The 55,738-nt window shown below is 60.9% G+C and carries 58 protein-coding genes, 2 tRNA genes and 1 pseudogene (2 of these 61 running past the window's edge); 26 read left to right on the plus strand and 35 right to left on the minus strand.

Going from position 1 to position 55,738, the window contains the following annotated elements; all coding sequences use genetic code 11:
• Window positions 1–610 carry the 3' portion of a GntR family transcriptional regulator gene (locus MCRY_RS08780; RefSeq protein ID WP_085629117.1) on the plus strand. Its footprint begins 41 nt before the window's first position, so the window shows 610 of its 651 coding nt (coding positions 42–651); its start codon lies beyond the left edge, outside the window; it ends in the stop codon at window positions 608–610.
• On the opposite strand, the gene MCRY_RS08785 is transcribed toward MCRY_RS08780, so the two are convergent.
• The 3 genes and pseudogenes from MCRY_RS08785 to carA all read right to left on the minus strand — a co-directional run bounded on the left by MCRY_RS08785 (window position 611) and on the right by carA (window position 3,648).
• Window positions 611–2,119: a glycosyltransferase gene (locus tag MCRY_RS08785; protein ID WP_238939527.1), complete on the minus strand. Its 1,509-nt coding sequence runs from the start codon at window positions 2,117–2,119 to the stop codon at window positions 611–613.
• Window positions 2,120–2,413, minus strand: a pseudogene (locus MCRY_RS23595) (GspE/PulE/PilB domain-containing protein); the annotation flags it as partial.
• Between the two features lie 65 nt (window positions 2,414–2,478).
• Window positions 2,479–3,648, minus strand: a complete 1,170-nt coding sequence (gene carA, locus MCRY_RS08790) for a glutamine-hydrolyzing carbamoyl-phosphate synthase small subunit (RefSeq protein ID WP_085629119.1) — start codon at window positions 3,646–3,648, stop codon at window positions 2,479–2,481.
• A gap of 179 nt (window positions 3,649–3,827) precedes the next feature.
• Here carA and MCRY_RS08795 point away from each other — a divergent pair, with 179 nt between their 5' ends.
• Window positions 3,828–4,292, plus strand: coding sequence for a GatB/YqeY domain-containing protein (locus tag MCRY_RS08795; protein WP_085629120.1), 465 nt, complete (start codon window positions 3,828–3,830; stop codon window positions 4,290–4,292).
• A 71-nt stretch (window positions 4,293–4,363) separates the two neighbouring features.
• Here MCRY_RS08795 and MCRY_RS08800 read toward each other — a convergent pair whose 3' ends face one another.
• The 8 genes from MCRY_RS08800 to MCRY_RS08835 form a co-directional block, all read right to left on the minus strand.
• Window positions 4,364–5,260, minus strand: coding sequence for a hypothetical protein (locus tag MCRY_RS08800; protein WP_085629121.1), 897 nt, complete (start codon window positions 5,258–5,260; stop codon window positions 4,364–4,366).
• A gap of 11 nt (window positions 5,261–5,271) precedes the next feature.
• Window positions 5,272–5,763, minus strand: a complete 492-nt coding sequence (locus tag MCRY_RS08805) for a DUF2244 domain-containing protein (RefSeq protein ID WP_085629122.1) — start codon at window positions 5,761–5,763, stop codon at window positions 5,272–5,274.
• Window positions 5,764–5,772: 9 nt separating this feature from the next.
• Window positions 5,773–6,072, minus strand: coding sequence for a CcdB family protein (locus MCRY_RS08810; protein ID WP_085629123.1), 300 nt, complete (start codon window positions 6,070–6,072; stop codon window positions 5,773–5,775).
• 3 nt (window positions 6,073–6,075) lie between these two features.
• Window positions 6,076–6,297, minus strand: coding sequence for a type II toxin-antitoxin system CcdA family antitoxin (locus MCRY_RS08815; RefSeq protein ID WP_085629124.1), 222 nt, complete (start codon window positions 6,295–6,297; stop codon window positions 6,076–6,078).
• A 118-nt stretch (window positions 6,298–6,415) separates the two neighbouring features.
• Window positions 6,416–8,089, minus strand: coding sequence for a cytochrome c oxidase subunit I (ctaD, locus tag MCRY_RS08820; RefSeq protein WP_085629195.1), 1,674 nt, complete (start codon window positions 8,087–8,089; stop codon window positions 6,416–6,418).
• Window positions 8,090–8,356: 267 nt separating this feature from the next.
• Window positions 8,357–10,291: a PhoX family protein gene (locus MCRY_RS08825; protein WP_085629125.1), complete on the minus strand. Its 1,935-nt coding sequence runs from the start codon at window positions 10,289–10,291 to the stop codon at window positions 8,357–8,359.
• A gap of 69 nt (window positions 10,292–10,360) precedes the next feature.
• Entirely contained in the window at window positions 10,361–11,059 is a 699-nt protein-coding gene (gene lipB, locus MCRY_RS08830; RefSeq protein ID WP_085629126.1) for a lipoyl(octanoyl) transferase LipB, read from the minus strand.
• 4 nt (window positions 11,060–11,063) lie between these two features.
• Window positions 11,064–11,837, minus strand: coding sequence for a LytTR family DNA-binding domain-containing protein (locus MCRY_RS08835; RefSeq protein ID WP_085629127.1), 774 nt, complete (start codon window positions 11,835–11,837; stop codon window positions 11,064–11,066).
• Window positions 11,838–11,930: 93 nt separating this feature from the next.
• Here MCRY_RS08835 and MCRY_RS08840 point away from each other — a divergent pair, with 93 nt between their 5' ends.
• Both MCRY_RS08840 and MCRY_RS08845 read left to right on the plus strand, forming a co-directional pair.
• A complete protein-coding gene (locus tag MCRY_RS08840; protein WP_085629128.1) occupies window positions 11,931–12,422 on the plus strand; it encodes a DUF2306 domain-containing protein in 492 nt (163 codons plus the stop codon).
• 71 nt (window positions 12,423–12,493) lie between these two features.
• Window positions 12,494–12,580, plus strand: a tRNA-Leu gene (locus MCRY_RS08845).
• A 48-nt stretch (window positions 12,581–12,628) separates the two neighbouring features.
• Here the strand turns inward: MCRY_RS08845 and MCRY_RS08850 are convergent.
• The 10 genes from MCRY_RS08850 to MCRY_RS08895 all read right to left on the minus strand — a co-directional run bounded on the left by MCRY_RS08850 (window position 12,629) and on the right by MCRY_RS08895 (window position 21,324).
• Window positions 12,629–13,657, minus strand: coding sequence for an AbrB family transcriptional regulator (locus MCRY_RS08850; protein WP_085629129.1), 1,029 nt, complete (start codon window positions 13,655–13,657; stop codon window positions 12,629–12,631).
• A complete protein-coding gene (locus MCRY_RS08855; RefSeq protein WP_085629130.1) occupies window positions 13,654–14,304 on the minus strand; it encodes a GntR family transcriptional regulator in 651 nt (216 codons plus the stop codon). Before MCRY_RS08855 ends, MCRY_RS08850 begins: the two co-directional genes overlap by 4 nt.
• A 114-nt stretch (window positions 14,305–14,418) precedes the next feature.
• Window positions 14,419–14,700, minus strand: a complete 282-nt coding sequence (locus tag MCRY_RS08860) for a hypothetical protein (RefSeq protein ID WP_085629131.1) — start codon at window positions 14,698–14,700, stop codon at window positions 14,419–14,421.
• A 122-nt stretch (window positions 14,701–14,822) separates the two neighbouring features.
• Window positions 14,823–15,758 carry an AEC family transporter gene (locus MCRY_RS08865; RefSeq protein WP_085629132.1) on the minus strand — a complete coding sequence of 312 codons (936 nt, stop codon included), beginning with the start codon at window positions 15,756–15,758 and terminating at the stop codon, window positions 14,823–14,825.
• 46 nt (window positions 15,759–15,804) lie between these two features.
• On the minus strand, window positions 15,805–16,608 hold the full coding sequence (locus tag MCRY_RS08870) for an MBL fold metallo-hydrolase (RefSeq protein WP_085629133.1): 804 nt from the start codon (window positions 16,606–16,608) through the stop codon (window positions 15,805–15,807).
• Window positions 16,608–17,411 (minus strand): TatD family hydrolase, encoded by an 804-nt coding sequence (locus MCRY_RS08875; RefSeq protein WP_085629134.1) that lies wholly within the window; start codon window positions 17,409–17,411, stop codon window positions 16,608–16,610. Before MCRY_RS08875 ends, MCRY_RS08870 begins: the two co-directional genes overlap by 1 nt.
• Before the next feature lie 43 nt (window positions 17,412–17,454).
• Window positions 17,455–18,582 carry a DNA polymerase III subunit delta' gene (locus tag MCRY_RS08880; protein ID WP_085629135.1) on the minus strand — a complete coding sequence of 376 codons (1,128 nt, stop codon included), beginning with the start codon at window positions 18,580–18,582 and terminating at the stop codon, window positions 17,455–17,457.
• Entirely contained in the window at window positions 18,579–19,205 is a 627-nt protein-coding gene (tmk, locus tag MCRY_RS08885; protein WP_085629136.1) for a dTMP kinase, read from the minus strand. Before tmk ends, MCRY_RS08880 begins: the two co-directional genes overlap by 4 nt.
• The gene (locus MCRY_RS08890; RefSeq protein WP_085629137.1) at window positions 19,202–20,374 is read right to left on the minus strand and encodes a D-alanyl-D-alanine carboxypeptidase family protein; all 1,173 of its coding nucleotides are present in this window, start codon (window positions 20,372–20,374) and stop codon (window positions 19,202–19,204) included. The genes tmk and MCRY_RS08890 overlap by 4 nt, the downstream gene beginning before the upstream one ends.
• A gap of 32 nt (window positions 20,375–20,406) precedes the next feature.
• Window positions 20,407–21,324, minus strand: coding sequence for an SPOR domain-containing protein (locus MCRY_RS08895; RefSeq protein ID WP_085629138.1), 918 nt, complete (start codon window positions 21,322–21,324; stop codon window positions 20,407–20,409).
• A 159-nt stretch (window positions 21,325–21,483) separates the two neighbouring features.
• Between MCRY_RS08895 and MCRY_RS08900 the strand changes: the two genes are divergently transcribed.
• Window positions 21,484–21,573, plus strand: a tRNA-Ser gene (locus MCRY_RS08900).
• Between the two features lie 40 nt (window positions 21,574–21,613).
• On the opposite strand, the gene MCRY_RS08905 is transcribed toward MCRY_RS08900, so the two are convergent.
• Genes MCRY_RS08905 through MCRY_RS08945 form a run of 9 tightly spaced genes read right to left on the minus strand, consistent with a single transcriptional unit; the run spans window position 21,614 to window position 28,494 of the window.
• Window positions 21,614–22,006, minus strand: coding sequence for a CBS domain-containing protein (locus MCRY_RS08905; protein WP_085629139.1), 393 nt, complete (start codon window positions 22,004–22,006; stop codon window positions 21,614–21,616).
• On the minus strand, window positions 22,003–22,182 hold the full coding sequence (locus MCRY_RS08910) for a hypothetical protein (protein ID WP_085629140.1): 180 nt from the start codon (window positions 22,180–22,182) through the stop codon (window positions 22,003–22,005). Before MCRY_RS08910 ends, MCRY_RS08905 begins: the two co-directional genes overlap by 4 nt.
• A gap of 13 nt (window positions 22,183–22,195) precedes the next feature.
• On the minus strand, window positions 22,196–23,164 hold the full coding sequence (locus MCRY_RS08915) for an FAD:protein FMN transferase (protein ID WP_085629141.1): 969 nt from the start codon (window positions 23,162–23,164) through the stop codon (window positions 22,196–22,198).
• A 3-nt stretch (window positions 23,165–23,167) separates the two neighbouring features.
• On the minus strand, window positions 23,168–24,391 hold the full coding sequence (gene nqrF / locus MCRY_RS08920) for an NADH:ubiquinone reductase (Na(+)-transporting) subunit F (RefSeq protein WP_085629142.1): 1,224 nt from the start codon (window positions 24,389–24,391) through the stop codon (window positions 23,168–23,170).
• Window positions 24,388–25,002, minus strand: coding sequence for an NADH:ubiquinone reductase (Na(+)-transporting) subunit E (nqrE, locus tag MCRY_RS08925; RefSeq protein ID WP_085629143.1), 615 nt, complete (start codon window positions 25,000–25,002; stop codon window positions 24,388–24,390). Before nqrE ends, nqrF begins: the two co-directional genes overlap by 4 nt.
• On the minus strand, window positions 24,999–25,664 hold the full coding sequence (locus tag MCRY_RS08930) for an NADH:ubiquinone reductase (Na(+)-transporting) subunit D (RefSeq protein ID WP_085629144.1): 666 nt from the start codon (window positions 25,662–25,664) through the stop codon (window positions 24,999–25,001). The genes nqrE and MCRY_RS08930 overlap by 4 nt, the downstream gene beginning before the upstream one ends.
• A 1-nt stretch (window position 25,665) precedes the next feature.
• Window positions 25,666–26,460 (minus strand): FMN-binding protein, encoded by a 795-nt coding sequence (locus tag MCRY_RS08935; RefSeq protein WP_085629145.1) that lies wholly within the window; start codon window positions 26,458–26,460, stop codon window positions 25,666–25,668.
• A complete protein-coding gene (locus MCRY_RS08940) occupies window positions 26,447–27,229 on the minus strand; it encodes an RnfABCDGE type electron transport complex subunit D (protein ID WP_085629146.1) in 783 nt (260 codons plus the stop codon). Before MCRY_RS08940 ends, MCRY_RS08935 begins: the two co-directional genes overlap by 14 nt.
• Window positions 27,226–28,494, minus strand: coding sequence for a Na(+)-translocating NADH-quinone reductase subunit A (locus tag MCRY_RS08945; RefSeq protein ID WP_085629147.1), 1,269 nt, complete (start codon window positions 28,492–28,494; stop codon window positions 27,226–27,228). Before MCRY_RS08945 ends, MCRY_RS08940 begins: the two co-directional genes overlap by 4 nt.
• 197 nt (window positions 28,495–28,691) lie before the next feature.
• Here MCRY_RS08945 and MCRY_RS08950 point away from each other — a divergent pair, with 197 nt between their 5' ends.
• On the plus strand, window positions 28,692–29,792 hold the full coding sequence (locus tag MCRY_RS08950; protein WP_244897898.1) for a cytochrome c3 family protein: 1,101 nt from the start codon (window positions 28,692–28,694) through the stop codon (window positions 29,790–29,792).
• 19 nt (window positions 29,793–29,811) lie between these two features.
• Here the strand turns inward: MCRY_RS08950 and MCRY_RS08955 are convergent, their stop codons facing one another.
• Window positions 29,812–30,981, minus strand: a complete 1,170-nt coding sequence (locus MCRY_RS08955; RefSeq protein WP_085629149.1) for a cation:proton antiporter — start codon at window positions 30,979–30,981, stop codon at window positions 29,812–29,814.
• Between the two features lie 236 nt (window positions 30,982–31,217).
• On the opposite strand from MCRY_RS08955, the gene MCRY_RS23510 reads away from it, so the two are divergent.
• The 17 genes from MCRY_RS23510 to MCRY_RS09040 all read left to right on the plus strand — a co-directional run bounded on the left by MCRY_RS23510 (window position 31,218) and on the right by MCRY_RS09040 (window position 49,179).
• On the plus strand, window positions 31,218–33,068 hold the full coding sequence (locus MCRY_RS23510) for a DUF4214 domain-containing protein (RefSeq protein ID WP_085629150.1): 1,851 nt from the start codon (window positions 31,218–31,220) through the stop codon (window positions 33,066–33,068).
• Between the two features lie 95 nt (window positions 33,069–33,163).
• Entirely contained in the window at window positions 33,164–34,087 is a 924-nt protein-coding gene (locus tag MCRY_RS08965; RefSeq protein ID WP_085629151.1) for an NAD(P)/FAD-dependent oxidoreductase, read from the plus strand.
• Window positions 34,084–34,923, plus strand: a complete 840-nt coding sequence (locus tag MCRY_RS08970) for a hypothetical protein (protein WP_085629152.1) — start codon at window positions 34,084–34,086, stop codon at window positions 34,921–34,923. The genes MCRY_RS08965 and MCRY_RS08970 overlap by 4 nt, the downstream gene beginning before the upstream one ends.
• On the plus strand, window positions 34,895–35,617 hold the full coding sequence (gene ubiG, locus MCRY_RS08975) for a bifunctional 2-polyprenyl-6-hydroxyphenol methylase/3-demethylubiquinol 3-O-methyltransferase UbiG (protein ID WP_085629153.1): 723 nt from the start codon (window positions 34,895–34,897) through the stop codon (window positions 35,615–35,617). The genes MCRY_RS08970 and ubiG overlap by 29 nt, the downstream gene beginning before the upstream one ends.
• Window position 35,618: 1 nt before the next feature.
• Window positions 35,619–36,011, plus strand: coding sequence for a DUF4149 domain-containing protein (locus MCRY_RS08980; protein ID WP_085629154.1), 393 nt, complete (start codon window positions 35,619–35,621; stop codon window positions 36,009–36,011).
• A gap of 248 nt (window positions 36,012–36,259) precedes the next feature.
• Window positions 36,260–37,528, plus strand: coding sequence for a DEAD/DEAH box helicase (locus MCRY_RS08985; RefSeq protein ID WP_085629155.1), 1,269 nt, complete (start codon window positions 36,260–36,262; stop codon window positions 37,526–37,528).
• Between the two features lie 204 nt (window positions 37,529–37,732).
• Window positions 37,733–38,194 (plus strand): (2Fe-2S)-binding protein, encoded by a 462-nt coding sequence (locus MCRY_RS08990; RefSeq protein WP_085629196.1) that lies wholly within the window; start codon window positions 37,733–37,735, stop codon window positions 38,192–38,194.
• A gap of 2 nt (window positions 38,195–38,196) precedes the next feature.
• The gene (locus MCRY_RS08995) at window positions 38,197–40,443 is read left to right on the plus strand and encodes a xanthine dehydrogenase family protein molybdopterin-binding subunit (protein WP_085629156.1); all 2,247 of its coding nucleotides are present in this window, start codon (window positions 38,197–38,199) and stop codon (window positions 40,441–40,443) included.
• 174 nt (window positions 40,444–40,617) lie between these two features.
• Window positions 40,618–41,328: a succinate dehydrogenase/fumarate reductase iron-sulfur subunit gene (locus tag MCRY_RS09000; protein ID WP_275296628.1), complete on the plus strand. Its 711-nt coding sequence runs from the start codon at window positions 40,618–40,620 to the stop codon at window positions 41,326–41,328.
• The gene (locus tag MCRY_RS09005) at window positions 41,325–41,654 is read left to right on the plus strand and encodes a succinate dehydrogenase (protein WP_085629158.1); all 330 of its coding nucleotides are present in this window, start codon (window positions 41,325–41,327) and stop codon (window positions 41,652–41,654) included. Before MCRY_RS09000 ends, MCRY_RS09005 begins: the two co-directional genes overlap by 4 nt.
• Window positions 41,651–41,989: a succinate dehydrogenase/fumarate reductase transmembrane subunit gene (locus MCRY_RS09010; protein ID WP_085629159.1), complete on the plus strand. Its 339-nt coding sequence runs from the start codon at window positions 41,651–41,653 to the stop codon at window positions 41,987–41,989. Before MCRY_RS09005 ends, MCRY_RS09010 begins: the two co-directional genes overlap by 4 nt.
• 1 nt (window position 41,990) lies before the next feature.
• Window positions 41,991–43,754: an L-aspartate oxidase gene (locus MCRY_RS09015; RefSeq protein ID WP_085629160.1), complete on the plus strand. Its 1,764-nt coding sequence runs from the start codon at window positions 41,991–41,993 to the stop codon at window positions 43,752–43,754.
• Window positions 43,751–44,707 (plus strand): fumarate hydratase, encoded by a 957-nt coding sequence (locus tag MCRY_RS09020; RefSeq protein ID WP_085629161.1) that lies wholly within the window; start codon window positions 43,751–43,753, stop codon window positions 44,705–44,707. Before MCRY_RS09015 ends, MCRY_RS09020 begins: the two co-directional genes overlap by 4 nt.
• Complete coding sequence (locus MCRY_RS09025) at window positions 44,704–45,852, plus strand: CaiB/BaiF CoA transferase family protein (protein ID WP_085629162.1); 1,149 nt, start codon at window positions 44,704–44,706, stop codon at window positions 45,850–45,852. Before MCRY_RS09020 ends, MCRY_RS09025 begins: the two co-directional genes overlap by 4 nt.
• A complete protein-coding gene (locus MCRY_RS09030; protein ID WP_085629163.1) occupies window positions 45,849–46,514 on the plus strand; it encodes a fumarate hydratase C-terminal domain-containing protein in 666 nt (221 codons plus the stop codon). The genes MCRY_RS09025 and MCRY_RS09030 overlap by 4 nt, the downstream gene beginning before the upstream one ends.
• A complete protein-coding gene (locus MCRY_RS09035; protein ID WP_085629164.1) occupies window positions 46,511–47,617 on the plus strand; it encodes a sulfite oxidase in 1,107 nt (368 codons plus the stop codon). Before MCRY_RS09030 ends, MCRY_RS09035 begins: the two co-directional genes overlap by 4 nt.
• Window positions 47,614–49,179: a thiamine pyrophosphate-binding protein gene (locus MCRY_RS09040; protein WP_244897899.1), complete on the plus strand. Its 1,566-nt coding sequence runs from the start codon at window positions 47,614–47,616 to the stop codon at window positions 49,177–49,179. The genes MCRY_RS09035 and MCRY_RS09040 overlap by 4 nt, the downstream gene beginning before the upstream one ends.
• Before the next feature lies 1 nt (window position 49,180).
• Here the strand turns inward: MCRY_RS09040 and MCRY_RS09045 are convergent, their stop codons facing one another.
• From MCRY_RS09045 to MCRY_RS09055, 3 genes are read right to left on the minus strand one after another with little or no spacing between them, the layout of a single operon-like run.
• Complete coding sequence (locus MCRY_RS09045; RefSeq protein WP_085629165.1) at window positions 49,181–49,798, minus strand: glutathione S-transferase family protein; 618 nt, start codon at window positions 49,796–49,798, stop codon at window positions 49,181–49,183.
• Between the two features lie 26 nt (window positions 49,799–49,824).
• Window positions 49,825–50,568, minus strand: a complete 744-nt coding sequence (locus tag MCRY_RS09050; RefSeq protein WP_085629166.1) for a sulfite exporter TauE/SafE family protein — start codon at window positions 50,566–50,568, stop codon at window positions 49,825–49,827.
• Window positions 50,565–51,476 carry a LysR family transcriptional regulator gene (locus tag MCRY_RS09055; RefSeq protein WP_085629167.1) on the minus strand — a complete coding sequence of 304 codons (912 nt, stop codon included), beginning with the start codon at window positions 51,474–51,476 and terminating at the stop codon, window positions 50,565–50,567. The genes MCRY_RS09050 and MCRY_RS09055 overlap by 4 nt, the downstream gene beginning before the upstream one ends.
• A gap of 126 nt (window positions 51,477–51,602) precedes the next feature.
• On the opposite strand from MCRY_RS09055, the gene MCRY_RS09060 reads away from it, so the two are divergent.
• The 3 genes from MCRY_RS09060 to MCRY_RS09070 all read left to right on the plus strand — a co-directional run bounded on the left by MCRY_RS09060 (window position 51,603) and on the right by MCRY_RS09070 (window position 54,646).
• Complete coding sequence (locus MCRY_RS09060) at window positions 51,603–52,580, plus strand: Bug family tripartite tricarboxylate transporter substrate binding protein (RefSeq protein WP_085629168.1); 978 nt, start codon at window positions 51,603–51,605, stop codon at window positions 52,578–52,580.
• 81 nt (window positions 52,581–52,661) lie between these two features.
• A complete protein-coding gene (locus MCRY_RS09065; RefSeq protein ID WP_085629169.1) occupies window positions 52,662–53,159 on the plus strand; it encodes a tripartite tricarboxylate transporter TctB family protein in 498 nt (165 codons plus the stop codon).
• Window positions 53,156–54,646: a tripartite tricarboxylate transporter permease gene (locus tag MCRY_RS09070; protein ID WP_085629170.1), complete on the plus strand. Its 1,491-nt coding sequence runs from the start codon at window positions 53,156–53,158 to the stop codon at window positions 54,644–54,646. The genes MCRY_RS09065 and MCRY_RS09070 overlap by 4 nt, the downstream gene beginning before the upstream one ends.
• Here the strand turns inward: MCRY_RS09070 and MCRY_RS09075 are convergent.
• Window positions 54,639–55,738, minus strand: partial view of a 3'-5' exonuclease gene (locus tag MCRY_RS09075; RefSeq protein ID WP_085629171.1) — the 3' portion only. 319 nt of this gene lie beyond the right edge of the window; the window shows 1,100 of its 1,419 coding nt (coding positions 320–1,419); the start codon falls outside the window, past its right edge — the gene reads right to left on this strand; its stop codon occupies window positions 54,639–54,641. The two genes, MCRY_RS09070 and MCRY_RS09075, sit on opposite strands and share 8 nt — an antisense overlap.

Here is a 55,738-nt window from a genome sequence, read left to right on the forward strand (position 1 = left end):
GATCCTCGAGGCGATTGATGTTGGTGTTTACCGGCCGGGTGACCGGTTGGTGGAAAGTGATCTGGCCGAACGGTTCGGCATGTCGCGGACACCAATCCGCGAGGCGTTGCAACGGCTTGAAACGCAATCGCTGCTGACGCGGGACGGGCGGTCTTTGATCGTTGCCTCACTGGACCACAACCAGATGGCAGAGCTTTACGTTGTGCGGACCGAGCTTGAAGGTTTGGCAGCCCGCCTTGCCGCGCGTCATGCCACCGAGGAAGAGGTGCAGGTGTTGCAGGACATGGTGCATGACGATCGTGCCTTGCTGGACGACCCCTCTGCCTTGGCGCGGGCGAACCGGCGGTTTCACAAACAAATTCACTTGGCCTCGCACAACCGCTTTCTTGTGCAGCAGCTGGACCTCGTGCATCGATCGATGGCGCTTATGGCAACCACGTCGCTGGCGGCGCAGGGACGAGGCGAAATAGCACTGGCAGAACATCAGGCGATTGTTGATGCCGTCACCCAGCGCAACGAGGACGCGGCCTATAAAGCGCTTCGAGACCATATCTCGGTCGCCTTCGTCACGCGCCTGAAGCTTGATTCCATGGCCAAGGACCAAGGCTAGTCAGCGGATCGTCTCATGGATATCTCCTCCGGGAACGTCAGGTTCGGACCTGCCGTGCTCGGTTTTGTCCCAGTAGAATGGTTTGAACAGCAGCTCGGACCACGCTTTGTAAACGGCAAAGACGCCAAGCGGAAAATAGAAGAACATCATCGGCACCCATTGCATGAGCCCTGCATGCTGTGTGCGTCCAACGGCGACAAACCCGGTTAGAAGCGAAACCAGTTCTCCAAAAAGAAAAAGGGCCAAAAGGCCCTTTGCCCAATCCGCCGGGATCACCTCGAACAATGGGGTCGCGACCCCGAAGCAGACGAGCCAGAATGACCAGAGTGCTGGGGCCAGTGTGAATTGCAGGATGGTCGCGAGGAAAAAGACCTGAAATCCCAAGAATTTCCGCGCTCCGATGTCTTTCAAGAGGCGGAAGGGCCGACGCATGTGCACAAGGTAAGTCACGATATACCCTTTCAGCCAGCGTGAGCGTTGCCGAACCCATGGCACGATGCGATTGTTCGCCTCTTCGCGTGTCACCGTCGGTATCAGGATGGTGCGATACCCAAATCGGTAAAGACGAATGCCCAGATCCGCATCCTCGGTCACGTTATGTGCGTCCCAGCCACCCACATGTTTGAGCGCCGCGCGCTTGAGATAGACCGTTGTGCCGCCGAGTGGGATCGGCAGCCCAAGCCGTGCAGCACCCGCCAGAACGACACGGAACCAGATTGCGTATTCAATGGTGAAACATCGCGCAAGCGCGTTCGACTTGGTGTTGTAGAAGTCCAGAATGCCCTGAACACAGGCGACGTTTGACGGCGCTTGATGAAACGCCTCGACGACCCGTTCGATCTGATCAATGGCGGGTGCATCTTCGGCATCCAGGACACCGATGATGTCACCGCGTGTGTGCCCAAGCGCGTAATTCAACGCCCGTGGTTTGGTCGTCAGGTGCCCATCGGGAACGCGCACCACCCGCATCCAACCCGGCAAGGAAATCGACTCGATCATTTGGCGTGTTTTGGTGTCTTTGGCTTCAAGCACCAACACCACGTCGAGCAGCGATTTGGGGTAAGTGAGCCGCGACAAGCGCAGCACCAATTCATGTGCAATCGCAGCCTCGCGGAACAAGGGCACAATCAGACTGACCACTGGCTTTTCGGCCATCGGAATCATAACGGGTTTTTCCGCTGGTTTTTGGTAGCCCGCGACAAAGACCGCGATCTTGAACCCCAGATTTGCGATCAGATTGACCACAGCGACTGCTGTGATGCCTGCAAAAAAAGCGTTTGGAAACATATAGATAAAGGCAAGGCAGATGCCGAAAAACAGCGACGCCAAGATGCCGCGCGAAAGGGTCAGCTTGTTGATATCACGGCAGCTATAGTCATCCGGGACTAGCCGCTCGGCGCGATCGGCAAGATAATCACCGTGCCGTCCCTCAACGATCCGCAAAAGATCGGCTTCTGCCACATCGGCAAACATGACCGGGCCAATCAGCTTTTCCATGATGTCACGCAACTGCGTAAGATCCCGCCCGGGTGGGGTCCCCACTAGGATTGCATTGCCGACCCGACCCCAGGGCAACACCCGGTATTCCAGATAAAATTCGGCTGGCAGCAGCGCGTCGAGTTCGGGATCAGGCGGATAAGTATCCGGGTTGAGCCGCCGCTGATGCGCCGAAAATTGCCATGCTTTTTGTAAGACACGACTAGTGGTTAAGTCGTTTGAAGTGTCCGATGCGACGTTGTTCCGACGATGCGCGGGCGTTAGCGCAAAGGGTAGATTGCTTCGTGTTTCCGACCTGCCGAACATATGCCCCCCGGACTGATCCGGGAGTCAGATAATCTGCAAACGGTTAAGCGGTGGTTAATGCCCGCTTAGGCGCTGACGGTCTTCCGAGCGGCCATCGAGTCAGCAAAGCGTTCGAAAAGGTAGAAGCTGTCCTGCGGGCCGGGGCTGGCTTCGGGGTGCTGCTGCACCGAGAAAACCGGCCGTTCGGCCATGCGGATGCCGCAGTTCGATCCGTCAAACAAAGACACATGGGTTTCCAGAACACCTGTGGGCAAGGTCTGGCTGTCCACCGCAAAGCCGTGGTTCATTGACGTGATCTCGACCTTGCCGGTCTCCGTGTCCTTGACCGGGTGGTTCGCGCCGTGGTGGCCGTGGTTCATCTTGACCGTCTTTGCCCCCAGCGCCAGCGCCAGCATCTGGTGGCCAAGGCAAATGCCGAACATCGGCAAATCGGTGTCGTTAAGGATCTTCCGGATCATCGGAACGGCGTATTTGCCAGTCGCCGCCGGATCACCGGGACCGTTCGAGAGAAAAACGCCATCGGGATTGTGTGCAAGCACGTCTTCTGCCGTCGCCGTTGCAGGCAGGACGGTCACGTCACAGCCCGCGCTTGCCAGGCAGCGCAGGATGTTGCGCTTTGCGCCATAGTCGATGGCAACGACCTTGTGCTTGGGGGCGGTTTGACGGGAGTAACCTTCAGGCCAGGCCCACCGCATCTCGTCCCAGCGATAGGATTGCGCGCAGGTGACGTCTTTGGCCAAATCCAGACCTTCGAGACCGGGGAACGCGCGTGCCTTTTCGACCAGCGCGGCAATGTCAAACTTACCTTCGGGATTGTGCTCCAATGCCACATGCGGCGCGCCAAGCTGCCGGATCGCGCGGGTCAGGCGGCGGGTGTCGATGCCGCCGATGGCAATCCGCCCGCGGGCCGCAAGCCACTCACTCAGTTCCTGCACAGCGCGCCAGCTCGAGCTTTGCGTCGGCATCCACTTGACGACCATGCCCTCAGCCACAGGATCGGCGGTTTCATCATCGTCCGGGTTCACACCCACATTGCCGATATGCGGGAAGGTGAATGTTACGATCTGGCCTGCATACGACGGGTCGGTCATGATTTCCTGATAACCGGTCATCGCGGTGTTGAAGCACAACTCCGCCACCGATGTGCCGGTTGCGCCAAAGCCCTGACCGTAGAAAATCGTGCCATCCGCAAGGGCAAGGCAGGCGGTCGGTGTGTCGTTGGAAAGCTGGGACATGGCGCGACTCCGCAGAGGTAAAATCTCGCGGAACCTAAGGCTGCGCCGCCTTGTGGTCAAGGGAAGTCGGAAAATGTGATATCTATATTTTTCAATGACTTAACGCAAGTGCTGGGTGCTTGCTTCTGAATGTGTCCTCGCTTAATGTGCGCGCTCGTTCAACCATGGGATAGGAATTCATGGACCTTCGGACCCGGCTCAACACGTCTATCAAACAGGCGATGCGCGACAAGGACAGTGCACGGCTTTCGACCCTCCGACTGATCAACGCGGCGATCAAGGATCGTGACATCGCGGCGCGCGGGGAAGGCAATGACGACGGGGTGGGGGACGACGAAGTCCTTGGCATCCTTGGTAAAATGGTCAAGCAACGCAAAGACACCGCCAAAACCTATGAAGAGGGTGGGCGGCTTGATCTGGCGGAACGCGAGCTGTCGGAAATCGGCGTGATCGAAGAGTTCCTGCCGCGCAAGCTTTCGGACGATGAGGTTGCCGCCGCTGTGGATGCCGCCGTGGCCGAAACTGGCGCTTCTTCGATCCGTGACATGGGGCGCGTCATGGGGGCACTCAAGGGCAAGTATACCGGGCAAATGGATTTCGGTGCGGTGGGCGGCATGGTCAAGGATCGGCTCTCCAACATCTGAACGGTCGATCGGGGCGCGTTTTCGGTCAACGGATACGGGACGATGCACCGACGCATCGTCGACGGCCCCTGTCAGACCGTAAAGTCTGACCTGATCGCGGCCAAGATACCGGGGGCGTCAATCCGGTTATTCTGCACAAAGCGTGTCTTGTAACCGACCCGCCCGCGCCGCGCGCCGAAGTTCTCTCCGTGGTTCAGCATGTAGAGGACAGACGGCTTTGACAGCGGTGTCAGGTCTTGTCCGGCTAGTTTTGCCAGATATGGAAACATCCGGTGTTCGTGTTGGGTTATCTCGGACATGAAGGTGGTTGAGGTCGGATTGGAAGGATCGTGATAGACCGCCGCGCAACTGCCGCAGAGCTTCCAGAATGGCTTGCGCAACGGAGTGATCCAACTGGGCCTGTCCGCCAGTCCGATATCACCTGTCGACACGTCCATCACATAACCCGATTGCACCAGATACCCACCACGCTCTTGCCGGCTGAGCATCTCTTTCACCGTGCCTTGGCGCAAGAGGTCGTCCGCGTCAAAGGACATCGCGTAACCCGGCGCCGACGCCAGATCAGGCAGCGCCTCGCAGAGCACACGCAGCTTGCGCCACTTGTCATTTCCGGGTGTTGGGTCTGTGAAGGGCAAGTAGGTGATGCGTGGATCGTCAGGCAGGTCAGGGGCGGATTGGCAGCAGACCGCAGCGCGCCATGACGGTTCATCCTGTCCCACAAAACCCTCCAGCGTCGTTCTGAGCCGCGCCACAACCGCATCCCAGTCGCCCACATGATCTGGCCCAACCATTGGCAGCAGGAACGTCACCTGCTGCGCAGTTGCTCCTTTCGGACCGGTCGCACGCAAGGCAAGTGCCGCGCGTTCAGAGGCGACCATATCCGCCGTGGGATCCGTCCGCCCAAACAGTGTCGTGCGCAGCAAATGGCGCGTGCGGGTGAGTTTCGGGACGGCGGGAACCTGTGCCATGAAGCCTCGGGTCAGGGGGTGGCGATGCGGCGAACCTTCTCACTCAGCTCCGCGTATAGCTCTTTGCGTTCGTCTTCGCTCAGAAACGCGCCGATCTCAACCTCTCTTCCGGCACCGGACAGCGTCACGTAGTGCGGAACCGGTCCGCCTTTCTGGTGCATGTTCACTTGCGTCCAGTAGGGGTTGCAATGCCACTCCTGCGGCGCGCCCTTTGGCGATTGCCGTGTCAGATGCAGGTCGTCTGGGGTGAGGGTCAGAACCTCCATGATCTGCAAATCCCTTTCGTTCCGACGCAGCGCGTACCACATCGCGCCAAGCGCCAGCAGCATGAAGGGCAGGATGCCCCAGAGCAGTACAGTGCCGATCAGCCCATAAAGCGGGATTGTCGAAAGGGTGAAGATGCCAAGGATCGTTGCCGCAAACCCATGCGCGGGCAGCGATTGATGTGGCCAGAGGCGCAGTTCCTGATTGTCCTGAGAGGTGTCGGTCCAAGTGTAGGGCATGGGTGTCGGTCAGTATCCTGTCAAAAGCATATCGCAGGCGCGGATGATGTCGTCGCGCTGATGCGCGGCCGATCCAATATGCGTCTCGAGCTGCGGAAGGGTGAGGGTCGCAAGTTGCAGAAGGTTCAATCGCAGCGCCAGATCACCCACGACAATACGTGGTGAAAGCCGATCAATGGGCGTGTGCGACCAGTCCTCTGGCACCAGCCGTGACACCACTCTTGTGTTGGCATCAGCGAGCAGGTCTGATTGGAGAACCAGCACATGGCTGCCGCTGTCGGTGCGAAAAACGTCAAATTGCTGAGCCATGTCTTACCACTGGCGATACTTGTCGAGGGGCAGGCCCTCTTCTTCAACGCGCCGGTTATACGCCTCGAACGCAGCTTTGTTGTCTTCTTTCCACCGCGCTGCCTCGGCACGGCGGACATCCTGTTCGATCCCGGCCTCGGCCGCGCGCGAAATGTTGACGCCAACAGCCTTGGCGCGGGCGATCAGGTCGGCATCAAGACTGAGGCTGGTGGATTTGCGTGGCATGGGGCTGTCTCCTACATCCGCAGGCATACCGCAAAACCTACCCGCAAACAACGGTAGGTTTGATGGCAAAAGGCCCCGGCGTTTCCACCGGGGCCCTTCGTTTCAGCTCATACACAGTTTAGTGTGCGTGTGTCTTTTCCCAGTCTTCCCGCTTCGGAAGTTGCTCGAACGTGTGCTCGGGCGGTGGGGAGGGCAGGGTCCATTCCAGCGTGTCTGCGTATTCATTCCACGGGTTCTTGGCAGTCTCGGCACGGCCCTTGGCAAGGCTCCATGCGATCACACCGATGAAGAACAGGAACGATGCAAAGGACAGGAAAGCGCCCCAGCTCGAGATGTAGTTCCAGTATGCGAACGCTTCCGGGTAGTCGATATAGCGGCGCGGCATGCCCTGACGACCCAAGAAGTGCTGCGGGAAGAACGTGATGTTCGTGCCGATGAAGAACGTCCAGAAGTGCAGTTTACCTGCCCATTCGGGGTACATCTTGCCCGTCATCTTGGGGAAGTAGAAGTAGATCCCCGCAAAGATACCGAACACCGCACCAAGGCTCATCACGTAGTGGAAGTGTGCAACAACATAGTAGGTGTCATGATACGCACGGTCCACCGCGGCTTGGCTCAGAACGATCCCGGTTACACCACCCACGGTGAAGAGGAAGAGGAAGCCGAAGGCCCAAAGCATCGGTGTCTTGAACTCGATCGAGCCACCCCACATCGTCGCAATCCACGAGAAGATCTTTACCCCGGTTGGCACCGCGATAACCATTGTGGCCAGCATGAAGTAGGACTGCTGTGTCAGCGACATGCCCACCGTGTACATGTGGTGCGCCCACACGACAAAGCCCAAGGCACCAATCGCGATGATCGCCCAAACCATCGGCAGATAACCGAAGATCGGCTTTCGGCTGAACGTTGCGATCACGTGGCTGATGATGCCGAACGCTGGCAGGATCACGATGTACACTTCCGGGTGGCCAAAGAACCACAGGATGTGCTGGTAGAGAACCGGGTCACCACCGCCAGCAGGGTCAAAGAAGGTCGTGCCGAAGTTACGGTCGGTGAGCAGCATGGTGATCGCACCCGCCAGAACCGGCAGCGCCAGAAGGATCAACCAAGCTGTGACAAAGATCGACCAGGCAAACAGCGGCACCTTGAAGAGCGTCATGCCCGGTGCGCGCATGTTCAGGAAGGTGGTAATCACGTTGATCGCACCAAGGATCGACGAGGCACCCGAGACGTGCACCGCAAAGATCGCGAGGTCCATCGACATACCGCCCTCATTGGTCGACAGCGGCGGATACAGAACCCAGCCAACACCAGACCCCAGCTGGCCATTACCGCCCGGTGCAAAGACCGAACAGATTGCCAGTGTCGTACCGGCAACAAACAGCCAGAACGACAGGTTGTTCAGACGCGGGAACGCCATGTCCGGCGCGCCGATCTGCAAGGGCATGAAATAGTTACCGAATCCGCCGAACAGCGCCGGAATCACCACGAAGAACATCATCAGGATGCCGTGGCCGGTGATCAGCACGTTCCAAAGGTGTCCGTTCGGGGTACAATCGCCCACCGCTGCTGCGGTCAGGCGGGCGCCTTCCATACACATGTACTGAACACCGGGGTTCATAAGCTCCATGCGCATGTAAACGGTGAAGGCCACCGAAATGAAGCCCGCGAGACCGGCGGCGATCAGGTAGAGAATCCCGATATCCTTGTGGTTCGTGGACATGAACCAGCGGGTGAAAAAGCTGCGCTGGTCTTCATGTTCGTGGCCGTGAATGGCGGCGTCTGCCATATCTGCCTCCTGCTGGTTCCCAATAAAAAGGCGCAGGGATTCTCCGAGCGCCATTTGTTCCATCGCCGTTTTAGAATGTGAGGCCAGCCTCGGCAACGGACGTATTTGACGCAGATCAAACTTTATTGTCGCACTTTGGTCGCAAACCGAATGTGCTGAAAGGGTCTGAGAAACTTCCTAAGTGTTTGGATCGTGGCAATAACTTGGGCCAGAAAAAAGCCCCGGACACACGTGGGTGTCCGGGGCTCTCAAATTTACGGGACTGGCTTAGCCGACCAGGCCACCATCGTCACGCGTGACAGCGACAACAGCCGAACGCGGCAGGCTGCCTTCGCCATCGGGCCAGTTGCCACCATTGTCACCCGGGTGCTGGATGCCGATGAACATGGTGCGGCGGTCGGTCGACCAGCACAGGCCGGTGACTTCACAGCCGTTCGGGCCGGTCAGGAAGCGCTCGATCCGGCCGGTGACAGGGTCGCCCGCCAGCATCTGGTTGTTGCCCATGCCAGCAAAGTCACCTTCGTTGCTGTCGTCGCCGTCTGTCTGAATCCAGATCAGCCCGGTCGAGTCGATGACCATGCCGTCGGGCGAGTTGAACAGGTTGCCCGCGTTGATGTTGGCAGAGCCCGCCTGTGCACCCTCTGCAACGGTCGGGTTACCGGCCATCACGTAGAGGTCCCAGGCGAAACCGTCGGAGCCGTGGTCACCGCCCTCGGGGCGCCAGCGCACGATCTGACCGTAGCGGTTGGTGTCGCGCGGGTTGACCGCGCTGACCGTCATCGGGTCGCCTCCGGCATTGGTGCGCACTGTGCCATCGTCGTTCAGCACGCCACGACGCGAATTGTTGGTCAGGCAGCAATAGGCCTCAGAGGCGTTCGGGTGAACCGCGATCCACTCGGGACGGTCCATCGTGGTCGCGCCGACCCTCGAGGCGGCCATGCGGGTGAAGACAGCGATATGCGCTGCGTCCATGCCTGTGGTCGCAGGGGTCAGCGGAACCCAGCGGCCGGACATGTCGTCTTCGAAGACGGCAACCGACAGCGTGCCGTCCACCAGCAGGGTCGAGGTATCTTCGCCCGGCACGTAGACGTCATTGCTTAGCCAGCGATACATGAACTCGCCACGCTCGTCGTCACCCATGTAGACGGCGACACGGCCATCGGAAGCGATGCCGTACGCGGCGTTCTCGTGCTTGAACCGGCCTAGGGCCGTGTGCTTGATCGGGGTCGCGTCCGGGTTCGCCGGGTCGATTTCCACGATGTAGCCTGCTCGGTGCGGCTCGTTCGGGTTGGTCGCGATGTCGAAGCGCGCATCGAAGCCATGGTAGTTATAGCGGCCCGCATCGACCTTGGTCGACACGCCGTAGCGGCTGAAGCCGTCCATGACCATCGAGTCGGCGGACACTTCGGACACAGCACCGAAATAGCCGTTAAAGTTTTCTTCGCAGGTCAGGTACGTGCCCCACGGTGTCCGGCCGGACCCGCAGTTGTTGAATGTGCCCAACGATTCCATGCCGGTCGGATCGGCTTCGGTCTTGAGCAGGTCATGACCAGCCGCCGGACCTGAGAAGGTCATCGGCGTGTTGTGGTGGATGCGGCGGTTGTAGGAGCTGTCGATTGCGACATTCCAGCCGTCGTCACCCTGCGCCAGTTCCATGACGGTCACGCCCTGAAAGCTTTGCAGGATGCGCACATCGTCCAGCGATTTCGGCATGCCGTCTTCGGTATGCGGCAGGTTGACGTCTGGGTTCACGTATTCGCTGTTGACGACGAAAATCTCGCGGCCGTCGACATTGAACAATTCCATGCCGTCGGTGTTTTCACCCATCACGCGGTCTGCATGCTCGAGCGCCACGCCGGTGGCGGGGTCAAACGCGTCTTCAGCATCCGAGAAAAGCGCATCGCCCCAGCGGACGACGGTCTTCCAGCTGTAACCTTCGGGAACGTGGATCGTGCCGTCGGTCTGGGCCGCGATCGGAGTGAACGGGAATCGCGATGCGGGCTGCGCCATGGCAGTGCTGCCCTTGAGCATGCCTGCGCCCATGACAGCGGCACCCGAGCCGAATGCCAGAACACCACCAAGGAAACCGCGGCGGGAAATCGCGCGCTCGACCACCTTGTCGAAGTCATTGCCCTCGGGGCGCGGGAAATTCAGTTCGTCCCATTCGTCTGCAGAAAGATTGTGGATATCTTTGGGTGTCATGATCCATGTCCGATGATGATTGCCTGAAGCCGATAAACGGCGTCTCACGCCGCACCGGTCGCAGGCAATTCACCGGATTCGGGTATCAGTTCCGTGACAGGTTTGATTCAGTTTTGCATCATCGCCAAAAACGCCATCAAAACTTTGCCGCAGCGCAACATCGAGGTCATCCATTGTCACTGGCAATCCAAGATCGACCAGAGATGTCACCCCGTATTGCGTGATCCCGCAGGGCACGATGCCGTCGAAATGGCTCAGGTCCGGTTCCACGTTGATCGAAATGCCGTGAAAGCTCACCCATTTGCGCAGGCGAATGCCGATGGCCGCGATCTTGTCTTCAGCGGTCTTACCATCTGGCAGACGTTTCTTGTCCGGCCGTTCGATCCAGACACCCACACGCCCATCGCGGATATGCCCGGTCAGACCGAACTCACCCAATGTGGCAATCACCCAGCGTTCGAGGTCTTGAACGAAACACCGCACATCGCGCCCACGCTTGCCCACATCAAGCATGACATAAACCACGCGCTGTCCCGGACCGTGATAGGTATACTGGCCGCCTCGTTTGGACGGGTAGACCGGAAAGCGATCAGGGTCTTTCAGGTCCTCGATCTTGGCACTGGTTCCCGAAGTATAAAGCGGCGGATGCTCGACCAGCCAAACCAATTCATCCGCGCTTCCTGCCGCAATCGCCGCCGCGCGGGCCTCCATCAGGGCCACGGCCTCGTCGTAATCGGTCAACCCGTCAGTTATGCGCCATTCAACCATTTATCTACCGGGGCAGCAGCCCAGCCTCCTTGATCGTCGGGATATGGCGGCGGCTGACCGGGATGTCACCCCCTTTGGTCATCTGCAACACAGCGCGGTCGCCGTCACGGGTGGCCGAGGTGACCTGATCGAAGGCGGCCCAGTGCGAACGATGCACCTGTGCGCCCGGTGCAGCGCCCACTTCGCGGATCGCATCGGCAAGGCGCATCAGGATCATCTCTTCGCCTTTGGTGGTGCGCACACGGACATAATGATCTTCGACCGAGATCGCGATCAGCGGTCCACGTTTGTCCAGTGGCAGGCGATCCAACAGGGGCACTGTCTGAGGAACGTTTGCCGGGGCAGGGGACAGGTGTCGGGTAAAGAGGTCAAGCACCGCCATCACGATCACCGAAATCACCAGCGTCGTCCCGGCGAGGGTCAGCGTCCCGTCTCCTAATGGCGCAGCGCCGAAAACCAGCCAGTTCAGTACGGTCACCAGCCCGACCATGGCGCAGCCTGTGAGGCCGCCCGCCAATAGGATACGCATGAGATGCGCAACCCCAGACTGGGACGGGCGCAGAACCGCATAGCTGACCAGATAGCCCGTCGTGTACCCGGCAAACGTCAAGAGCGTCCAATAGGCAATTCGGGGCGCCAGAGACAGGGATGACAGCGTTCCGAAAGGACCGATCAGGCAAAGCACCGCACTGACGGCGGTCAAGGCCGTCAGGGTCAGCGGATGCAGCAAATGCCGCCGCCATTCACGAAGCGCGAGCTGCGGACGCGGGTCACTCACGAAGCTGGGCCGTCATTTGCGTATCCTCTCTGGCGGCAATCGCTGCCGCGTCGTTTTGGTGCCTCATCAACAACTCAACGACAAGAGGACGCCATGACGCTTTTGCCTTTTCTCTCTGCTCCGCTGCCTGTTCAGCTTCATATCATCGCCGCCGTGTTCGCTCTGTTCCTTGGACCATTTGCACTTTATCGTCGCAGGAGAGACCGGACACACAAGGTCGTCGGCTATCTCTGGGTCACCGCCATGACCGTTCTGGCGGTCGCTTCCTTCCTGATCCCGTCACATTTCACGCCGATCGGCATCGGCCCTTTGCACGGCTTTGCGGTTCTTACGCTGTGGTCGCTCTGGACCGGGATCAGCGCCGCCATTGCCCGCGATATCGCACGGCACGAGGCGGTCTTTCGCAGTCTCTATTCGAACGGGTTGATCATCGCTGGGGCGTTCACGTTTCTGCCGGGACGCACAATGAATCAAATGCTGTTCGGAGAGCCTTCACAACTGGGTTGGGTGGTGATCGCAGCACTTCTCGGGCTGGTCGCACTGCGTGTGTTCCTGCCACGGCTGCGCCAGCAGGCATGGGCATGAAGTTTGTCGAAATTTGCCCTTGCCCCCGATTGAGACCTTCGCTAATGAGCCGCCTACCAAGTCAAGACAGTGCGGTCGTGGCGGAATTGGTAGACGCGCAGCGTTGAGGTCGCTGTGGGGTAACTCCCGTGGAAGTTCGAGTCTTCTCGACCGCACCATTTTTCAGATCATCATCGGGACGATCAGGTTTTGCAAACTACGGTTTGCTACTTTGCAAGTCGCGTCCGAAACACCCGCGCCGCCAATGGCGCGCCCATGATGACGACGAAAATCCGCAACACATGATGCGCCACGACGAAGGCCACGTCAGCCCCCACGATCAGGGCCAGCACGGTCAATTCAGCCTGACCTCCGGGGGCAAAGGCCAAAAGCGTTTCCATACCGGGAGCAAAGCCAAGACTGTAGATCGCCTCAACAAAGATCAATGTCAGCACGATCAGGATGCCGCAGAAGCCCAGTCCAGCCGCCAGGTCCTTGCGAATCTCGGCCATTGTGATCCCGGCATATTTGGTGCCGATGGTCATGCCGATAAAGAACTGTGCGGCCCAGATCGCCTCGGCGGGGGGGCGATTGTGCAAGCCGCCCGCCAGCGTCAACGCCGCGGTGACGATCAGCGGGCCAAGGATCGACGCGCCGAACAGACCTACGCGTTTCGCCAGACGCCAACCGGCAATGGCGCAGACCGCCATCAGCAGCAATTCCACAGGCGGGATACTGGTCGCCGGTGCACCGGGTGGGTTCGACAGATCCGCCTCCCAGATGCCGATAAGCAAAAAGGGCAGGGCGACCACGATCACCATCACCCGTGTCGCGTGGATGAGGCTGAGTGTGCGAACATTGGCTCCGGCCTCTTCTCCGAAGACGATCATGTCCTGCAAGCCACCCGGCATGGTCGCGTAATAGGCGGTGGCGAAATCATAGCCGCAGAAGCGTTGGAAATAGGGCACGCCAATCACCCCGATCACAGCGACCATGATCGGCACCAAGAGCAACGTGGGCCACATCGCCGGGAACGTCGCCAAAACGGCAGGGGTCAGTGTTGCGCCCACCGCAACGCCAAGGATCGTGCGCATCGTGTCGTTGAGCGGTTTGATCCCGCGCATCTTGACCCCGGCCAGAGCGGCGGCAAGACAGGCAAAGATCGGTCCCATCAGCCAAGGCAGGGGCAGGTGAAGTAGCTTGAACACGGCCACGCCCACACCTGCGATGGCAAAGGTGCGCAGAACGACGATCACGCGGACATGCCCTTGAGCCGGTAGCGGAGCGAGGTTTGCAGATGTGCCTCAGCAGCTTCGGCTGCACGGTCCCCGTCACGCTGGCGCAGGGCGGTGATCACGTCGCTATGTTGCGATACGACGATACGGATGCGGTCGGGGTCAAGATAGGTGGTTGGTCCCAAAAGGATCAGCGCGTTGTTGATCGCCTCGGCCGAGGCCAACAAAAAGCGGTTGCGGGCGGCGCGGTAAAGCGCTTCGTGGAAATCCTGATTGATCGCAGCCCCCAAGGTCGGCGTATCCTGCGCACCAAGGATGCGCCTATTCATGTCATCCAGCGCGTCAAACTCTGCCTCGGACCCGTGCTGTGCGGCCATGCTTGCTGCGGTGCGTTCCAGAACGATCCGCATCTCGTAAAGCTCGACCACTTCGGTCTGGGACAGTTTGCGGATCACCGCGCCAATGCGGGGGCGGTGTTCGACGATACCGTTGTTTTCAAGCCTCCGCAGCGCTTCGCGGACAGGAGTGCGGGACAAGTTGAGCCGTTTGGCCACGTCTTCTTCGCGCAGCCGGTCGCCGGGCGCAAAGTCACCGCTGCGCAACGCGTTGATCAGGCTGGCGTAAGCTGCCTCACCGCTGGAAAAGGGGGATGTTTTGAGATCTGTCATATTGTATCCGTTTGGATACAATATCAGTAAGGCACCAATAGGAGTGTGTCAAACCTCTGTAGATGTGAAAAACGCACCGGATGTGGCGCGTTTTTTCTCGTCTTTGTTAGGGGGTCAGTCCGCTTGGGACAGTTGGAAAGGCTCAGGCGTAACGCCGTGTACGTTTGCGTGTTCGAGCGCCCCGGCTTTTTGCAATTCTTCATGGATCAGCAACAGTTTCATGCCGTGCGACAGATCGGTGCGGTCGTGAATGCCGAGGATTGCGCCTTGTGCGTCCTTGTCGAGTTTGACCGCGTCGAAATCGGTGACATAGGTGCTGATGACCTCGGGCAAGGTTTCCGCCGCAAGGGTCAAGGGTGTCAGGGTCAAGATCAAAATGGCAATCATGCGTGTCATAGTCTGGTTTCCGTTTGGCAGCGGTTCACCGGATCAACGCAAATTTGAGGCGCAAAGTTCCGAAGTCGCGCCACAGGGTCTCGCGGCGCGGTTATGTAACTCCTCCAAATGTAGAGAGATTCTTACGGAAGCGTGCCCAGCCAGAACCATGCCGAGATCACCGACAACGCGCTTGCCATCAGTACCGAGGACGCAACCACGCGTCGGGCGCGGCCATAGATGTTGGCAAAGACATAGCAGTTTACGCCCGGCGCCATTGCGGCGGTCAGCACGGCGCTGCGAAACGCGCTGTCGTCCAGATCGAAGCTGGTGCCAAGGGTCCATGTGATCGCTGGATGCAGCAAAAGACTGATGGCGCAGACAAAAAGGATGATGCGCATGTCACCCTCGGGCCGGTAGCGGAACAGCACACCCCCCATCGCAAAGAGCGCTGCTGGCAGGGCCGTGCGCACCATCATGTCGAGCGCATCGGTAAAAGGCGCTGGCAGGGTGACGTTGAACACGTTGAACATCGCCCCGATGGCGATGCCAATCACCAACGCGTTGCGAAACATGGCCTTGGCCACGATCATTGGCAGATTGCGGTTCGGCTGGCCTGCGGCGCGGGCGCGGACGAACTCCATTGTTGTGATGCCCAGCCCGTAGCAAAGGGGCGAATGCAGCGCGATGATGGCATAATTGGCAGAAAGCGCATCTGGCCCAAAAGCGCGTTCGGTGATCGCAAGGCCCAGCAAGACCGAGTTGGCGAACAGGCAGGTAAAGCCGATAGCGACCGCATCTTCCCAGTCGCGATTGAACAGGTAGCGTGCGCCAAACAGCCCCACGACAAAGCAGGTCAAAGACCCGGTGTAAAAGCTGATCAGCAGGGGAACCGAGAAACTGTCACCCAGATCCAGCGTCCAGATCGCGCGAAACAGAAGGCAAGGGATGGCGACGTTCTGAGTAAAGGACATCAGCCCGTCAATGGACGCCGCCGACAGCAACCCGCGCCACGCCACCAGATAGCCAAAGCCGACAACCAGAAAGACGGGCAGAATGATGTCGAGAAGCGCCTGCATCAGCCGCGCGTCCGTACGGTTTGCCCGCCGTATCGTACGGTCGGCGTCACCCCAGAGGCTGCGTGATCACCATGCCATCATAGGCCGGTGTGATGTGGTCGGGGGTCTCGGCTTCGACGGTCGCATAGTCGAGGTCGATATGCATGTTGGTCAGCACACCTTGGCGGGGTTTGGCGCGTTCCATCCATTCCAGCGATTGCGCGAGGTGCGCATGGGTCGGGTGCGGATCGCGGCGCAGCGCGTCGAGGATCCACACGTCGAGGTCTTGCAGGTGGTCGGTCCAGACGTCCTCGGAGATTTTGGCGACGTCTGGTAGGTAAGCCAGATCGCCAATGCGGAACCCAAGCGCGTCGATGCTGCCGTGGTTGACCTTGAACGGGGTCAGCGTGACGGTGCCCCCTGCGCCATCCACAGTGACGGGGCCGTTGATGGTGTTCATATCAAGGATCGGCGGGTAGGGGCTGTCCGCGGGTTGCACAAAGGCATAGCCAAAGCGCGAGAAAAGGTCGTTCTGGGTGTCACCATCGGCCCAGACCTGCAGGCGCTTGCGCATGTTGAACACGATCATCCGAAGGTCATCGACCCCGTGCACATGGTCGGCGTGGCTGTGAGTATAGACAACTGCGTCCAGCTCTCCGACCCCGGCGCTGAGCAATTGCGCACGCATGTCGGGGCTGGTGTCGATCAGCACGCGGGTGGTTCCGGCCTCGGTGACGCGCTCGACCAGCATCGAACAGCGGCGGCGGGTGTTCTTGGGATTCTCGGGATCGCATGCGCCCCAGAGGCCACCAAGGCGCGGCACGCCGCCGGATGATCCGCAGCCAAGGATGGTGAAACGCATTTCGCCCATTATGCGACGGCCTCGTATTGCGCGGCTTTCCAGAACAGGCGTTCGAAATTGGCCTCGGTCTGGGCGGCGAAGTCGGCATATTCCATGCCGTAGATTTCTGCGCCGATACGGGCGGTGTGCGCGGTGTAGGCCGGTTCATTGCGTCTGCCGCGATGGGGTGGCGGGGCAAGGTAGGGGCTGTCGGTTTCCACCAGCACGCGGTCCACCGGGGCAGCCGCGAAAATGTCGCGCAACTCCTGGCTTTTGGGGAAGGCGGCGATGCCGGACATGGAGAGATAGAACCCAAGGTCCAATGCCGCGCGGGCTAGATCGGCGGACGACGAAAAGCAATGCATCACGCAGGTATAGGGCTTGGTCTTGAAGCCATCTGTGAGGATTTGCGCCATGTCGTCATCAGCGGCACGGGCGTGAATGATCAGTGGCAGGCCGGTTTCCTGAGCCGCCTCGATATGCACTTTCAGAGAGGTCTTCTGAATCTCGGCGCTTTCGGCGGTGTAGTGATAGTCCAGTCCGGTCTCGCCAATGCCGACGAATTTCGGATGCTGCGCCAGCTTGACCAGTTCATCGACCGTTGTCAGCGGCTCATCAGCGGCGCTCATCGGGTGGGTGCCAGCGGCGTAGAACACTGGGGCAAACGCTTCGGCAATCGCGCGCACCTGCGGTTCAAGGCGCAGACGGGTGCAGATCGTGACCATCCGACGCACGCCCGCGTCCAGCGCCCGGGCGATCACCTCGGGGCGTTCGTCGTTGAAATCCGGGAAGTCCAGATGGCAATGGCTGTCGGTGATCTGTGGTGTCAACATGAGGGTGGTATCAGGGATGCAGGCAGGGGCGTCAAGACGTGGCTTACGACCTGGGGCAGCCCTCTTGCAGGGCAAGGAAGCTGGACAGGACAAGCGATCCCGCCTCGACATTCACCGCCCGCCCGTGGCGCAGGCGTTCGCCTTGATCCTGTGCAAGTTGCGCCCATTGCCGGGCGGCTGTGGGTGAGGGGCAGAGGCGTTGGAAGGTCTGCGCCTCTTGCGTTGCCGCTTCGGGGTCTGGGGGCTGACCCGTGGCACCGGTTCGGGCTAGCCGGGTCAGGGCACGGTCAAAAAGGCCGAGCAGTAGATCAAGCCGCTCTTCCTTGCCACGGCCTGCCGCGCTTTCGGCCAGCGCGATGGCATGCGGGCGGCTGAGGTCGGGCAGGGTGGAGAGCAGTTTGACGAGGTCCGCATAGAGCTTCAACCCGTCCTGCTGCATCAGGCGCACAGCCTCGCCGACGGACCCGCCAGACAGTGCGGCGAGTGCGGCGGGGTCGGACACGGTCTGGTCAATCTCGGTCGCGGCAAGCGCTTGTGCCATATCGGCTGCATTGAGCGGGGCCAGCCGCAATTCGCGGCAGCGGGACCGGATGGTGGGCAAAAGCCGCGAGGGCTGGTGGCTGACCAAGAGCAGCGTCGTGCGGTCTGGGGGTTCTTCCAGCAGTTTGAGGATGGCGTTGGCCGCGCTGACGTTCATGTCGTCGGCGGCGTCGACAATCACCACGCGGCGACCTCCATCGGCAGAGGACAGCGCAAAGAACCCCTTGAGGCGGCGCACTTCGTCGACTGTGATCTGGGCCTTCAGGCGCTTGGCCTTGTCATCATACGGACGGCGCAGGGCAAAGAGCCCTGGTTCAGAGCCCGCCATCATGCGACGGGACACGGGATGTTCGGGGTCAATGTGCAAATCGGTGGGTGGGGGTGGCGCACCGAACAGGCCATCGTCCTGCGTAATGGGCGTGGCCAGCAGGAACCGCGCGATTTGCCATGCCAAGGTGGCTTTGCCCACACCGCGCGGCCCGGTGATCAACCAGCCATGATGCAGCCGGTCCGAACTGAAGGCTTGCAGGAAATCCGCCTGCGCCGCGTCTTGCCCGTAAAGCTTGAGCGTCTCGCGCGGATGCGGCGCGCCGTCGATGCGGTCTGGTTCTGGCTGTGTTGCGTCACTCATGTCAGACGCGGGCTTACCGCAGCCCAGACATCCTCTGCAACGGTGTCGGCATCCCGCGCACCGTCGATCACGCGGAACCGGTCAGCGTATTCTTCGGCCAGTGCGAGAAACCCGGCGCGCATGGCTTCTTGCAGGCTTGCGCCAAAATCCTCGAACCGTTCCTCTACCGTGTTGCGCGCCTTGGCGCGGCTGAGGCCGGTTTCCGGGTCCATGTCGATCAGCAGCGTCAGGTCCGGCTCGACCCCGATCATCAGATCGTGCAGCGCGTCGACCTTGGCCCGCAAGTTCCCGCGGGACAGGCCCTGATACATGCGGGTGCTGTCGGCAAAGCGGTCGCAGATCACCACCTTACCCGCCTCAAGCGCGGGCTGGATCGTACGTTCCAGATGATCGCGGCGGGCGGCGGTGAAAAGCAGAATTTCGGTCTCGGCCGACCAGCGGTCAGGATCGCCCTGCAACACCAAGGCCCGGATTTCCTCAGCCCCCGGACTGCCGCCGGGTTCGCGGGTGTGCACCACATCGACGCCCTGCGCGCGCAGCCTATCCGCCAGCGTCCGCGCCTGTGTGGATTTGCCTGATCCGTCGATCCCTTCAAAGCTGACGAACAGCCCGGATCGGCTCACATCGTGTCCTCAGCCGGGGCCTGTACGCGGCCCAACAGGACTTGAGACACGCTCATCATCCGCGCAACAAAGCCGCTGGCTGGCACTGCACTGGCTGCAAAAAGCGGGATGCGGTGTTCAGGCAGGCCTTCGGGGCTGATGATCAGCTCGGCCAGTTGACGCCCTTCGGCAATCGGTGCTTCGATCGGGCCGGTATACACAACCTCGGCGGTGACCTCCTGACCGGGCGTGTTGGGCAGCAGCAGCGTCACATCTTCCTTGGCCATCAGGCCGACTTTCTCGCTGGCGCCCATCCAGACATCGGCTTCGGCGATCACGGCTCCCGCGCGGGTCACGGTCTTTTCCGCGAATTGGCGGAAGGCCCAGTTGACGATAGATTCGGATTCCTGCGCGCGGGCCTGTGCCGTGTCGAGCCCGGTGATGGTAAAGATCACCCGCCGGTCGCCTTGCTTGGCGGAACCGACAAGACCGTAGCCAGCCTCTTGGGTGTGGCCAGTCTTCAGGCCATCTGCACCGATGCCAAGCGCCAATAGAGGATTCCGGTTGAACCGGTTGGACGACTCTGCCTCATCGAACAGAAACTCTTTTTCGGCGAACATTGGGTAGAAGTCCGGAAAATCCTCGATCAGGCGCTGGGCCAGAAGCGTCAGATCACGCATCGACATGACGTGACCGTCGGCAGGCCAACCGCTGGAGTTCTTGAAGATCGAATTGGTCATGCCAAGCTGTTGTGCACGCTGTGTCATCATGCGGGCAAACCCAGCCTCAGTTCCATCCGGGGACAAGGCTTCGGCCAGAACCACACAGGCGTCATTTCCCGAGAGCACGATGATGCCGCGGATCAGATCCTCGACCGAAACCCTTTCCCCCTGACGCAGGAAAAGCGTCGAGCCGCCAAACGAATTGGCATGGGCCGAAACGGGAAGCTCCTCGTCCAGCCGCAGCCGCCCATCCCGCACCGCTTCGAACGCGATATAAAGCGTCATCAGCTTGGACATCGACGCGGGCGGCAAAGGGGTGTCCGCGTCTTTGGCAAGAAGGACCGTGCCAGTCTTTTCATCCAGCACAAAAGCCGCCGTCGCACGCGTGTCGAACGCCGCAGCCGACGTGGTTGTCAGCAGCAGCGCGGCAAGGCTGGCGGAAACAAAAGCGCGGTATTTGCGGATCATGGCAGCTCTCCTGTCATACCTGCGGGGTCGGATCAGTTGGTGACGGCATAAGCGTCGGTAAACCCGGTATCCTTGATCTTGGCAAGCAAGGTGCTGCGTTCTGCGCGGGTCTGTGCCGGTCCGACCAAAACACGCCAGAAGGTTTTGCCGCTGGAGGATTGTTCCAGAACCGTGGGCACCATCCCTGCCTGACGCATCGCAGTGGCGGTGTTGTTGGCGTTCTGTTCGATGCTGAAGATCCCGATTTGGATGAAAGGCTTGTCCAGCGGCGAGCTTGTGGCAGGCGCTGGAGCGGCAGCCGGGACAGGGGTCGGTGTTGCGTCCAGCGCAGCGGCGGCAGATTCCGCAATCGGGTCGAGCGTTGCTTCGGCCACGTCGGTCGGGGCTGCGAAACCGCCCTCGCCGAGGGGTGCGTCCTGCGGCGGGGCCGATGCCGCGTCGTCCGGCACTTCCTCGCGGCGCAGGGCAACGACGTTCAGCTGTGTCGGAGCGCCGGCCAGAACCCCAAGGGCTGCGGCGGCATCCGACGAGATCTGCAAGCGTGGACCAGGGGTTTCGCGTTCCTTGCGGAAGAGCGCCCCGATGACGAAATTGCCGTTTGCCTCGTTGCGGATGATCACCCGCTCGGGCTCGGACACATCGGGATGCGCCGCCCAGACACCACCCAGAGACGGGCGCCCGTCCCAAAGCCCGTTCTCGCTGACCTGAAACACTTCGGGCGCTTCGACATCGCGTTCGACCAGCCGCGTCGCACGTGTGCCTGCGGCCGTGCCATCCGCTGCCGCGGCACCTGACCCGCCGCCCTGCAGAAAGGCCGGAAGGTTTGCCCCCTCGCACCCCGCAAGTGCCACCAGTGCGACCCCGCACAAGGCGGTTGTCCGAACGTTTCGCCATAGCCGAGAGTTGGTGATCGTGATGTCCATTGCCTGCGCGCCTTCTGCTATGCCCATTCGGACGCATGTTCGGACGTTTCGCCCCGCGCCACTCGTTGTTTTGTGCGAAGCTTACAGTCTTCGGTGCGTCAAGAAAAGTCTGACGGCATCCCTGCGCAGATTTTCCACCGTCGCCGCTTTCAGAATCGCATTTGTAGGGCTATGTCAGCGACCACCGGAGGTTTGGCAGAGTGGTCGAATGCGGCGGTCTTGAAAACCGTTGGGCGTGAGAGCGTCCCCAGGGTTCGAATCCCTGAGCCTCCGCCACAGCGCGTCACGCGACTGAAATCGCCTTTTTTGACCACGCCTACCCAAGCCGGATCAGTTCGGAAAGGACGTCCGAGCGGTGGACCATGCCAAGCACCGTTCCAGCGTCACAGACGGGAAACACACGATGTGGGTGCAGCAGGAACATCTCGGCGGCGCGGATCAGGTCGTCTTGGGGATGAAGTGTGATGATGTCCCGACTCATGTGGTCTTCGACACGGCCGGTCCATTCCCGGTAATAGCTGGCGTGCAGCGCCGAACGAAAACAGTCCTTCTGGGTCAGTAAGCCAACAAGCCGACCATCTTCACCAACGACCGGAGCGGCGGCTGTGCGAGCTTTCACCAACGCTGCGGCGGCGCTTCGGATGGATGTGTCGGGTTGCAGCAGCGGAAACTCGGGCCGCATGACCGCGGTGATGTGCGTCACTGTCATTCAGTGGGGCCTCCCGCCTTGCGGCGGCGCAGCGGGCAGTCTGCGCATCGCGTCTCGGGGTTTTTGTCGGCCGCGCTGCATGGGGTCAGGGCTGGGCCGCGCCCCATCACAAGGCCAAGGCTCAGCCCGCCTGCGGCCAAGCTGATGATGGCAAGGGCAAGGATCACTTCGAGCATGTTTCTGCCTTTCTCATGACAGCACCGCAGCGATCCCGCCGGTTTCGACCTGCCGCAGACCGGTGCCGGTGTCGAAAAGGAAAACCGCCGGGATATCCTGAGTGCGTGCGATCTCTGGCCCTGCCACGTCGCCTGCTGCGAAGAGCGCGGTAGCCCAGCCATCTGCCATCATCGCATCCGTGGCCATCACCGTGACAGACCGCAATTTGCCGGCGACCGGATGGGCTGTCGCCGGGTCCATGATGTGTCCCCACACTTGTCCGTTTCGGCCATAGCCCTGAACCCCAACGCCCGACGTTGCAACCGAAAGGCCAGCAGGCAGATTCAGAACAGTGCCGGTTGGCTGGTCGGACAGGGGGTTTTCGACGGCCACGCGCCAGTCGCGACCTTCGGGGTGTTGACCGAGTGCGTATAATTCGCCTCCGAGGTCAAGCAACGCGGAACCCACACCATGCGCGCGGGCAAGATGCGCTGCGCGGTCCAATGCGCGCCCCTTGGCAATGCCACACAGGTCGAGCGTGAGATCGGGGTCGGTCTTGGAAAGCCTTCCTTGCCTGAGCGAAAGGCCGCGCCAATTCGGGGTGGCGCCGTGCGTGATCGGGCCGAACCCCCAGCGCGCCACCAGAGGGCCAACCGTCGGATCGAAAGCCCCGTCACTGGATGCGGCCAAGTCCAGCCCGGCCTGCGTTACGCGGGACAACTCGGGGCTGGCATCAACACCTTTAGGGTCACTGTTGAAGCGTGAAATCGCACTGTCGGCGCGCCACGGGGACAAGTCCTTGTCGATCTCGTCAAACAGGGCCGTGATCACAGGACCCAGAGCTTTGAGAGCGGCAGGATCATCGGCACTGATTCCCCAAGACGTGCCGAAAGCATGGCCTGAGGCATGGTGCAGGCCTGATGCCCGCAAAAGAGCCGGTGTTGCCAAGGAGGCAGTCAGTCCAGCAAGGAATGTTCGGCGCGATGGTAGGTGTCTGTTCATGTCTCAGGCTCCGAAATCATCGTAGAAGATACTGTCGGGATCGACACCCAGCCGGTCCAGTGTCGCCAGAACGGCTGAGATCATCACAGGTGGACCGCAAAGGTAATATTCGCACTCTTCCGGCGCTGGGTGATCGGCGAGTTCTGCGCGCAGGATTTCATGGATAAAGCCAGTGGCACCTGTCCAACGGTCGCCCGGCGCGGGGTCGGACAGGGCCGGGGTCCAGCTGAAACTCTGGTGTCGGGCGGCGAGCGTTTCGAATTCGTCGGTATAGAAAAGGTCAGCGGCAGTTCGTGCGCCATAGAAATAGCGAATCCGTCTGGTTGTGCCGTGCCCCAGTTCCTGATGGATCATCGCACGCAGCGGGGCCATGCCTACGCCTCCGCCGATATAGACCATTTCGCGGGTGGTTGGCTTGACGTGGAACTCGCCGAACGGGCCCGATGTCATCACGACATCGCCGGGCTCCAGGCTGAACAGCCATGACGACACAAGGCCGGGCGGTACATCGGTTTCGCGTCCAGCGGGGGGCACGGCGAGCCGGATGTTGAACACTGCTGTGCCTGCGTCTTCGGGGCGGCTGGCCAGGGAATAGGCCCGTGTCGTGGAGATGTCCGAGGCGACACCGAGTGCGCGCCAACCTGCGATCTGCCATGTCTCGTGGAAGGGTTCCGGTACATCGAGGGTGGAAAAGTCTAGATTGAAGGGTGGGGCGGTGATCTGCATGAAATCGCCAGCGTGAAACGCGGTCGGACGGTCTTTTGGTAGATCCAGCACGATCTCACGGATCAACGGAGCGAGCATGCGGGTCGAGACGACTGAACAGGCAAACCCACCCCCGGCGCTCAGGATGCTGTCGGGAACGTCCACGGCGCAATTGCCGCGCAGATTGGTTTGGCAGGCCAATCGCACATGGTCCCGTCGTTCCTTTGGCGATAAGACGCCCCGCTCGGTCGCCTGAGCTGTTCCTGCGCCATCCCCGGTGACCGTCACGCGGCACATGCCGCAGGTGCCTTTGCCACCGCAGGCTGCCGGAACGGGAATGTCGGCTGCATGCAATGCATCCAGCAGTTTTTCGCCACGCTTTGCCGGCACATGACGGTTGCCATTCACCTGCACATCCAGCGCTTCGGCAGGGATCAGCCGGTTTCTCAGGACCAGCAAAGCGGTGGCAAGGCCAAGGACAAGCAGAACGATCACACCACTGGCGAAGGCAATCTCGGTCATGGCGACACCGCCATTTGCGCAAAGGAGGCAAAGCCCAGCGACATCAGCCCGGTCAGGACAAATGCGATGCCCAAGCCTCGCAACCCGTTCGGCAGATCCGCGTAGGCCAGACGGGACCGCACCGCGCCCAACATCGCGACTGCCAAAGCAAAGCCAAGCCCGCTCCCCACACCAAACACCGCCGATTCCGCCAGCGTATAAGATCGGTCCACCATGAAAAGGCTGCCCGCGAGGATCGCGCATTGCACGGTAAGCAATGGCAGGAACGACCCGAACGCGGCGTGGATCGTCGGGAAAAAGCGGTCCAACAGCATTTCAAGCAATTGCACTGTTGCGGCGATCACTCCGATGAATGCGATCAGCGACAGGTAGGATAGGTCAAGCTCGGGCCGCCCGGCCCAGGCCCATGCGCCCGGTGCCAGCACGCCATGATAGATCAGCCAATTGAGCGGCACGGTCACACCCAGAACCCCGATCATCGCAAAGCCAAGGCCGATGGCGCTTTCGGGACGTTTTGACAGTGCAAGAAAGGTGCACAGCCCGAGAAACAGTGTGAGCGGCATGTTGTCGACAAAGGCCGCGGACAGGAAGAGCGTCCAAAGTTCGGTCATTCAGCAGCCCTCACCGTGGCGGGGGGCATATGTTCGGGGGCTTCGGCCTGTTCGGGCAGCAGGGACCGCACGGCCCACACGACACCGCCCAGCAGGAAAAAGGCAGACGGGGCCAGTAGCATAAGGCTCAGTGGGGTGAACCAGCCGCCCGCATCGGCAAGCGGCAGCACCTGCCAGCCAAACAATTGCCCGCGTCCGAACAGTTCGCGAATGCCGCCAAGGACGATCAAGATAACGGAGTATCCCACCCCATTGCCAAAGGCATCCACAGCGGCGGGCAGGGGCGGGTTGTGGCGGGCGAACGCTTCGGTTCGGCCGAGAACAAGGCAATTGGTGGTGATCAGGCTGACATAGATCGACAAGGCGCGGCTGATCTCGGCCAGATACGCCTGCAGTATCTGGTCGATGACGATCACCAGCGATGCGACGATGACGATCTGCACGATCAGGCGGATCGTGTCTGGCAGGTGGCGGCGGATCAGGCTGATGATCACGGCAGACAGGGTCAACACCACCGTCAGCGACACTGACATGGTCACCGCCGTCGCCAGAGACGTGGTCACCGCCAGCGCCGAACAGATCCCGAGGATTTGCAGCGTGACCGGGTTTTGCCGGATCAGCGGTGCGGTCAAGGTGGCAAGGATATCAGCGCGTTTGGCCATATCAGAACTCATCGCGCTCTATGGCGCGCAAAAGTGGGCCGTAGCCATCGGGGCCAAGCCAAAAATTGACCATGTTCGAGATGCCGCGCGTGGTGCGTGTCGCTCCGGTGATGCCATCGACCTGATGGATGCCTGACGCTTCGCCACGGGCAGTGGCAAACCGCAGGTTTCCAGCGTCATCATGCAGCTGAGTGCCTGGGAAGCTTGCCTGCCATGATGGGTCTTCGATCCGCCCGCCAAGGCCCGGGGTTTCGGAATGCTGGGTGATCGCAATGCCTGCGACAGTGTTCATGTCGCCTTCGATGGCAAGGATCGCGTCGATCCGCCCACCATAGCCCTGTCCGGTCATCGGCAGGAGCACGAGCGAAATCGCCTCGCCCTGACGCAGCAGAAAGATCTGCGCGTAATCCGGTCGCTGACCAAGTCCCGCCAGATCCGCACCTTGCTCCAACGTCGTCCAGTTCTGCGTGTCCGCCAAAGTTGCGTCCAGCGTCGCAGCCGTTACATCTTCCGCTGCGCGCCCGTCTTCAAGCGCGATCACCACGGTCGACAGGCTTCCTCCGGATTGTTCGAGCAGGTCAGCCATGCCCGGCACACCGCGCACGAGCGACTCGATCCTGGCTTGTTCCTCGGCGGCGCGGTTGGCAGCTTGAATCGGCCGCAGCAATACGGTTGCGCCGCTGACCATCAAAGCACAGGCTGCCGAGACCAGAAACGCCATGGCAAGGGTCTTGGTGCGGCTTTCGTTGGGCAGGGCAAGGAACCGCCGCCAGGGGTTGCGATCAGTATCGGCCATGTCGCCTCCGTCTTTGGGCATACCAGTGTGCCAGTGCCAATTCGTCCAGCAGCGGTGCCGCCAGTGACGCCAGAAGTGCTGCCGCAACAGCAATCTGAACGGGGGCGGCCCCCTGCCAACCTGTTGCGAAAAGGACCACCAGCGCGATGAACAGCAGCCCGTTCAACCATCGGCCCAAGGCGGTGGACGCGCTGGTGACCGGATCTGCAACCACAAGCACCAGCACAACACCCGCCGCCGGCAAGGCTGTCGCTGGCAAGACGCCGAATCCGAAAGACACCGCCGCGCCGATGGTCGCGCCAAGGACAAGACCTGCTGGCATGACACCGGCCATCACGCCGATCACTGCCGCCGGGATGGCGGCCCACGCCACGGGAACAAGGATCTCGGGCCAAGCATAGGCCGGAAAGCCAAAGCCCAGAAAGGCCAGCGTCACGGTCGCCGGGTTCACCACATTGCGCCCCCAACCACCAAAGACCAGTTCGCCCATCACCGTGCCAAAGCTTATCCCAAGGATTAGCCGGACCGCGCCCAGCTCTTCGGGGGCCAGCATGGCGATGCCCAAGGCGGTGATTGCTGCAGACAGCGAAATTGGCTGCGCCCGCGCCAGCAGGAACACAAGCTGCCAAGCCGCGATCACCAGCAGGGCAAGTGCAAACCGTTGCAGATCGTCTATGCCGCCGAACCAGAGCCAGAACAGGGCTAATGGCAGGTAGGCCGCAAGTAGGATCACAACCACTGTTTCACGTGTCCAGAGCCCTCGGTTCATGCGGCGAACTCCGTCTTGATCCGCTCGAGCATGCCCCGCAGCAAAACTGCCAGATGCGCCTCTGCGCCCAGAACGTAATCTGCGAGGGCGATATCGTCTTCCAACAGCGACAGCACCCCCATCTTGAGCGCGGTTTCGTCATCGCCTGCGCTTAGGGCGCGCAGAAAGACGGCGGCCGGAAGACGCCCGGCGAAGGCCTGATCGAGCGCAGCCGTTGGAATCATTGGTTTAGGTCGGGCCGAGCGGGTGAGTGCTGCAACAAGCCAATGCGGAGCGCCATCTGGAGCTTGGGGTGTAAAGGCTGTGACCTGCCGATGGCGGGGCGCCAACCAGCGCGCGGCGTGCCCATCCAGCGATGAACCGGACCAGAGCCGGTGTGGCCCCGGTCTGACATGGCGGAATGTCAAAGCGCGCAAGTCCGCACCGATCTGGGTCCGCACCATACGCCCTGTTTTCAGGGCCGATCCACCGACATGCACCAGCCGTGTCTGGGGCAGGGCTCCGGTATGGAGCAAATCACCCAAGGCGGCTACGTCTTCGGCGTTCACATCCCAAACCGGTGTGGCAATCCCGGCCGGGTATTCTGCATGGACAAGCAGTCCTGCAGACGCTTGCGGGTGTCGCGGGCCCGTTATGACCACCTGCAGGCGGGGCGCGTCGTCTGTATTGGCAAGTGCCGGACCCGGGGCTTGGCACAGAAGCACGGGCCCTTCCGTCAACCGCGACAGCGCACGGCACCCGCGGCGAAAGGCGTCCTCGTGGCCTTCCAGTGCCTGTCTGGGATCAGGCGCATGGGGGCGCGTGTCGGAGGCCAAGATGAAGATCGCTGCAGGCCGCTCTGCCGCATTGGGCATACCGCCAAAGGGGCGCCGTCCAATCCGTGGCCAGAACCCGGCGCGCTGCATCAGGCGGCGCAGCCCTGCTTCGGTTTGCGCGTCCGCTGTATCGTGGGTGAGGCTGTTGCCACCACCTTCGCGAAAGAGAACGATCTCGGAAAGCCGGTGTCCGCTTAACAGCTCTGTTCGTGCCACACGTCCCGGCATCGGGGCGACAAAACAGATGTCAGTCTGGGTGCTGTGGCAGGCGACCGGCGCGCCCTGGGCCACAAACGCACCGTCCTCCACAACCATCGAAACACGCGGCGCCGTACCGTGCGGCGGTCGGAGACCGGCCTCGTCGGTGATAATATCCTCGACATCCTGCGCATCGTCGAGCGCCGGATACGCAGGAACCATGAGGCCGGATCGAAAACCAAGCTGAGACATGCATGTTTGTTAACACGGGAATGCAGAGCGTCGTTTGATCTGTCGCAAACCGTATGGCGATGTTGCGTGTTAGGCTGGTCGGTGAATTCCCCGTTGTCGCAAACACCGGAGTAGTCGCGATGCTTTTAAATCAAAGAAGTTCTTTACCAGTCGTAGCTCTTTTGTCCTGTGTCTTACTGCTGATCGAGGCCCATTCGGTGTCTGGTCAGAATCAAGCGGTCGATTCCGACCCGGCTGAGGCCACCGTTCCATTCGCCTTGCCGAAATCCGGGCCGTTCACCCCGTCCGATATCGAGATCAAGAACGATCAGTCCATCACCGACTGGTTTCGGTCGGCGCATGCGGATGCTGCGGCGCGGGCGTTCAGCCATTGGGACGGGGAAGAGGAAATCAACGCAGTCTGCGCGACCTGCCATTCCGGCGAAGGCTTCCGCGATTTCCACGGACTTGACGGAACAACCGCGGGCAGTGTCGAAGGGCCGATCAATACCGGCGGCGTTGTTGATTGTGGCACCTGTCACAATGCGGGCCTGTCCGAAATCAAGGAGGTGGCGTTCCCAAGCGGACTGCTGCATCCAGTTCAGGGCGTAGAGGCTTCGTGCATGACCTGCCACCAAGGCCGCACGGCCGGCCTAACCGTGTCCAAGGCGATTGGGGAACTCGACATCGACACCCCAAATCCTGAGCTGCGCTTTATCAATCCGCATTACGCCACTGCCGCTGCCACGTGGCTTGGAGGCTATGGTGGATCGGGCTATCACTATGACGACAAGGACTATTCCGGCCGCTTCTTTCACGCCCGTCCAGTGTCTAGCTGCGTGTCCTGCCATGAACCGCATACGCTCGAGGTCGCGTTCGAGCCTTGTCTGACCTGCCATCAGGCGAACTCACCCGAAGAGATCCGCATCACCCGCCAAAGCTATGATGGCAGCGGCGATACGAACAAAGGCATTCGCGCGGACATTCAGGCCAATGCCGCGACGTTGATGGAGATGGTCAAAGCGTATGCTGACGACGTGGCCGACGCCCCGATGATCTATGACGGAACCCGCTATCCCTATTTCTTCGCGGATGCGAATGGCGATGGTGTCATCGACGAAAGCGAAGGGCGTCCCGCGGCGTATACATCGTGGACACCGCGCAGCCTGCGCGCGGCCTATAACTGGAAATTGGTGACGGCTGATCCGGGCAACTATGCGCACAATCCGCCTTACATGCTCGAACTGCTTTACGATTCCATGGAAGATCTGAGTGTGCCGCTGGGCACTGACATGCAGGCGCTTGGCGTGCTGCGGTAGACTCTCACATCGTCGCCCATCACGGTTCGGGCGGCGATTTTGCCTCGACATAGCGCAGCGCCCAATAGGTGCAGGGCGGGCCGATGATCTCGAAGATCACTGTGGCTGCCACCGTCAATGTCATGATGGTCGGCCCCCAGTCCGGGATTGCTTCTGCAGCGACCAGCGCCATGCCCACCGCCACCCCCGCCTGTGGCAAAAGGGCAGGACCGTAAGCATGGCGCTCGACCCGCGGCACCCGCCCCAGTCGTGCACCGATTTCGCCTGCAACAAGGCGTGAGACGATCCGCAGTCCTACATACGCCGCCGTCAGCCATCCCAAGGCATGCAGCGCGTCAAGTTCGAGCGACGCCCCCGCAAGCAGAAAGAACAACAGAATGAACGGCCATTCGATATGTTCGATCTCGTGAAACGCGCGTTCGTGGTGTTGCGCAAGGTTCGCGATCACCGCACCCGCGGTCATTCCCGCCACGAGAAAAGAGACCTCCAGCCAGATCGACACACCTGCCGTAATGAACACAACGCCAATCGCTTCGGTCAGCATCGGTTCACCGGGTTTGAGCCGCCCCGTGAGGAAGGCGGCAGGCAGTCCGATGACCAGACCCAGCAGGATGGCCCCACCGATATCTATCACCACTGCCATCAGCGGTTCGCTCCACCCGTCGAACGGATGCACCAGCGCAAGGCACAGGCTGAACACCATAAGGCCCCAGACGTCGTCGATGGCCACGATCCCGCTCAGCGTTTCGGAAAACCCGTTCTTGATGCCCGATTGGTGGATGACGTCGGCAATGGCCGCCGGTGCGGTTGCCGTGGCAATGGCCCCCAGCAAAAGCGCCAATCCGGGGTCCAGACCCATCAGCGCAAGTCCACCCCCTACGATCACCGTGGTGCCTGCAACCACCGACAGCGAGATCGCAAAAATTGCCCGCCCGTGTTGCGTGAGGTTTTCGCGGGTCAGTTCACCTCCCAGAAGAAAAGCCACCATCGTCAGCGCGATATAGGACAACGGCTCGAACCAGTTGACCGCCATATCCGGCAGCAAGCCAAGAGCGGACGGTCCAACCAGAAACCCCAGCAACAACAACATCGTGACCCGGGGCAGCCGCGTGGCGTGCCCAATCTGATCCGCGAAGAGCCCCGCAAGGAACAGGGCACCGAGCGTGGTTATGAACAGTCCATATTCCATTCGGTTTCCTGCATCGTCTCCAGACTTTTTGCCGGGTTTCAGCGGGGAGTGTATCGCCTGTCCCGCCAAACACCAGATCACTCAGTCGCCCGAATGCCCTAGAACACGCAGCAGTGCTCGTGCCGATTGACGTAGAGGTAAGGAATCCACGACTTTGCGCACCGACTCAATTGACTTGGTCCGCGAAACCGGGATGGTTCTCGGCATCGTAACTCACTGGGGACATTGCCGAGTTTATGGAAAACGAATTTGAACTAGCGCTTGCTGAAACTTTCGCATCGCTTACATCCATTGCAGGGTTTGGAGGACTGACACTTCCGACATCCGACGCAGACTTTTTACAATTGACGGTTGGTGAATTCCTTGACTTGCTAGGGTTTGCCGAAGAGGCGCTGCGCGCAAACCAGCCGCAGATCATAGCGTTGCTAAGCAACCCGATGTTCACAGCTGATCTGGATGCCGAAACCCGCGCATTCTTACAGGATTGGGCCGCTGGCGACTATAGTTTCATCACGTCCGCCCTTGACGAAGCCCGCGCAGAACTGTCCGGAGTGCCGCGCGAAACGCTTCTGATCAATGTTGAGGGTCTTGATGGCGACGGTGGTACTTTGGAAGACGATTTCCAATTGGCCTTTGCTGAGGCTGAAGCCAATCTGGCGAACCTGTTGTGGAACGATTTCAACGGTCTCTTCACGTCGCCCACCTTTACCGTTGATCCCGATACCGGGAGCTGGTTTGTCCCCGGCGCGGCGTTCTCGGGCGGGACTCTGTTGGAGCTTTGGACCCTCGTGGGTGAGGCTGCCAGCCAAGCGATGCTCTCTTATTTCAACTCACAAAACACCCTGGTGAACAGCCTCTTCAGCAACGGCATCACCGCGGTCGAATTGGCGCAGGCCGAAGCTGCAGCGCAGTCTGCGGCTGCTGATGCGTTCGAGGCATTGCAGGGCTTCGGCACCACCTTGACCACGTCAGATGACGTCGACCTGACCGCTTTCGAAGCGCTGGCACTGGCGCAGTACCAGACCATCATCGGCGCAGTGACGACCATTCTGCCGGGAGTCGCATCCGCACTGACTGATCTAATTGTCGGGTCGCGCAACTCGGCCCCGACCTTCGTTGTCAATCTTGAGGGCAATGTGGAGGGTTCGGCCGAAGGCGATTGGTTCTATCTCAACGATCTGGCCAATACCTTTGATGGCGGGTTGGGTCAGGATATCCTGTTCGGCTTTGGCGGCAATGACCGCTTCACCGGCGGTGCGGATGACGACACTTTGTTTGGTGGCGACGGGGCGGGCGACACAGCGGTCTATAGCGGCCCGCAGGCGCGCTACACTGTCCAGATCGAACGCGATGGGGTCAACGTGATTGACCGCTCGGGCGCAGAGGGCACCGATCAGTTGAGCGAGATTGAAACCCTGTCCTTCGGCGACAACAGTGCTTTCAACCTCGCAGATCAAGTAGGGATCGCATCGCTCAGCGCTGAAGAGATCGCCACCTTTGTTGAACTCTACATCGCGTACTTCAACCGCGCGCCTGACGCTGAGGGTCTTAATTTCTGGGGCTCGGCCTTTGCCAATGGGTATTCGCTCGAAACGATTGCAACGTTGTTCCTCGGCCAGAGCGAAACCCAACAAACCTATCCCGATACGCTCAGCAATCTCGATTTCGCAACGCAGGTCTACAACAACGTGCTGGGTCGGGACCCTGATCAGGGCGGCCTCGAGTTCTGGGTGAATTTGCTCGACGGTGGTGGTGTGACACGGGACCAGTTCATTCTCGAAGCTCTGCGCGGGGCAAAAGTGACCGCGCCAGAGGGATCGACACCAGAGGAGATTGCCCTGCGATTGGGAGACGTCCAATACTTGGCCGACAAAACGGATATCGGTACTTATTTCGCGGTGATCCGGGGACTTTCCGACTTGAACGAAGCTGACTCGGTGATGGATCTCTTCATCCGGGGCGACCAAAGTTCGATCAACGATGCGTTCGAAGCAACCAACACGATCTACAACGCAGCCCTTGCGGCGGATGGGGGTGACTTCCTGATCCAGCTTGTGGGCATCGTGGACGATCCTTTCGCGATCTGATCCATCCTTTCCAACCTCTGCGACAGCGCGCCCCTAGACGGGCGCGCTGTTCGTTTTAGCTCCCTCACAAAGTAACGACGACGAGGCAGAGCTAAATGAAGATCGCGATCATCGGGTCTGGAATGTCCGGTCTCGCCTGCGCGACCCGGTTGTCTAAGGCTGGCTTGGCACCAACCTTGTTCGACAAGGGCAGGGGCATCGGCGGTCGCATGGCGACGCGTCGTGCCGAGGGTGGATATCAGTTCGACCATGGCGCACAGATGATCCCTGCCAAGGACGCGACTTTCCGGTCCGTACTCAATGCGGCCAGAAGTGCGGGTCATGTTGCTGAGTGGCACACGGGCGAGAGTGAGGGGCACATGGTCGGCACGCCCGGCATGACGGCGCTCTCCAAGTACCTCGCCCACGGTCTCGACCTGCATCAGCAAACCGAGATCACATCGGTGACACAGACCGACGCCGGGTGGGAGCTGACCGCAGACAAACCGCTTGGGACCTTCGATCGTGTCGTCTGCACAGCACCGGTCCCTCAGGCGATCAAACTGGTGGGGACTGCCCTAAGCTGTGCTCTTGACCAAGTGGCCTATGTGCCAAGCCTGACGCTCATGGTCGCGCTCAACCGCTCCATTGACGCGCCCGATACACAGACCAACCCAACCGACGCTCTTGCATGGATCGCCCATGACAGCGCCAAACCGGGCCGTTCGACGCAAAATTGCTGGGTCGCGCAGGCCAGCGCCGCTTGGAGCGCAACTCATCTGGAGCTGACCAAAGACGAAATTGCGACGCTGATGCTCGACCTCTTCCTGACGCATCATGCCCTGGATGCGACCGACGTCGCTTATGCCACCGCGCACCGCTGGCGCTATGCGCTGGTCACCCAACCGCTTGGCCAACCCTTTGTCATGTCCTCCGACGAGACGCTCTATGCCGGTGGTGACTGGTGTCTTGGCCCCCATATCGAACACGCATGGCAAAGCGGCACCGCCATTGCCGAGGACATCCTGCGCGCCGCATGACTTTGAATGATCCCCGCATCAAACGGCTGATCACGCTGATCCAAGCCGCGCTGACCCCGCCTTCGGGTAAGGGGCGTATCATACTTGCCCTGACGATGGGTGCGTTCTGTCACCTGATCTTTGCCATCGCGGTGCTGTCGATGATCGTCGCCATGTTCTTTGGCATGAGCGAAAGCTTCGGTACTGTCCCGTGGCCGTGGGCGATCCTCGCCAATGCCGCACTGATCGTACAATTCCCGCTTCTGCACTCGTTCCTACTTTCGAAACGAGGCACCGGTATCGTGTCACGGCTGATCCCCGGCCCGCATGGTCCAACACTTTCAACCACTACCTACGCCATCATCGCCTCGCTGCAACTGGCCGCTCTGTTTCTGCTTTGGACACCCAGCGGCATCATCTGGTATCGCGCCGAAGGGACGGCATTTGTCCTGATCTGCGCCGCTTACGCCGCAACTTGGCTCTTGCTGCTCAAAGCCAGCTTCGACGCGGGCGCAGAGGTGCAATCCGGTGCGCTGGGCTGGATGTCGCTGTTGGGAAAAATCAAACCGGTGTTCCCGGACATGCCGACCCAAGGCCTGTTCCGCCTGATCCGCCAACCGATCTACGTGGCCTTCGCCTTGACCCTGTGGGCGGTGCCGGTGTGGACGCCCGACCAGCTGGCCCTCGCGATCAGCTACACCGCCTATTGCCTGTTTGCCCCGCGGCTCAAGGAAAAACGGTTCGAACAACGCTACGGGGTCGCATTTGATCGCTATCGGGCCAACGTGCCCTATGTCGTCCCGAAACTCACCACCAAGGAGCGGAAAGATGGCGCAAACCCAGCGCAACAACCTTGATATTTACGACGATGTGGCCGACCGCTGGTGGTCAGACGACATCCGCTGGGTCCGCACGCTCAAGAACATGGTGCCGGGTCGTCTGAGCTGGTTCGACAAGCAGTTCGACTGGCCGGGCAAAGATGTGCTTGATCTGGGCTGTGCGGGCGGCTTCATGGCCGAGGCACTGGATGATCGAGGCGCAAAGGTCACCGGGATCGACCCCGCAGCCGAAGCCGTTGCCGCAGCCCGCGCCCATGCGCAGGCCGAAGGCAAATCGATCCGCTATGACGTCGGCGTGGGCGAGGCGCTGCCCTATGCCGATGCCAGCTTTGACGCTGTGGTCTGCGTTGATGTGCTGGAACACGTCCAAAGCCTTCCCAAGGTGCTCTCGGAAACGGCGCGCGTGTTGCGTCCGGGTGGGTGTTTCCTGTTCGACACGATCAACCGCAACCCAATTGCGCGCTTGGCCACAATCACCATGGCAGAGGACGTGCTCAAGCTGCTGCCCAAGGGCACCCATGACCCAGAGATGTTCATCAAACCGTCCGAGCTGCGCATCGAACTGGAAACGGCCGGATTTGCCGTAGGCCAAATGGTCGGCCTCGGGCCACGCGGAATCAATGGCCGCGGAGATTTCACCTTCGGGCGCGTGCCTGGCACGATGATCATCTACATGGGCACGGCCCTGAAGACCGACCAGACAGGAGACTGATATGATCACCCTTGCCTTGCTCTCGACCGCGCTCCTTTTCGGCGGCATGGTTCTCTACTCCTTCGGCTTCGCGGCGTTTCTGTTTACCGCCCTCCCGGCCGAGACCGCTGGCCCGACCATCCGCCGCGCCTTTCCGCATTTCTATCTCTTCGTGATAGGTGGGGCAGGGCTGTCGGCTGTGTTCCTCGTACTGTCCGACCCGCTGGGTGCCGCGATCATGGCTGCCATTGCGCTTGCCACTATTCCCACGCGCCAAATCCTGATGCCCGCCATCAACGCGGCCACTGATGCGGGCAACAAACGCCGATTTGGGATGTTGCATGGCTTGTCGGTTGTGATCACTTTGATCCACATTGTTGCCGCAGCTTACGTGTTGCACCGCTTTATCGGTTGACTTGCTGCGCCTAAGGCCCCATGTGCACTGCATCGCCGCGCAGCCGCGTGAGCTTGCCGCGCCCGTCATCTTGGGCGCACCGGCGATACGCAATTCAGTTCCCCATCACGCAGGGTCCCTGACGCAGAACCAGACGGTTCGGGACGGTCCCGTGATGTCTTAAGGTCCTGCGACACCCTCGTTTGCCGCGATGATGCGGCACTATACCCTCCGTGTGCGCAATCGCATGCGGTCGCAAAGGATACCTTTTGTCTGATTTTGACACTCTGGGCCTCAAGCCCGTTCTTCTCGCCGCTCTCAAAGACGCAGGCCTCACCTCTCCAACCCCGATTCAGGACAAAGCGATTCCGCTGGCGATGGCGGGCAACGACGTTCTGGGCCTCGCCCAGACCGGCACCGGCAAGACAATGGCTTTCGGCATCCCGCTCGTTAGCCACCTGATGGATATGCCCGAACGCCCCGCCGCGAAAACCGCGAAATCTCTGATCCTCGCGCCGACCCGCGAACTGGTGAACCAGATCGCCGAAGCGCTGCGCACCCTGACCAAGAAAACCCACCTCAAGGTGAATGTCGTTGTCGGTGGCCAATCCATCAACAAGCAAATCCACCACCTGCTCAAAGGCACCGACATCCTTGTCGCCACACCGGGTCGCCTGATCGACCTGATGGATCGCAAGGCCGTCGATCTGCGCACCGTGAAGCATCTTGTGCTGGACGAGGCCGACCAGATGCTCGACATGGGCTTTATCCATGCGCTGCGCCGGATCGCGCCGAAACTCGGCACGCCGCGCCAGACCATGTTGTTCTCGGCCACGATGCCGAAACAGATGGAAGATCTGAGCAAAGCCTACCTCACCAACCCGCAACGCGTGCAGGTTGCCCCTCCGGGCAAAGCCGCCGACAAGGTCACCCAATCGGTGCATCACCTGTCCGGCAAAGGCGAAAAGCCCGGCAAGCTGCGCGAAATCCTGTCGCGTGACATGGATGCGCTCACACTTGTGTTCTCGCGCACCAAACACGGTGCTGAAAAGCTGATGAAGGGTCTCGTGGCTGATGGCTACAACGCCGCGTCCATCCACGGCAACAAGAGCCAGGGCCAGCGCGACCGCGCTATCAAGGCATTCCGTGACGGCGATATCAAGGTGCTGGTGGCCACCGATGTGGCAGCGCGCGGGATTGACATTCCGGGCGTGGCCTATGTCATCAACTACGATCTGCCGGACGTGCCGGACAACTATGTCCACCGCATCGGCCGCACCGCGCGTGCGGGCCGCGAAGGCGAAGCGATTGCTTTCTGCGCCCCGGATGAGGCGGATCTGCTGCGCCAGATCGAAAAGCTGATGAAGATTGACGTTCCTGTCGCCAGTGGGTCTGCGCCGAAAGATCCTGTTGCCCGCAAGCCGCAAACACGCGGTCAGGGCCGTGGTGGCAAAGGTGGCCAGGGCCGCCCTGCCGGTGCCGCGGCAAAGCCGAACGGGAATCGCCGCCGCCGCAACCGGTCAAGCAAAGCCGCCTGATCGCGGAACGCCCATAGGTTTCTTTGGGCTTCAAATACCTCAGGGGGGTGTGGGGGGACAGCGTCCCCCCACCTGTCGGAGCGGCCCCGCCGCTCCGACCCCAATTCGCAAAACTGTGCGCGATTTCCCCTAAGTCAACTCTCCCGTCTGGCGGTGATGATCCTATGTTAAGGCGAAAGCCGCCGACAGATGGAGCACGCCGCGATGCAACTCAGGATCAATGGAACCCTGCACGAGGTCGATGTCGAAGACGACATGCCACTTCTCTGGGTCTTGCGCGATGAACTCGGCCTGACCGGCACCAAGTTCGGTTGCGGCATCGCGCAATGCGGGGCCTGTACCGTACATCTCGACGGCGTGGCCGTACGGTCTTGCCAGACTTGGGCGATCGACGCAGAGGGTGCGGACATCCGCACCATAGAAGGTCTTGGCACTCCCGACGCGCTGCACGCCGTGCAAGAGGCGTGGCTGACCGAACAGGTCGCGCAATGTGGCTACTGTCAGTCCGGCCAGATCATGCAGGCGGCCTCGCTTCTGGCTGAAAATCCGCAACCGACCGATCAAGAAATCGACGACGTCATGTCCGGCAATCTCTGCCGCTGCGGCACCTATCCCCGCATCCGTGCCGCTGTGAAACGCGCCGCCAATCTGATGCAGGAGGGCTGATCATGGGACGCCTGAAAACCATCGCCCGTCGAACCTTTCTGATTGGCTCTGCTGCCGTTGTCGGCGGTGTCGCATTCGGCGTCTACACGGTACGCAAACCGCATGAGAACCCGCTGACGGCTGATGCCGGTGAGGCGGTTCTGACGCCATACGTCAAGATTGCTGCTGACGGCATCACCCTCATCACCCCCCGCGCGGATTCGGGGCAGGGGGTCTACCACGTGCAGGCCGCGCTGATTGCCGAGGAGCTGGATGTGGACCTCGAGCAAATCAAAACAGATCCCGGCCCACCCAGCCCCGCCTACTGGAACACCGCTCTGGCGTCTGAAGCGTCCGAATTCATCGTGCCCGCTGCTGGCATGATGCAGGACATGGCCGAAGGTGCGGTGAACTCTGTGATGAAGGTGATCGGCCTCCAGATCACCGGTGGATCGACCAGCGTGCCGGACCAGTTCGAAAAACTGCGTCTGGCAGGGGCGTCGGCGCGCGAGACGATCAAGGTATTGGTGGCGGCACGTGAAGGCGTGGCAGTCGCGGACCTCACAACCGCCTCCGGCAACGTGATTTTACCAGATGGTCAAAAAATCCCCTACACCGATCTCGCCGCCGATTTGGACGGAGCCGAGGTCGTGCAGGATGTTCCCCTGCGTGATCCGTCGCAATGGCGATACATCGGCAAGCCGATGCAGCGGATCGACATGCTGGCGAAAAGCACCGGTACACAGGATTACGGCATCGACGCTTCGGTCGATGGCATGGTCCACGCAACGGTCCTGATGAACCCCGCACAGGGGGGCGGCATGGCGGAGTATGACGCGTCCGAAGCGCTTGCAATGCGCGGGGTGCAGGCTGTGGTCCCGATCACGGGCGGCCTTGGCATTGTCGCCGATAACACGTGGCGTGCGTTCCGCGCCTCGCAGGCGATCAGTGTCACTTGGGAAGACCCAAGCTTCCCGCTCGACCAAGCCGACCATTGGTCCGCACTCGAAGCCGCGTTCACCCCCGACGCGCAGGACAGTCAGAAACGCAATGATGGCGATGTGGATAGCGCCCTCAGCGATGGGGAGATCCTCACCGCCGACTACCGCGCGCCGTATCTGGCCCATGCGCCGCTGGAGCCGATCAACGCCATTGTCCGCGTTGAAGATGACCGCGCCGAGGTCTGGACCGGCACACAAATCCCGCGCTTCATTCAGGCAAATGTCAGCCGTATCACCGGTATTCCCGCCGACAATGTCACCGTGCATGCCCTGATGATGGGTGGCAGCTTTGGCCACCGTCTTGAGGACGAAGTTGTCAAACAGGCGACCGAGATCGCGATGCAGATGAAGGGTTCGCCGGTCAAGCTGACCCTTTCGCGCGAAGAGGATATGATCCACGATTTCCCCCGCCAAATCGCAATGGCACGGATGCAGGGTAAGGTGGCGAACGGACAGGTTGAAGCACTGGATTTGGGTATCGCCATGCCCTCGGTCATGGCCTCGCAGCTCAGCCGCCAGAACCAGTCCGCGCCCGGACCGGACAGCCAGATCGTTGCGGGCGCGTGGGAGCAGCCCTTTGCCATCCCGCACCAGCGCGTCACTGGCTACCGCGCGCAGCAACTAGCCCCGATCAGTTCATGGCGGTCGGTTGGCGCATCCACCAACGGTTTCTTCTATAACGCCGCTTTAGATGAATTGATCGAAGCGGCGGGGGCTGATCCTCTCGAAGAACGTCTGCGCCTGTGCAGCGACCCGCTCGCCCGGCAGACATTGGAGGCGGTGGCCGAGATGTCGGGCTGGTCCGGTGTCGGTGGCATCACAGTCGGATCCAATACGGGGCGCGGCGTGGCGCTGACCAAATCCTTTGGCGTGCAGTGCGCACAGGTGATCGAGGTCACAGACACAGGCAGCGGCATCCGTATCGACAATGTCTGGGTCGCTGCAGAGGTGGGTCGCGTGGTCGATCCGGTGAATTTCGAGAACCTCGTGCAGGGCGGCGTGATCTATGCGCTGGGTCACGCCATGAATTCCGAGATTACCTATGCGGATGGCGTGGCCGAACAATCGAATTTCGACCTGAACCCCGGCATGCGGTTGTATCAGTGTCCCAATATCTTTGTGCGTGGGTTGGAAAACGGCGACCACGTTTTGGGGATCGGGGAACCACCTGTGCCCCCTGCCGCGCCTGCTTTGGCGGGGGCGATCTGGGCGGCGACAGGCACGCGACTGCGCGAGATGCCGTTCAGCAAGAGTGTTGATTTCGTCTGAGGTAAGGTAAATTTTTACTCGTTGGTAAAAGATCGGCTGTCCCGCAAAGAGAAAGCATTGCTTACAGATACGATTAAATTATTTGCCTTTTCGTTACCGTAGCTGACCGTTATTCTGTTCCCCAATCATTGGGAACAAGAAGAGGCGGGCTCTCAGGTGCCAGAGCGAGACCACTTGACTGTGACGGTGCAACGCGGTGGTCCGGATGCGCCAATGCGGCCCCAGACCTTTGAGGTTCCGGCCTATGACAACCAGACGGTTCTGGATGTGGTGTCATGGATTCAACAGAATGCAGACCCGACCCTGACCTACCGCTTTGCCTGTCGTGTGGGCATGTGCGGCAGCTGCGCAATGATGGTCAACGGTGTGCCGCGCTGGACCTGCCGCACCCATGTGAGCAAGGTTCTCGACGGCAACGCAATCGAAGTCGGACCTCTGCGCAACTTGCCGGTGATCAAGGATCTGGCTGCCGACATGGACCCGTTTTTTGACAAATGGGTGTCTGCCGAAGGAATGCACCACCCAACCCGCACACGGGACGACGCGATTGAAGCGATTGATCCGGTGACAATGGAGCGGCAGGAGGCGAACGCCGGGATCGAATGTATCAACTGTTCGGTCTGCTATTCCGCTTGTGACACGGTGGCGGGCAATCCCGATTACCTTGGCCCTGCCGCGCTGCAACGGGCGTGGACTTTGTACAACGACGCCAAAGACGCAAACAAAGACGCGATCCTTGATGCCGTGTCGGGCACGGGTGGCTGTCATTCCTGCCATTCGATGGGGTCCTGCACGACCTATTGCCCGAACGAGCTGGACCCGCTGTCGGCGATTCTTGGGCTTAAGCGGGCCACGACAAAGCGGTTTTTCGGGGGGCGCAAATGAGCGAGTTTCACCTCTACATGGCGCAAAGGCTGTCAGCATTGGTCATGGCACCGTTCGTGATCGTTCATATCGGCGTCATGATCTACGCGATCCAAGGCGGGCTGTCGGCGGCGGAAATCCTTGGTCGCACGCAAGGGTCGGTCTTTTGGTTCGCGTTCTACGGCATGTTCGTGGTCGCCGTGTCGATCCATGCGGCCATCGGGCTGCGTACCATTCTTGGCGAATGGGCTGGTCTGCGCGGCGGGATGCGCGATTGGTTGTCGGCTGTTATCGGGCTGGGGCTCTTCGCGCTGGGCTCACAAGCGGTCTGGGCGGTGACGGCATGAAGGTCGCACGCGCCCATCCGCTTTGGCTGGCCTACCTGCTGCACAGGCTGTCGGGTCTGGGGCTTGCCCTGTTCCTGCCTTTGCATTTCTGGGTGCTGTCCTATGCGCTCAACGACGCGGCCAAGCTTGATGCGTTCCTGACGCTGACCGAGATGCCGCTGGTCAAAATGGCAGAGTTCGGTCTGGTGTTCCTTTTGGCGGTGCACCTTTTTGGCGGGCTGCGGCTCTTGGCGCTGGAATGGCTGCCATGGTCTGCGCCGCAAAAGACATGGGCGGCGGCGGCGGTGGCCGGGTCGTTCCTTGTCTCTACAACCTTCCTTTTGCAGGCGATTTGATATGTTCAGCACACGTGACATCGACCGGCACGACACCGACATCCTGATCCTAGGCACAGGTGGCGCGGGGATGTTTGCCGCGCTGCACGCCATGCAAACCGCGCCCGAAGGCACCAAGGTGACCATCGCGGTCAAAGGTCTGATCGGCAAATGCGGCTGCACGCGGATGGTGCAGGGCGGCTACAACGTGGCGCTGGGCGGCGGCGACAGCGTTGAGCGGCACTTTATGGACACGATCGAGGGCGGCAAATGGCTGCCCAATCAGGACATGGCGTGGCGGTTGTGCGAACAGGCGGTGGTGCGCATCCGCGAGTTGGAGAACGAGATCGGGTGCTTCTTTGACCGCAACTCCGATGGATCACTGCACCAGAAGGCCTTTGCTGGACAGACGGCGGACCGCACTGTGCACAAGGGCGACCTGACAGGGATCGAAATCATCAACCGCCTGATGGAGCAGGTGCTCTCGCGCCCGGTGGAGAAGTTGCAGGAACACCGCGCCATCGGTCTGATCCCCACCAAGGATGGATCGGCGTTGGCGGGTGTCCTGATGATCGACATGCGTACGGGCAAGTTCCGCTTCGTTCGCGCCAAGACAGTTCTCATGGCGACGGGTGGCGGCCCGACCATGTACAAGTACCACACACCGTCCGGTGACAAGACGATGGACGGGCTGGCCATGGCGATGCGCGTCGGCCTGCCGCTGCGCGATATGGAGATGGTACAGTTCCATCCGACAGGGTTGCTTGCGGGCGATCACACGCGGATGACAGGGACGGTGCTTGAGGAAGGTTTGCGCGGGGCCGGGGGCCAGTTGGTGAACCACGCGGGCCAACGGTTCATGTTCGACTATGACGGCAAAGGCGAACGCGCGACGCGGGATGTGGTGAGCCGGGGCATCTATTCCGAGATGCGCAAGAACAACAATCCTGAGCAGGAGGGTGTGTTCATCTCGATGTCCCATCTTGGGCCGGATTTCGTGCGCGAGAAGTTCAAGGGCATGGTGAAACGCTGTGCCGACAGTGGGTTCGATCTGGCTGCGGGCAAGGTCGAGGTGGTGCCGACAGCGCACTACTTCATGGGTGGCGTTGTGGTCGATGTGGACACGCGCACGGCGATGGAGGGCTTGTATGTCGCCGGAGAGGACGCAGGCGGCGCGCATGGGTCGAACCGTCTGGGTGGAAACGGTGTAGCGAACTCGACCGTTTATGGCGGCATCGCCGGTGACGTGATGGGGGCCGATATTCGCAGCATGGGCGCGTTGCGTGAGCCGGATGAGGCAGTGATGGCAGCGGAATTGGCCCGCGCCAGTCATCCTTTGACGCGTGATCCCGCATTGGTGCTGCCCCTGCGCAAACAGTTGCAAGAGGCGATGTGGGACGAGGTGGGTGTCATGCGCACCGAGGCCGGGCTGAAGCGTGGCTTGGGCCGCATTGCCGAAATCTCGGACGCGCTGGGCGATGTGGGGGTTGCCGCCGACAATCTGGCGTTCAACCTGACATGGCACGACTGGCTGAACCTGCGGTCGCTCTGCGATATTTCCGAGGTCATCACCAAGGCGGCACTGGCGCGCCAGAACTCGCGCGGGGCGCACTACCGCGAGGATTTCCCTGATCCGGGTGCCATGGAGGACAGCTACTTCACCGTCGCGCGGCAGGTAGATGGCGCGGTCGAGGTGGGACGCGAGGATGTGCAGTTCACCATCGTGCGCCCCGGAGAAACCGTGCTTCCCGAGGGGGAGCCAGAGACATTGGTGGCAGCGCAATGATCCCGATAGATCTGATCCAGAAAACCGCCGAAACCTTGATGGACAAGGCGGCCATTGAGATCCCTGAAGACTACCTGACGGGTCTGCAAGAGGCTGCGCGGACCGAAGACGGCGACCTGTCGTCCTTTGTTCTCAAGGCGATGCTCGACAATTACGAGGCGGCCAAAGAAGACCGCCGCGCGATGTGTGGTGACACCGGCGTGCCGCGCTGGTTCGTCAAGCTGGGCAACGACGCCAAGGTAGAAGGCGGCATGTGCGCGCTGGAAACCGCGCTGCGGCGAGCCACGGCCAGTGCCACCAATGGCGTGCCGCTGCGGCCGAACCGGGTGCATCCTTTGTGGCGGACCGACCACAACAACAATGTCGGCATTGGTGCGCCCGAGATCGAATACGGTTTCGAGCCCGAGGGCGACTGGATCGACCTGATCACCGTGCACAAGGGCGGGCTGTTTGGCACCGATTACCGGATGCTGTTCCCGAGCGACGGCATTCAGGGGATCAAGCGCTTCTACCTCGACAGCCTCATGGCGTTCGGCAAGCGCGGTCTGGCCTGTCAGCCTGCGATCATCGGGATCGGACTGGGCGGCAGCAAGGACATCTGCATGACCTTGGGCAAGCGCGCGTCGGTCCTGCGCACCGTGGGCAGCCGGAATTCCGACCCGCGCATTGCTGCGATGGAGGACGAGTTCAAGGAGCTGGGTAACTCCATCGGCATGGGCGCGATGGGCTTTGTCGGCAAGAACATGGTCATCGACTGCAACATCGAGGTGGGGTACTGCCATACCGGTGGGATGCCTATGTCAGTGCACGCGTTCTGCCTGTCCTCGCGACGTGCGGTGGCGCGGATTTATCCCGACGGACGGGTGGAACACCGCACCGACCCGGATTGGTTCACCCCCTACCAAAGACGCGAGACCGTCGAGTGGGAACCGTTGCAAGAGGCTGCGGAATGAGCAGTGATGGTCCGCTGACAGGTGTGCGAATTGTTGATCTGACCCATGTTCTGGCGGGGCCATATGCGACCGGTCAACTGGCCCTGATGGGGGCTGAAGTGATCCGGGTGGAACGCCCGAACAGCGACGACTTCGTGCGCCGTCATGGCGGCACCCAAGCGATGAAGGACGCGGGGTTGGGTGCGTCCTTCCTCAGCCAGAACAGTGGCAAGCGATCCATTGTTCTGGACCTCAAAGACCCCGACCAACGCGCGCAACTTCTGGAACTGGCAAAGACTGCCAATGTGATGGTCGAAAATTTCCGCCCCGGAATCGTCGAAAAGCTGGGCGTCGGGTTCGACGATATCCGGGGTGTTCGGCCCGATATCATTTATGCCAGCCTCAATGGGTATGGTGCTGATGGGCCGTTGTCCGACCGTCCGGCCTATGATCACATCTTGCAAGGGATCAGCGGCTTGATGGCGATGACCGGAGAACCGGGCAGTGGTCCGATGCGCGTTGGGTTGCCTATTGTGGATTACGTGGCAGGGCAAGCGCTGGTGGCGGCGCTGCTTGCCGCGCTCTTGCAAAAGGCGCGCAAACCGGGCGAGGCGCAACGCCTGTCCGTGTCGATGCTGGACGCAATGACCACCTTCATGGGCGCCTACGCGATCCATCATGAGACCACTGGGCAGTTGCGAGGGCTCGAAGGCAACCGCGCCTTTGCAGATACGCCGTTTTCAGGCCGTTTCGACACCGCCGAGGGCTCACTTGTCATCACCGCCAATACGCCGGCGCAGGCCACGCGACTTTGCGTGGCTATCGGTCGGCCCGAATTGGCAGACCACACGGACAGCATCCGGATCGCCGACACGCTGACACAGGTCTTTCTCACCGACGACGCGCAGACTTGGGAGGACAGGCTGTCCGCCGCCAATGTGCCCGCCGCCAAAGTGCGCACATTGGCCGAGGCGCTGGACCATCCGCAGATGAAGACCAGCCGTGCATGGTTGCCTTTGGAAGTGCCGCAGCTAGGCATGACCGTCCGCGCGCCAGCGTTGCCCTTCAGTGCGCCTTGGGGGCCGGATCGCCTTGATCCTGTGCCGACGCTTGGTCAACACACTGCTGATATTGTTGCCAATTCGCCAGAAAAGGTCACACCATGAAACCGCGTGAGATACGTTTGTCGACCACTCCCACATCCGAGGCCATTGCAGAGCTGCGGCTGGGCGATATCGTCTACCTTGACGGCCTGATGTATACGGCGCGCGAAGGCGTCTATATGCGGGCGCTGGAAGAACAGGCGAACATTCCCATGGAGTTGCCGTCTGAAAGTGCCGCCAACTTTCATTGCTCCCCAGCGGCGCGGATCAATGCGGATGGGTCGTTCGATATGGGCGCCGTGACCGCCACGGCCTCGTTCCGTTTTGCCAAATGGCTGCCGGAATGGATGGAGAAAACCGGTGCCAAGCTGATCATCGGCAAGGGGGGCATGACCTCCAAGGACTACAAATCCTACTTCGTGCCCAATGGCGCGGTGTACCTGTCAACTGTTGGTTATGGCACGGGTGCCTTATTAGGGCGTGGGGTCGAAAACGTCGAAGCGGTGCATTGGAACGAGGAACTGGGCCTTGCGCAGGCGATGTGGGTCATCCGTTGCCGCAAGATGGGGCCGTTTATCGTGGCCTCGGATATGAATGGCGATTGCCTGTTCGAACGAGAGAATGCCAAGATCGCGCAGAACATCGCGCGGGTGTATGAAGGCACGAAACCCGCCGTGCTCAAGCGCTATGGCGAAAGCGATGACCGGTCGGACGAGGTGATATGATCCACAACCCATTTGCGCCGGGGGCCAAGCGCCCGGAGGTGACCGAAGGCGTGTTCTCGCCCGAGGAAGTCGCGCTGGCGAACCGCAATTCGGGCGCTTTGCTGGAAACTCTGGGTTTGGAGATCACCCCCACGGGGACGCATTACCTGCTCAACCATTTCGATGTGCCGGTGTTGTCAGAGGCTGACCACGTGCTGTCATTCGCGGGCGCGTTCGATGCGCCTTATTCCCTGACGATGGACGACATCCGCGCGCTGCCGCAGGTCACGCGGCCTGTGACGCTGGAATGTGCAGGCAACGGGCGCGCCGGGGTTAGCCCGCGCTGTTTCTCGATGCCGTGGATGTACGAGGCGGTGGGCACCTCGGAATGGACGGGAACGCCGCTTGCGCCGCTTTTGGAGCGGGCCAAACCGCAGAGTGGGGTGCAGGATTTCGCGTTTGTTGGTGCGGACTATGGGTTCGATAAAGGCCAGCCGCATTGCTTTGGCCGCAGCTTGACACCGGATCAGATTGCCGAATTGGACGTGATGCTGGTCTGGGGCATGAACGGACACCCGCTTTTGCCGCAACACGGCGCGCCTTTGCGGATCATCGTGCCGGGGTGGTACGGGATGGCGTCGGTCAAATGGCTGACCGGGATCGAGGCACTGACAGAGCGCTATCAGGGGTTCCAGCAGGTGCAGACCTATCGGTTGCGCAAGGACGACAGCGATCCCGGCACGCCAATCACCACGATCCGTGTCAAATCGCTGATGAAACCGCCGGGTGTACCTGATTGGGTCACACGCCAGCGCTGGTTGCAGGCAGGACGTGTGACGTTGGAAGGGCGCGCATGGTCAGGGGGCGGGGTGCCGATCACAAAGGTCGAGGTGCTGTTGGGCGATACATGGCACGAGGCCGAGTTGACGGGTCGTCCTGACACTTACGCCTGGACGGGGTGGCGCATCGACTGGAATGCATCACCCGGTATCTACGATCTGGCCTGCCGCGCGACCGACGCAAACGGGAACACTCAACCACTGGAGGCGCCGTTCGACATGGCAGGTTTTGCCAACAATTCCGTCCACCGCGTGCGTGTGCATGTGGCCGAGGCCAACACGTGACGCGCGGCGCAGATGTGGTGATGCAAACCCTTGCGGCGCATGGGGTCAAAGACATTTTCGCGCTGTCGGGCAACCAGATCATGCCGCTCTTCGATGCGAGCCTTGATGCGGGCATTCGGCTCTTTCACACCCGGCACGAGGCGGCGACTGTCTATATGGCCGAAGGCTATGCGCAGCTGTCGCGCGGATTGGGCGTTGCGCTGGTGACCGCTGGGGCGGGGCTGGGCAATGCGTTGGGGCCGCTTCTGACGGCGCGGGCGTCGGACACGCCGGTGCTTTTGCTGAGTGGTGACAGCCCGGTGGGCAAGGACGGGCAGGGCGCGTTTCAGGAGATGGATCAGGTTGCGCTGACCCAGTCGCTGACCAAATGGTCGGTGCGGGTGACGCGTGCCGCTGACCTGGCCGAGGTGATCGACAAAGCGGTGCGCTTGGCGATGCAGGGCCGGCCGGGCCCGGTTCATGTGTCTTTGCCCGCCGATGTGGTGCTGGCTGCGGCTGAGACCGCGACAACGATCTCAATCTCGCCGCCTGAGCCGACGAATGTCGCAGAACTGCGCGATTGGCTGGACGCGGCGCAGCGACCGATGGTGGTCTTTGGCCCGTCCCTGAATGCAACCCGGCAACCGGGATTGGCGGGCAAGCTGGAATTGGCCACTGGAGCACCGGTGGTGATGATGGAAAGCCCGCGCGGCTTGAACGATCCGTCGTTGGGTGCGGTGGCGCAGGTGTTTGCCGAGGCGGACCGCGTGCTCTTGTTGGGCAAGCCCTTGGATTTCACCCTGCAATTCGGGGCCGCGGCGCCCAAGGCGGGCTGGGCTGTGGTTCATGCCGATCCAGAGGAGCTGTCCCGTGCGCGGCGCAATTGCGCGGAACGTCTGACACGCAGCGTTAAGGCTGATCCGGTCGACGTGGCGCGGGGGCTGGCCTTTGGGTCCGGCGCAGATCGCGACGGCGATTGGTTGGACAAGGTGCACGAAGCCCGCACGCGGCGAAGCGAAGCTAGGGCAGAGGATGCGTTGACATCCAACGCTTTATGCACCGCCGTTCACTCGGTGCTGCAAGACGCGCCGAACCCGGTTCTGGTTTGTGACGGCGGCGAATTCGGCCAATGGGCGCAGGCCAGTGTGTCGGCGCCGCGTCGCATCATCAACGGTGTGTCCGGTGCCATTGGTGGCGGGATTTGCTATGCGATGGCGGCCCGCGCGGCAGACCCCGAGGCGACGGTGGTCGCGCTCATGGGGGATGGAACGGCGGGGTTCCATCTGCCCGAGTTCGAAACAGCAGTGCGGGAAGACCTGCCTTTCGTGGCGGTGATCGGCAATGATCTGCGCTGGAACGCCGAACACCAGATCCAGGTCCGCGAATTTGGAGAGGACAGGGTGCATGGCTGTGATCTTAGCGGTGCGCGCTATGATGAGGTGGTGACGGCGCTGGGTGGGTTTGGAGCCTATGTGACCGACCTTGCCAAGGTGCCTGCTGTGCTGCGCCAAGCCATCGCGTCGGGCAAGCCGGCCTGTGTCAATGTGATCATCGACGGCACGCCGGCTCCGGTTGTGACCTGATCTAGATTCCGTGCACCGCCATCACGGCCAATGTCGCCGGGCGGTGCAGCATCGCGTCGTGATGTGCGGCCAGTTTGGGATAGTCTGACACGTCCACCCCTGCCTTTTCCATCCAGCGCGGCATCAGGAACAGGTAGGCGTCGCAGAACGTGTAGCGGTCGCCCATGGCCCACGGTCCCTTGAGGTGGTGGTGTTCCACCACGTCAGCGCAATCGCGCAGGTTGCTGGCAACCTTGGCTTTCATTGCCTCATGCGCCTCAGCGCTGTCGGCCCAGCGGGCGCCGCGTTGCATATGGGCAAAGGCCACATGCGCGGTGGCACAGAGATAGGCACACAGCGCATCGGCCTCGGCGCGCTCGAATGGCGTGTCTGGCAGCACATGTGCTTGCTGATGAGTTGCTGCGATATAGGTCAGGATGGCTGGATTTTCGGTGATCACGCCATTGGGCGTCATCAGCGCAGGCACGCGGGCCTTGGGGTTGATTTCAAGATACGCGGGTTCCGTGTTCGCCCCTTTCGCAATCGGCACCTCGTGCACCGCGTATTCTGCACCGACCTCCTCCAGCAGGATATGTGGAGCGAGGGCGGATGATCCCTTGGCGTAGTAGAGTGTCAGCACGTGGTGTCCTCCGGTTCAGGTTAAGGTCAAACCAGCGCACGGATCAGAATGCCCAGCCCCAAAAGCAGGGACAGCCCGATCAGCAGCCGTCTGAAGATGTTGTCCGAGATGCGCCGGAAAACCGCAATGCCGATCTGTGCAGCCACCAGTGATGTGGGCAGGGCGATCAGGAAAGCAGTGACCGTGGGCGCGGTATATGCGCCACGCCACCACAGCATGACGGTTGTGGTAAACAGAACGCTCATGTTGAAGGGTTGCAGCACGGCGCGGGTTTCGGCCTTGGGCCAAGGGCGCATCGAACACCAGATGACCGGCAGAGCACCAGAGAGCGAGGCCATACCGCCCAACACGCCGCCGCTGAGGCCGATCAAGGAATCGAGCACCGGTGTGCGTCGTTCGAATTTGGGCAGGTTGGCGCGGAAACTGAAGAAGCCGCCGTAAACCAGCAACAGCACACCAATAATCAGCTTGAGCGTATCCGCGTCGATGAAGCTGAGCAGTGAGATACCCACAGGCACACCCAAGAGGCCAGGGATGATAAAGCGCATCAGTCGCGGAACATTGCGGGTCAGCGCCTCGCGCACCACCCACAGGCCCTGAATTCCAGTGACCACGGACATCAGCGACACGACAGCCACAGCGCTGATCGGGTCCAGCGCCACAAGGAAGAAACCCAGCGCGAAAAGCGCGGTCCCAGTGCCTGCCAATCCGTTGACGAACCCCCCGGCAAAAGCGCCAAGAGTGATGAAAAGGATCGCCGTGGTCGTCATGGCGCCTCCGGTAATGAGGGTGTCGATCCCTCTGCTTGCACTTCAACCGCGCGCAACAGCGCTGCATGGATTTCCTCGATCACGCGCAGTTTGGGGTGTTCTTTGCGATAGGCCAGACCCAGAACCCGGGATGGTGGCTTGGGCCCCAGCGTGACCCGGTTCAGCGGAATCGTGTAGGCGCTGGTCACGCAGGGGCGTGGGACAATCGAGACACCAAGGTTCGCATGCACCATGCTCGAAATCGCTTCGAGGTTTTCAAGCTCCATCGCTTCGCTGACGCGGATGCCGTTTTCCTGCAGCCATGTTTCAATCAGCGTGCCGACAACCGCATCGCGGTTGAAGCGGATAAAGGGCTGTGTTTCGAGGATCTTGGCAGGGTTTGTTTCAGTGACCTCCGCACCTGTGATCAGGTGCAGCGGCTCTTCCGCGATTTCCAGAAAGACAAGGCCAAGTGGCATCAGTACAGGCTTGGTGACAATGGCGACATCGTAATGTCCACGGTCGAGGCCCGACAACAAGGCGGCCGTTAAAGCTGGTGTGATCCGCACTCGAAGATCAGGGAACTTTGCCCGCAGGATCGACATCGACAGCGGAGCAAGACCAATCAGCGTCGTGGGCACCGCCCCCAGAACAACGTCGCCGGTCAGCCCGTCATCGCCCAGCACCGAAGGCACAAGGTTGTCGTAGTCCATCACAAGCTTGCGGGAACGGGCAACCACGGCACGGCCCAACGGTGTCAATTCCGGGGTCCGGTGGCTGCGGTCGAACAGAGAGATGCCGAGATCGGTCTCCAGCGTCCGCATCTGCTGACTGACGGCTGCATGGGTGATGAACACCGCATCCGCTGCCGCGCTGAAGGTCTTGTGGTCGGCAACGGCGACCAGCGTTTTTAGCAATCGGATGGACATAGAGGTGTTTGTGTTCGTTTTGCTTACAGAACTTGTAATTTTTTATTTCTTCGTCAAAGCTCTACTTAAGGTTAACGTAAGTCAAGAGCTCGCAATAGGGCCAAAATTTCAATTTGGGAGGAGACTATGAAACTACGGACTCTAGGGTCGGCATTGGCGCTCGGGGTGGGCCTCATTGCTGGAACGGCAATGGCGGAATACCCTGAACGCCCGATCAACATGATCATTCCTTACGGCGCCGGTGGTGCCACGGACATTTCCGCACGTACCATTGCCGAAGCATTGGGCACAGCGGCGGGCAAGCCGCTTATCATGGCGAACGTCACCGGGGCAGGCGGTGCGACTGGATCGGTCGCGGTGCAGAACGCCAAGCCAGATGGCTACACGATGCTGTTCGCACGTGTCGGATCGCATTCGGTAAACCCGGCGATGAAGGCGACCTTGCCCTACACGCTGGACGATTTCCGGTTTGTCACCGTCTACGAGATCAACCCGGTGGCCTGCGCGGTGCGCCCGGACAGCGGCATCGAATCGATGGATGATCTGGTTGCGAAAGTGGCCGAGGGCGGAGTGAGCTACAGCTCGTCCGGCGTTGGATCGTTGCTGCATCTTGCCGGCGCGATGGTGCTCAAGGAATTCGGCGTCGAAAACCCGCTGACCGAGGCCACGCACATTCCCCAGCAGGGGGGCGGCGCGGCTGCAACGGCAGTTCTGAACGGTACCGCGACCTTTATCTGCACCAACACATCCGCTTTGGCGAATTTCGTGGCGAACAACCAGCTCAAGGCGCTGATGGTCACCACCGAAGAGCCGGTTGTCGGCTTCGATGCACCCACCGCGAACGACCTGGGCAAGCCGCGCCTGAACGCGTTGGTTGGTTGGACCGGGATTGCCGGACCTGCCGGGCTGCCGGATGATGTCAGTGCCAAATGGGGCAACTGGATCACCGAAGCTGCACAGGATGCCAAGTTCGCCGAAACCATGGGGTCCATGGGCTCGGTCATCGATGTCATGAACCCGGAAGAGGCCATCGACTTCATCAATGGTCAGTACACGGTGTTCAAGGCACTGGTCGACGAGTTGGGAATGCGGATCGAAGGCTGAGGCCCTGATCCGATGACTCAGACCTGACTTGCGCCGGGGCCGTTTGGCCTCGGCGTTTCCACCTGCGGAGCCCACTTGCCAATGTCCCAGAAATCGCTGCACCTGCGCCTGGGGATCGTTGCATCCCTGTTCGCGCTTTTTCTCGTGTTCTACGCCATTCCCACCTATGTCTTCTCGCCATCCAACGTCGGCAACATTATTTTGTCGCCGAAATTCTGGCCCTATGTTCTGGCCGGGTTCACAGCAATTATTGGGCTTGGTCTGCTGTTCAACGCAGTCACCTCGGCGACAGACACCCCGTTCGAGGACGAGGAAACCGGCCATCCTGAAGGCTCGGCGCCGTGGATGCGGCTTGGCGCGCTGGGGGCGATCATGGTGCTGGTCATGGTCGGCCTGCCGCTTCTGGGCATGGTCTGGACCGCGATGCTGGCCTTTGCGGCCTGCGCCTTTCTGTTCCGCACGCGGCACCCGGTGGCCGCCCTTGTCTGCGCGGTGATTGTGCCGCTGCTGCTTTACGCGTTCTTTGCGCATGTCGCCGGTGTGGCGATCCCGCAGGGTGAATTCGTGAGGCTGCCATGAGCCTGATGGATTCTCTTGCCGCCGGCTTTGCGCTGGTCGGAAATATCGAAGCCTTCCTGATGCTGTTCATCGGCCTTACGGTCGGGGTCATTGCCGGGGCAATCCCCGGATTGTCCGCGACGATGGCTGTGGCGCTGACCTTGCCCTTCACCTTTGCGATGACGCCGATCAACGCGATCCTGCTTTTGCTCGGGGTCTACAAGGGCGGCATCTTTGGCGGCTCGATCCCCGCCATCCTGATCAAAACGCCGGGCACACCGGCATCGTCTGCCACGATCCTCGACGGCCACCCGATGGCGGAACGGGGCGAGGCGGGGCGCGCTTTGGGCATGGCGCTTTACGCGTCCTGTACCGCCGACGCGGTCTCGAACCTTGCACTGATCCTCTTTGCCGGGTGGCTCGCGTCTTTCGCGCTCAATTTTGGCCCGCCCGAGTTCTTTGCGCTGATCCTCTTCTCGCTGACCATCATCGCGGGCGTGTCGGGTGAAAGCCTGCTGCGCGGGGCGCTGTCGGCTTTGGCGGGGTTGCTTCTTGCGACCATCGGGCTTGACCTTGTCTATGGCACCAACCGCTTCACGCTGGGCAATCCGAACATGATGGGGGGGCTGAACTTCATCGCGGTGCTGATTGGTCTTTTCGCCATCCCCGAGATCATCTCGATGGCATGGAATCCGGTGGCGCATCTGGGCAAGACCCGTGCTCTGGGCAAATCGCGGTGCACATGGGCGGACTACAAGAACAGCTTCAAAAGCATCATCCGGGGCAGCATGATCGGCGTGTTCCTTGGCTCCATCCCTGGCATCGGGGCCGCACCTTCGGCCTTCCTCAGCTATTCTGAAGCGCGGCGCACCTCCAAGAACAAGGATAATTTCGGCAAGGGCGAAATCGAGGGGGTTGCAGCCTCAGAGGCAGGCAATAACGGCGTTGCCGGCGCAACCCTGATCCCGCTTCTGGCGCTGGGTGTTCCGGGCGACGTGATCACCGCGATCATCATCGGTGCCTTCATGGTGCACGGGCTGCAACCTGGCCCTATGATGTTCATCTTGAACGTGGACATCATCTACGGTCTTTTCATTGGCCTGATCGTCAGTTCCGTCTTCCTGCTCCTTGTCGGCTCAGTCGCGATCCGAGGCTTCCGCTTTGTGGCCGACGTGCCCAAGCGCATCCTGATGCCCGGTGTGCTGATCCTGTGCATCTACGGCGTCTTTGCGGTGAACAACAACATCTTCGACGTGGGTGTGATGTTCGTCATGGGCTGGGTTGGCTATATCATGATGCGCAACCGCATCCCGGCAGCCCCGTTCCTGATCGCGTTCATCCTTGGGCCGTTGCTTGAGGACAATTTCCGCCAGTCGATGCTGATGTCTGGCAGCGACCCAAGTATCCTGTTCCGGGGGCCGATCACCTGGTTCTTCTGGTTCCTGACATTTGTGACGGTGTTCGCCATCACCCGAAGCACCCTTCGCAAAAAAGTGCCGCTTAGTTGAGGTCTTCGAGGAGACGTCCATGTCGGCGCGTCTCCTCGATCACCTGACCGAAGGTGATCAGCCCGCGGGCCTCGAGCATCGGCAGCATTTTCACCAACACTTCAGCGGTTGCACGGGCATCGCCAAGCGCGGTGTGGCGCAGCTCTGTCGGGATGGTGACGTTAAGCCTTTCGCAGAGCGCATCCAGCGTGTGCCGTTCGCTTGCTCCGAACAGGACAGCGGACAAAAGAACCGTATCAAGGATTGGATGATCCCACGTGACCCCGGTGTCTTTGGCCTGACGGTGCAGGAACGCCATGTCGAAGGGCGCGTTATGCGCGACGATCACTGCGTCACGGGAAAAATCGTGGAACCGCTTGCCAACCTTGCGGATGTCGGGTTGGCCACGCACCATCGCATCGGTGACCTTGTGAACCTTGGTTGATCCGGGCGGGATCGGGCGACCGGGATCGACCAGCTGGTTGATGTGTTCACCCTCGATGATGCGCCCGTTCAGCACCCGAACCGCGCCCAGCTGCACCACATCGTCCTTGTGTGGCAAAAGGCCAGTGGTTTCGGTGTCGAACACCGAATAACACAAGCTGCGCAGCGGACGGTCGAGGATGTCCATCTCTGCGGCGCCCTTGCGCTGTTCCAGCAGGTCGAAATCATAGACCAACGGGCGTGCCGCATCGGGCGAGATGTCCAATGTCTGGCTGTCGATCACCATCAGGTATCCGCCGCCGTCCATCGGTTTCAGCTTTGTGTCAAAGCTTTGCGTCGCATCTTGCGATTGCGCCGTGAACGTCACGTCCATGCCGGTGCGACCTAGTTTGCTGACCGCGGCCCCAAGGCTACTGGGGTCGAAATAATCGGTGATCTGGGCATTCAGGCGCGGCACCCCCAACTGCGCCAGCACTTCGGCGCCCTGTCCGTCATAAAGCACGATCTGCCCGCTGGGTCCGACAAGGATGGTGGCCACCGGAATTTCGGTCAAAAGTGCGGTCAGCCGGGCCTTTTCGGCAGTCAGCCTTGCGGTTTCCGAAGCAATTGCCTGTGCTGTGGTCAATGCGGTGTCGGTCAGCTGTTGTGCCACCGCCGACGCTGCCGGGG

This window comes from Marivita cryptomonadis (assembly GCF_002115725.1).
Taxonomy (GTDB): domain Bacteria; phylum Pseudomonadota; class Alphaproteobacteria; order Rhodobacterales; family Rhodobacteraceae; genus Marivita; species Marivita cryptomonadis.

Excerpts from the sequence above, each read along its gene's own strand:
- carA (WP_085629119.1), bottom strand. The coding sequence starts at position 3,648 with ATGTCCCAGCTTTCCAACGACACACCGACCGCCTGCCTTGCCCTTGCG.
- MCRY_RS08795 (WP_085629120.1), top strand. The coding sequence starts at position 3,828 with ATGGACCTTCGGACCCGGCTCAACACGTCTATCAAACAGGCGATGCGC.
- MCRY_RS08800 (WP_085629121.1), bottom strand. The coding sequence starts at position 5,260 with ATGGCACAGGTTCCCGCCGTCCCGAAACTCACCCGCACGCGCCATTTG.
- MCRY_RS08805 (WP_085629122.1), bottom strand. The coding sequence starts at position 5,763 with ATGCCCTACACTTGGACCGACACCTCTCAGGACAATCAGGAACTGCGC.
- MCRY_RS08810 (WP_085629123.1), bottom strand. The coding sequence starts at position 6,072 with ATGGCTCAGCAATTTGACGTTTTTCGCACCGACAGCGGCAGCCATGTG.
- MCRY_RS08815 (WP_085629124.1), bottom strand. The coding sequence starts at position 6,297 with ATGCCACGCAAATCCACCAGCCTCAGTCTTGATGCCGACCTGATCGCC.
- ctaD (WP_085629195.1), bottom strand. The coding sequence starts at position 8,089 with ATGGCAGACGCCGCCATTCACGGCCACGAACATGAAGACCAGCGCAGC.
- MCRY_RS08825 (WP_085629125.1), bottom strand. The coding sequence starts at position 10,291 with ATGACACCCAAAGATATCCACAATCTTTCTGCAGACGAATGGGACGAA.
- lipB (WP_085629126.1), bottom strand. The coding sequence starts at position 11,059 with ATGGTTGAATGGCGCATAACTGACGGGTTGACCGATTACGACGAGGCC.
- MCRY_RS08840 (WP_085629128.1), top strand. The coding sequence starts at position 11,931 with ATGACGCTTTTGCCTTTTCTCTCTGCTCCGCTGCCTGTTCAGCTTCAT.
- MCRY_RS08855 (WP_085629130.1), bottom strand. The coding sequence starts at position 14,304 with ATGACAGATCTCAAAACATCCCCCTTTTCCAGCGGTGAGGCAGCTTAC.
- MCRY_RS08860 (WP_085629131.1), bottom strand. The coding sequence starts at position 14,700 with ATGACACGCATGATTGCCATTTTGATCTTGACCCTGACACCCTTGACC.
- MCRY_RS08865 (WP_085629132.1), bottom strand. The coding sequence starts at position 15,758 with ATGCAGGCGCTTCTCGACATCATTCTGCCCGTCTTTCTGGTTGTCGGC.
- MCRY_RS08870 (WP_085629133.1), bottom strand. The coding sequence starts at position 16,608 with ATGGGCGAAATGCGTTTCACCATCCTTGGCTGCGGATCATCCGGCGGC.
- MCRY_RS08875 (WP_085629134.1), bottom strand. The coding sequence starts at position 17,411 with ATGTTGACACCACAGATCACCGACAGCCATTGCCATCTGGACTTCCCG.
- MCRY_RS08880 (WP_085629135.1), bottom strand. The coding sequence starts at position 18,582 with ATGAGTGACGCAACACAGCCAGAACCAGACCGCATCGACGGCGCGCCG.
- MCRY_RS08890 (WP_085629137.1), bottom strand. The coding sequence starts at position 20,374 with ATGATCCGCAAATACCGCGCTTTTGTTTCCGCCAGCCTTGCCGCGCTG.
- MCRY_RS08895 (WP_085629138.1), bottom strand. The coding sequence starts at position 21,324 with ATGGGCATAGCAGAAGGCGCGCAGGCAATGGACATCACGATCACCAAC.
- MCRY_RS08905 (WP_085629139.1), bottom strand. The coding sequence starts at position 22,006 with ATGACAGTGACGCACATCACCGCGGTCATGCGGCCCGAGTTTCCGCTG.
- MCRY_RS08910 (WP_085629140.1), bottom strand. The coding sequence starts at position 22,182 with ATGCTCGAAGTGATCCTTGCCCTTGCCATCATCAGCTTGGCCGCAGGC.
- MCRY_RS08915 (WP_085629141.1), bottom strand. The coding sequence starts at position 23,164 with ATGAACAGACACCTACCATCGCGCCGAACATTCCTTGCTGGACTGACT.
- nqrF (WP_085629142.1), bottom strand. The coding sequence starts at position 24,391 with ATGACCGAGATTGCCTTCGCCAGTGGTGTGATCGTTCTGCTTGTCCTT.
- nqrE (WP_085629143.1), bottom strand. The coding sequence starts at position 25,002 with ATGACCGAACTTTGGACGCTCTTCCTGTCCGCGGCCTTTGTCGACAAC.
- MCRY_RS08930 (WP_085629144.1), bottom strand. The coding sequence starts at position 25,664 with ATGGCCAAACGCGCTGATATCCTTGCCACCTTGACCGCACCGCTGATC.
- MCRY_RS08935 (WP_085629145.1), bottom strand. The coding sequence starts at position 26,460 with ATGGCCGATACTGATCGCAACCCCTGGCGGCGGTTCCTTGCCCTGCCC.
- MCRY_RS08940 (WP_085629146.1), bottom strand. The coding sequence starts at position 27,229 with ATGAACCGAGGGCTCTGGACACGTGAAACAGTGGTTGTGATCCTACTT.
- MCRY_RS08945 (WP_085629147.1), bottom strand. The coding sequence starts at position 28,494 with ATGTCTCAGCTTGGTTTTCGATCCGGCCTCATGGTTCCTGCGTATCCG.
- MCRY_RS08955 (WP_085629149.1), bottom strand. The coding sequence starts at position 30,981 with ATGGAATATGGACTGTTCATAACCACGCTCGGTGCCCTGTTCCTTGCG.
- MCRY_RS23510 (WP_085629150.1), top strand. The coding sequence starts at position 31,218 with ATGGAAAACGAATTTGAACTAGCGCTTGCTGAAACTTTCGCATCGCTT.
- MCRY_RS08965 (WP_085629151.1), top strand. The coding sequence starts at position 33,164 with ATGAAGATCGCGATCATCGGGTCTGGAATGTCCGGTCTCGCCTGCGCG.
- MCRY_RS08970 (WP_085629152.1), top strand. The coding sequence starts at position 34,084 with ATGACTTTGAATGATCCCCGCATCAAACGGCTGATCACGCTGATCCAA.
- ubiG (WP_085629153.1), top strand. The coding sequence starts at position 34,895 with ATGGCGCAAACCCAGCGCAACAACCTTGATATTTACGACGATGTGGCC.
- MCRY_RS08980 (WP_085629154.1), top strand. The coding sequence starts at position 35,619 with ATGATCACCCTTGCCTTGCTCTCGACCGCGCTCCTTTTCGGCGGCATG.
- MCRY_RS08990 (WP_085629196.1), top strand. The coding sequence starts at position 37,733 with ATGCAACTCAGGATCAATGGAACCCTGCACGAGGTCGATGTCGAAGAC.
- MCRY_RS08995 (WP_085629156.1), top strand. The coding sequence starts at position 38,197 with ATGGGACGCCTGAAAACCATCGCCCGTCGAACCTTTCTGATTGGCTCT.
- MCRY_RS09005 (WP_085629158.1), top strand. The coding sequence starts at position 41,325 with ATGAGCGAGTTTCACCTCTACATGGCGCAAAGGCTGTCAGCATTGGTC.
- MCRY_RS09010 (WP_085629159.1), top strand. The coding sequence starts at position 41,651 with ATGAAGGTCGCACGCGCCCATCCGCTTTGGCTGGCCTACCTGCTGCAC.
- MCRY_RS09015 (WP_085629160.1), top strand. The coding sequence starts at position 41,991 with ATGTTCAGCACACGTGACATCGACCGGCACGACACCGACATCCTGATC.
- MCRY_RS09020 (WP_085629161.1), top strand. The coding sequence starts at position 43,751 with ATGATCCCGATAGATCTGATCCAGAAAACCGCCGAAACCTTGATGGAC.
- MCRY_RS09025 (WP_085629162.1), top strand. The coding sequence starts at position 44,704 with ATGAGCAGTGATGGTCCGCTGACAGGTGTGCGAATTGTTGATCTGACC.
- MCRY_RS09030 (WP_085629163.1), top strand. The coding sequence starts at position 45,849 with ATGAAACCGCGTGAGATACGTTTGTCGACCACTCCCACATCCGAGGCC.
- MCRY_RS09035 (WP_085629164.1), top strand. The coding sequence starts at position 46,511 with ATGATCCACAACCCATTTGCGCCGGGGGCCAAGCGCCCGGAGGTGACC.
- MCRY_RS09050 (WP_085629166.1), bottom strand. The coding sequence starts at position 50,568 with ATGACGACCACGGCGATCCTTTTCATCACTCTTGGCGCTTTTGCCGGG.
- MCRY_RS09055 (WP_085629167.1), bottom strand. The coding sequence starts at position 51,476 with ATGTCCATCCGATTGCTAAAAACGCTGGTCGCCGTTGCCGACCACAAG.
- MCRY_RS09060 (WP_085629168.1), top strand. The coding sequence starts at position 51,603 with ATGAAACTACGGACTCTAGGGTCGGCATTGGCGCTCGGGGTGGGCCTC.
- MCRY_RS09065 (WP_085629169.1), top strand. The coding sequence starts at position 52,662 with ATGTCCCAGAAATCGCTGCACCTGCGCCTGGGGATCGTTGCATCCCTG.
- MCRY_RS09070 (WP_085629170.1), top strand. The coding sequence starts at position 53,156 with ATGAGCCTGATGGATTCTCTTGCCGCCGGCTTTGCGCTGGTCGGAAAT.